Annotated in this window: 44 protein-coding genes and 1 other RNA gene (1 of these 45 running past the window's edge); 17 read left to right on the forward strand and 28 right to left on the reverse strand. The window is 59.9% G+C overall.

The genetic code is table 11. The features are described from left to right. Window positions 1-211: 211 nt before the first annotated feature. Window positions 212-427, reverse strand: a complete 216-nt coding sequence (gene rmf, locus NTD87_RS18810) for a ribosome modulation factor (protein ID WP_003223300.1) — start codon at window positions 425-427, stop codon at window positions 212-214. A gap of 545 nt (window positions 428-972) precedes the next feature. Here rmf and rlmKL point away from each other — a divergent pair. Continuing rightward, complete coding sequence (gene rlmKL / locus NTD87_RS18815; protein ID WP_262115645.1) at window positions 973-3243, forward strand: bifunctional 23S rRNA (guanine(2069)-N(7))-methyltransferase RlmK/23S rRNA (guanine(2445)-N(2))-methyltransferase RlmL; 2271 nt, start codon at window positions 973-975, stop codon at window positions 3241-3243. Between the two features lie 138 nt (window positions 3244-3381). Further along, window positions 3382-5781 carry a diguanylate cyclase gene (locus NTD87_RS18820; RefSeq protein ID WP_262115647.1) on the forward strand — a complete coding sequence of 800 codons (2400 nt, stop codon included), beginning with the start codon at window positions 3382-3384 and terminating at the stop codon, window positions 5779-5781. A gap of 172 nt (window positions 5782-5953) precedes the next feature. Here the strand turns inward: NTD87_RS18820 and dacB are convergent, their stop codons facing one another. Continuing rightward, window positions 5954-7414 carry a D-alanyl-D-alanine carboxypeptidase/D-alanyl-D-alanine-endopeptidase gene (gene dacB / locus NTD87_RS18825; RefSeq protein WP_262115649.1) on the reverse strand — a complete coding sequence of 487 codons (1461 nt, stop codon included), beginning with the start codon at window positions 7412-7414 and terminating at the stop codon, window positions 5954-5956. 234 nt (window positions 7415-7648) lie between these two features. Here dacB and NTD87_RS18830 point away from each other — a divergent pair, with 234 nt between their 5' ends. Continuing rightward, window positions 7649-7993, forward strand: coding sequence for a YggL family protein (locus NTD87_RS18830; protein ID WP_262115650.1), 345 nt, complete (start codon window positions 7649-7651; stop codon window positions 7991-7993). 44 nt (window positions 7994-8037) lie between these two features. On the opposite strand, the gene NTD87_RS18835 is transcribed toward NTD87_RS18830, so the two are convergent. Then, window positions 8038-9228, reverse strand: a complete 1191-nt coding sequence (locus tag NTD87_RS18835; RefSeq protein WP_262115651.1) for a benzoate/H(+) symporter BenE family transporter — start codon at window positions 9226-9228, stop codon at window positions 8038-8040. A gap of 376 nt (window positions 9229-9604) precedes the next feature. On the opposite strand from NTD87_RS18835, the gene NTD87_RS18840 reads away from it, so the two are divergent. Beyond that, on the forward strand, window positions 9605-10369 hold the full coding sequence (locus NTD87_RS18840) for a GntR family transcriptional regulator (protein WP_262115653.1): 765 nt from the start codon (window positions 9605-9607) through the stop codon (window positions 10367-10369). Window positions 10370-10522: 153 nt separating this feature from the next. Here NTD87_RS18840 and guaD read toward each other — a convergent pair whose 3' ends face one another. The 4 genes from guaD to xdhA form a co-directional block, all read right to left on the reverse strand. Then, window positions 10523-11827 (reverse strand): guanine deaminase, encoded by a 1305-nt coding sequence (guaD, locus tag NTD87_RS18845; RefSeq protein WP_262115654.1) that lies wholly within the window; start codon window positions 11825-11827, stop codon window positions 10523-10525. 23 nt (window positions 11828-11850) lie between these two features. Further along, window positions 11851-12693: a xanthine dehydrogenase accessory protein XdhC gene (xdhC, locus tag NTD87_RS18850; protein ID WP_262115656.1), complete on the reverse strand. Its 843-nt coding sequence runs from the start codon at window positions 12691-12693 to the stop codon at window positions 11851-11853. A 150-nt stretch (window positions 12694-12843) separates the two neighbouring features. Continuing rightward, window positions 12844-15243, reverse strand: a complete 2400-nt coding sequence (gene xdhB, locus NTD87_RS18855; protein ID WP_262115657.1) for a xanthine dehydrogenase molybdopterin binding subunit — start codon at window positions 15241-15243, stop codon at window positions 12844-12846. Continuing rightward, window positions 15236-16690 (reverse strand): xanthine dehydrogenase small subunit, encoded by a 1455-nt coding sequence (gene xdhA / locus NTD87_RS18860; RefSeq protein WP_262115659.1) that lies wholly within the window; start codon window positions 16688-16690, stop codon window positions 15236-15238. Before xdhA ends, xdhB begins: the two co-directional genes overlap by 8 nt. A 266-nt stretch (window positions 16691-16956) precedes the next feature. Here xdhA and NTD87_RS18865 point away from each other — a divergent pair, with 266 nt between their 5' ends. The 6 genes from NTD87_RS18865 (at window position 16957) to ffs (ending at window position 26382) form a co-directional block, all read left to right on the forward strand. Continuing rightward, window positions 16957-17616: a GntR family transcriptional regulator gene (locus NTD87_RS18865; protein ID WP_262115661.1), complete on the forward strand. Its 660-nt coding sequence runs from the start codon at window positions 16957-16959 to the stop codon at window positions 17614-17616. A 2-nt stretch (window positions 17617-17618) separates the two neighbouring features. Continuing rightward, window positions 17619-21107 (forward strand): chromosome segregation protein SMC, encoded by a 3489-nt coding sequence (gene smc / locus NTD87_RS18870; RefSeq protein WP_262115662.1) that lies wholly within the window; start codon window positions 17619-17621, stop codon window positions 21105-21107. Window positions 21108-21362: 255 nt separating this feature from the next. After that, the gene (gene zipA / locus NTD87_RS18875) at window positions 21363-22214 is read left to right on the forward strand and encodes a cell division protein ZipA (RefSeq protein WP_262115664.1); all 852 of its coding nucleotides are present in this window, start codon (window positions 21363-21365) and stop codon (window positions 22212-22214) included. A gap of 89 nt (window positions 22215-22303) precedes the next feature. Then, complete coding sequence (gene ligA / locus NTD87_RS18880; protein ID WP_262115666.1) at window positions 22304-24661, forward strand: NAD-dependent DNA ligase LigA; 2358 nt, start codon at window positions 22304-22306, stop codon at window positions 24659-24661. A 180-nt stretch (window positions 24662-24841) separates the two neighbouring features. Then, window positions 24842-26008 carry a putative zinc-binding metallopeptidase gene (locus NTD87_RS18885; protein ID WP_262115668.1) on the forward strand — a complete coding sequence of 389 codons (1167 nt, stop codon included), beginning with the start codon at window positions 24842-24844 and terminating at the stop codon, window positions 26006-26008. Between the two features lie 277 nt (window positions 26009-26285). Then, window positions 26286-26382: signal recognition particle sRNA small type (gene ffs, locus NTD87_RS18890), an RNA gene on the forward strand. 233 nt (window positions 26383-26615) lie between these two features. Here the strand turns inward: ffs and NTD87_RS18895 are convergent. Continuing rightward, a complete protein-coding gene (locus NTD87_RS18895; RefSeq protein WP_054593225.1) occupies window positions 26616-26930 on the reverse strand; it encodes a helix-turn-helix domain-containing protein in 315 nt (104 codons plus the stop codon). A 478-nt stretch (window positions 26931-27408) separates the two neighbouring features. Between NTD87_RS18895 and NTD87_RS18900 the strand changes: the two genes are divergently transcribed. Next, a complete protein-coding gene (locus tag NTD87_RS18900) occupies window positions 27409-29109 on the forward strand; it encodes a putative bifunctional diguanylate cyclase/phosphodiesterase (protein WP_262115672.1) in 1701 nt (566 codons plus the stop codon). 3 nt (window positions 29110-29112) lie between these two features. Here NTD87_RS18900 and NTD87_RS18905 read toward each other — a convergent pair whose 3' ends face one another. Beyond that, window positions 29113-29877, reverse strand: coding sequence for a substrate-binding periplasmic protein (locus NTD87_RS18905; protein WP_262115674.1), 765 nt, complete (start codon window positions 29875-29877; stop codon window positions 29113-29115). 145 nt (window positions 29878-30022) lie between these two features. Between NTD87_RS18905 and dnaX the strand changes: the two genes are divergently transcribed. From dnaX to NTD87_RS18925, 4 genes are all read left to right on the forward strand, one after another. Next, window positions 30023-32125: a DNA polymerase III subunit gamma/tau gene (gene dnaX / locus NTD87_RS18910; RefSeq protein ID WP_262115676.1), complete on the forward strand. Its 2103-nt coding sequence runs from the start codon at window positions 30023-30025 to the stop codon at window positions 32123-32125. A 67-nt stretch (window positions 32126-32192) separates the two neighbouring features. Continuing rightward, entirely contained in the window at window positions 32193-32531 is a 339-nt protein-coding gene (locus tag NTD87_RS18915) for a YbaB/EbfC family nucleoid-associated protein (RefSeq protein ID WP_008028561.1), read from the forward strand. Between the two features lie 310 nt (window positions 32532-32841). Beyond that, window positions 32842-33444, forward strand: coding sequence for a recombination mediator RecR (recR, locus tag NTD87_RS18920; protein WP_262115678.1), 603 nt, complete (start codon window positions 32842-32844; stop codon window positions 33442-33444). A 188-nt stretch (window positions 33445-33632) separates the two neighbouring features. Continuing rightward, window positions 33633-34781, forward strand: coding sequence for an acyl-CoA dehydrogenase family protein (locus NTD87_RS18925; protein WP_262115679.1), 1149 nt, complete (start codon window positions 33633-33635; stop codon window positions 34779-34781). A gap of 127 nt (window positions 34782-34908) precedes the next feature. On the opposite strand, the gene NTD87_RS18930 is transcribed toward NTD87_RS18925, so the two are convergent. From NTD87_RS18930 to ccoG, 8 genes are all read right to left on the reverse strand, one after another. Continuing rightward, entirely contained in the window at window positions 34909-35457 is a 549-nt protein-coding gene (locus NTD87_RS18930) for an adenine phosphoribosyltransferase (protein WP_262115680.1), read from the reverse strand. A gap of 78 nt (window positions 35458-35535) precedes the next feature. Beyond that, a complete protein-coding gene (fnr, locus tag NTD87_RS18935) occupies window positions 35536-36270 on the reverse strand; it encodes a fumarate/nitrate reduction transcriptional regulator Fnr (RefSeq protein ID WP_262115682.1) in 735 nt (244 codons plus the stop codon). 79 nt (window positions 36271-36349) lie between these two features. Then, window positions 36350-37732 carry an oxygen-independent coproporphyrinogen III oxidase gene (gene hemN, locus NTD87_RS18940; protein ID WP_262115684.1) on the reverse strand — a complete coding sequence of 461 codons (1383 nt, stop codon included), beginning with the start codon at window positions 37730-37732 and terminating at the stop codon, window positions 36350-36352. A gap of 187 nt (window positions 37733-37919) precedes the next feature. Continuing rightward, window positions 37920-38603, reverse strand: coding sequence for a sulfite exporter TauE/SafE family protein (locus tag NTD87_RS18945; RefSeq protein WP_262115686.1), 684 nt, complete (start codon window positions 38601-38603; stop codon window positions 37920-37922). Continuing rightward, window positions 38596-38826: a cbb3-type cytochrome oxidase assembly protein CcoS gene (ccoS, locus tag NTD87_RS18950; protein ID WP_262115687.1), complete on the reverse strand. Its 231-nt coding sequence runs from the start codon at window positions 38824-38826 to the stop codon at window positions 38596-38598. The genes NTD87_RS18945 and ccoS overlap by 8 nt, the downstream gene beginning before the upstream one ends. A 22-nt stretch (window positions 38827-38848) precedes the next feature. Further along, complete coding sequence (locus NTD87_RS18955) at window positions 38849-41299, reverse strand: heavy metal translocating P-type ATPase (protein ID WP_262115689.1); 2451 nt, start codon at window positions 41297-41299, stop codon at window positions 38849-38851. 165 nt (window positions 41300-41464) lie between these two features. Then, on the reverse strand, window positions 41465-42004 hold the full coding sequence (locus NTD87_RS18960) for a FixH family protein (RefSeq protein WP_262115691.1): 540 nt from the start codon (window positions 42002-42004) through the stop codon (window positions 41465-41467). 11 nt (window positions 42005-42015) lie between these two features. Next, window positions 42016-43431 (reverse strand): cytochrome c oxidase accessory protein CcoG, encoded by a 1416-nt coding sequence (gene ccoG / locus NTD87_RS18965; protein ID WP_262115693.1) that lies wholly within the window; start codon window positions 43429-43431, stop codon window positions 42016-42018. A 476-nt stretch (window positions 43432-43907) separates the two neighbouring features. Here ccoG and NTD87_RS18970 point away from each other — a divergent pair, with 476 nt between their 5' ends. Continuing rightward, the gene (locus NTD87_RS18970) at window positions 43908-44924 is read left to right on the forward strand and encodes a metallophosphoesterase family protein (RefSeq protein WP_262115695.1); all 1017 of its coding nucleotides are present in this window, start codon (window positions 43908-43910) and stop codon (window positions 44922-44924) included. An 82-nt stretch (window positions 44925-45006) separates the two neighbouring features. On the opposite strand, the gene ccoP (NTD87_RS18975) is transcribed toward NTD87_RS18970, so the two are convergent. From ccoP (NTD87_RS18975) to ccoN (NTD87_RS19010), 8 genes are all read right to left on the reverse strand, one after another. Further along, window positions 45007-45984 carry a cytochrome-c oxidase, cbb3-type subunit III gene (ccoP, locus tag NTD87_RS18975; RefSeq protein ID WP_262115697.1) on the reverse strand — a complete coding sequence of 326 codons (978 nt, stop codon included), beginning with the start codon at window positions 45982-45984 and terminating at the stop codon, window positions 45007-45009. Continuing rightward, the gene (locus NTD87_RS18980; protein WP_003175465.1) at window positions 45981-46166 is read right to left on the reverse strand and encodes a CcoQ/FixQ family Cbb3-type cytochrome c oxidase assembly chaperone; all 186 of its coding nucleotides are present in this window, start codon (window positions 46164-46166) and stop codon (window positions 45981-45983) included. Before NTD87_RS18980 ends, ccoP (NTD87_RS18975) begins: the two co-directional genes overlap by 4 nt. A gap of 5 nt (window positions 46167-46171) precedes the next feature. After that, on the reverse strand, window positions 46172-46780 hold the full coding sequence (gene ccoO / locus NTD87_RS18985) for a cytochrome-c oxidase, cbb3-type subunit II (RefSeq protein WP_262115699.1): 609 nt from the start codon (window positions 46778-46780) through the stop codon (window positions 46172-46174). After that, the gene (ccoN, locus tag NTD87_RS18990; protein WP_262115701.1) at window positions 46780-48222 is read right to left on the reverse strand and encodes a cytochrome-c oxidase, cbb3-type subunit I; all 1443 of its coding nucleotides are present in this window, start codon (window positions 48220-48222) and stop codon (window positions 46780-46782) included. Before ccoN (NTD87_RS18990) ends, ccoO (NTD87_RS18985) begins: the two co-directional genes overlap by 1 nt. Window positions 48223-48704: 482 nt before the next feature. Continuing rightward, window positions 48705-49658, reverse strand: coding sequence for a cytochrome-c oxidase, cbb3-type subunit III (gene ccoP, locus NTD87_RS18995; protein ID WP_262115703.1), 954 nt, complete (start codon window positions 49656-49658; stop codon window positions 48705-48707). Further along, window positions 49655-49858 carry a cbb3-type cytochrome oxidase subunit 3 gene (locus NTD87_RS19000; protein ID WP_262115705.1) on the reverse strand — a complete coding sequence of 68 codons (204 nt, stop codon included), beginning with the start codon at window positions 49856-49858 and terminating at the stop codon, window positions 49655-49657. The genes ccoP (NTD87_RS18995) and NTD87_RS19000 overlap by 4 nt, the downstream gene beginning before the upstream one ends. A gap of 3 nt (window positions 49859-49861) precedes the next feature. Continuing rightward, window positions 49862-50470 (reverse strand): cytochrome-c oxidase, cbb3-type subunit II, encoded by a 609-nt coding sequence (gene ccoO, locus NTD87_RS19005; RefSeq protein WP_123425672.1) that lies wholly within the window; start codon window positions 50468-50470, stop codon window positions 49862-49864. 10 nt (window positions 50471-50480) lie between these two features. Further along, entirely contained in the window at window positions 50481-51905 is a 1425-nt protein-coding gene (gene ccoN / locus NTD87_RS19010) for a cytochrome-c oxidase, cbb3-type subunit I (protein WP_262115708.1), read from the reverse strand. Between the two features lie 98 nt (window positions 51906-52003). On the opposite strand from ccoN (NTD87_RS19010), the gene NTD87_RS19015 reads away from it, so the two are divergent. Then, window positions 52004-52681, forward strand: coding sequence for an alpha/beta family hydrolase (locus tag NTD87_RS19015; RefSeq protein ID WP_262115710.1), 678 nt, complete (start codon window positions 52004-52006; stop codon window positions 52679-52681). A gap of 186 nt (window positions 52682-52867) precedes the next feature. Here NTD87_RS19015 and NTD87_RS19020 read toward each other — a convergent pair whose 3' ends face one another. The 3 genes from NTD87_RS19020 to acnA all read right to left on the reverse strand — a co-directional run. Next, window positions 52868-54433, reverse strand: coding sequence for a methyl-accepting chemotaxis protein (locus NTD87_RS19020; protein WP_262115712.1), 1566 nt, complete (start codon window positions 54431-54433; stop codon window positions 52868-52870). Between the two features lie 99 nt (window positions 54434-54532). Continuing rightward, on the reverse strand, window positions 54533-55324 hold the full coding sequence (locus NTD87_RS19025) for a CPBP family intramembrane glutamic endopeptidase (protein ID WP_262115714.1): 792 nt from the start codon (window positions 55322-55324) through the stop codon (window positions 54533-54535). Window positions 55325-55579: 255 nt separating this feature from the next. After that, on the reverse strand, window positions 55580-57671 hold the 3' portion of the coding sequence (gene acnA, locus NTD87_RS19030; protein WP_262115716.1) for an aconitate hydratase AcnA. Its footprint extends 659 nt past the window's final position; 2092 of the gene's 2751 nt are visible here — the last part of the coding sequence; the start codon falls outside the window, past its right edge — the gene reads right to left on this strand; the stop codon is at window positions 55580-55582.

Below are 57671 nucleotides of genomic sequence, written 5' to 3' on the forward strand. Positions count from 1 at the left end.
AAATAACCCCAACTATGTGGTGAGGGGCTTTTGTGGGGGGGGAGCAAGCTCCCTCGCCACACAGCATTTCAGTTATTGGTCTTGAGTTGTTTACAGGAATAAAAAAGGGCTCCTCGAAGGAGCCCCAGGGCCGAAGCCCGCCGCCCGGATAGGACGTGCGTGGTTAAGTCATTGCGTAATCAGATTGTCGTGTCGGAATGAGTGCCCTGTATTAGCCGACGGCGTGAAGTTCGTTGAGTCTATGGATTCCCGCAGTGCCGGTCATACCGTCCCAGTTGTCGCCGCGTCCTTCTCGCCAGCCGTTGATCCAGGCTTGACGTACCGACGGTAGAGTAAATGGGCAAAGCTCACGGGATTTGCCACCAACGCCATATTGATATCCGCGCAAAAATGCTCTTTCCAACGGATCACGCTTAAGTCTTCTCATAGGGTGTTTCCCTCACTTGTTGACTGTGTTCATTGCGTCGACCTCTATCGAGGTCAGGCAGAAAAATTTCTGCCGTTGGTGGCTCGCTGCCGGCGTCACGAGCCAAGGTGTTGACGTCGTTGCGGCGTCAACCTGTATTGAGTTCTAACCAATGCGTCACATCGAGGGAATGATCGTTTTGTCATAAGGACGTAACCATTTAGGTGCTATGGCCATAAGAAACACCTCGTTTGTAGCCGTTTTGATAAGCAAAGCCCGCTATGATCAGCCTCCCACTAGATGATGAGGCTAATCCTTTAGTGAGAATGTCCACCCGTAGCACTCGGGTACTATTCGACGAAGGGTCGAGTTATGACATTTTGTTGCAAAGAATTTTTTATCTGCCCGGGCATCTAAGCTATTTCAACCGATTGGTTGGCTGTGCGGCCAGGGTGGGACGGCACACTTTCGTGCCACGCGAGCGCTCTTCAAGAAAAGCGCTTGATTGAAAACCGAGCGGTCAATGCGTTGCCCGTTCACTTATTGCTAAAGGCCCTGGAACTCCCATGTCGGATCGTTACGAACTCTTCCTCACTTGCCCCAAAGGCCTCGAAGGTCTGCTTATCGAGGAAGCCGTCGGGCTTGGCCTTGAGGATGCGCGCGAGCACACGTCGGCCGTGCGCGGCATGGCCGACATGGAAACGGCTTATCGCCTGTGCCTGTGGTCACGTCTGGCTAACCGGGTACTGCTGGTGCTCAAGCGTTTCCCGATGAAGGACGCCGAAGACCTCTACCATGGCGTGCTGGATATCGAGTGGCAAGATCACATGCTCAATGACGGCACCCTGGCCGTTGAATTCAGTGGTCACGGCTCGGGTATCGACAACACGCACTTCGGCGCCCTGAAAGTGAAGGACGCCATCGTCGACAAACTGCGCACCCCGTCGGGCGAGCGTCCGTCCATCGACAAGCTCAACCCTGACCTGCGCATTCACCTGCGCCTGGACCGTGGCGAAGCGATCCTGTCCCTCGACCTGTCCGGTCACAGCCTGCACCAGCGCGGTTACCGCCTGCAGCAAGGTGCAGCGCCGCTGAAGGAAAACCTCGCGGCGGCGATTCTGATTCGTTCCGGCTGGCCGCGGATTGCGGCTGAAGGCGGCGCCCTGGCTGACCCGATGTGCGGTGTGGGTACCTTCCTCGTCGAAGCCGCGATGATCGCCGCCGACATGGCGCCGAACCTGCGTCGCGAGCAGTGGGGCTTCACCGCCTGGCTCGGTCACGTGCCGGCGTTGTGGAAAAAACTTCATGAAGAGGCCAGCGCCCGCGCCGCTGCCGGTCTGGCCAAGCCACCGCTGTGGATTCGCGGTTACGAAGCCGACCCGCGCCTGATTCAACCGGGCCGCAACAACGTCGAGCGTGCCGGCCTGAGCGAGTGGATCAAGATCTACCAGGGCGAAGTCGCGACCTTCGAGCCGCGTCCGGACCAGAACCAGAAAGGCCTGGTGATCTGCAACCCTCCGTACGGCGAGCGTCTGGGCGACGAGGCGAGCTTGCTCTATCTCTACCAGAACCTCGGCGAGCGTCTGCGTCAGGCCTGCCTGAACTGGGAAGCGGCGGTGTTCACCGGCGCGCCGGACCTGGGCAAGCGCATGGGGATTCGCAGCCACAAACAGTATTCGTTCTGGAACGGTGCCTTGCCGTGCAAATTGCTGCTGATCAAGGTCCTGCCGGATCAGTTTGTCACCGGTGAGCGTCGTACCCCGGAACAGCGTCAGGCCGAACGTGAACAGGCTGTCTACGATCAGTCGCCGGCCGAGCCGCAAGAGCGTCAGTACAACAAGAACGGCAACCCGATCAAACCTGCACCGGCGCCGGCTCCCGTCGTTGAACAGGCACGCCTGAGCGAAGGCGGGCAGATGTTTGCCAACCGCCTGCAAAAGAACCTCAAAGCCTTGGGCAAATGGGTCAAGCGTGAAGGGGTCGACTGCTACCGCGTCTACGATGCCGACATGCCGGAATACTCCATGGCCATCGACCTGTACCACGACTGGGTCCATGTTCAGGAATACGCGGCACCGAAGTCGATCGATCCGGAAAAAGCCTCGGCGCGTATGTTCGATGCGCTGGCAGCCATTCCGCAGGCCTTGAATATCGATAAGAGCCGGGTGGTCGTCAAGCGTCGCGAGCGTCAGAGCGGCACCAAGCAGTACGAGCGCCAGAGCGCCCAGGGCAAGTTCACCGAGGTGAACGAAGGTGGCGTGAAGTTGCTGGTCAATTTGACTGATTACCTCGACACCGGGTTGTTCCTCGACCACCGGCCAATGCGTTTGCGGATTCAGAAAGAGGCCGCCGGCAAGCGCTTCCTCAACCTGTATTGCTACACCGCGACGGCCAGCGTCCATGCGGCCAAAGGCGGCGCGCGCAGCACCACCAGCGTCGACCTGTCGAAAACCTACCTGGACTGGGCGCGCCGCAACCTGTCGCTGAACGGCTTCTCTGACAAGAACCGCCTGGAGCAGGGCGACGTGATGGCCTGGCTGGAAGCCAACCGTGACGAATTCGATATGATCTTTATCGATCCGCCGACCTTCTCCAACTCCAAGCGCATGGAAGGGATCTTCGACGTGCAGCGCGACCACGTGCAGTTGCTGGATCTGGCCATGGCCCGTCTGGCGCCGGGTGGCGTGTTGTACTTCTCCAACAACTTCCGCAAGTTCCAGCTCGAAGAAAACCTCACGGCGCGCTATGCCGTCGAAGAGATCACCGCGCAAACCATCGACCCGGACTTTGCCCGTAACGGCAAGATCCACCGCGCCTGGAAAATCATGGCGCGCTAACGGTAAATTGGATCCATGGAGCCTTGATTTTTCTGGGCTCTATGGTCTTTTTACACTGGCTAATCTAGTGGCTAATGGCTATAACTTCACTCAAAGCCAAGGTGACGCCAAAGCACGCCGGCGTTCTGAGTTTTGCTTATGCCGTTGCACGCCGTACGACCCAAGATCCTGGGCTTCATCAGTGAAGATGTTTCGGCCTGGCTCATTGCGCTGCTGGTTCTACTGACCGGCGGCGCGCTGACAGGGTTGCTCGCCTGGGCCAACCTCAACCTGCACCATCAGCAGGTGGCGCAGGGTTTTCAATTGCTGGTCAGCGAGCGCAAGAGCCGGATTGCCGAGCGTTTCGACGATCAGGAGCAGCGTCTCGATAGCCTGCGGCGATTCTTCGTCAACTCCGAATCGGTGTCCCGTGAAGAGTTCGACGGTTTTACCAAAGCACTGCTGCAAAGAACTCAGGCGTACGCCTGGGCGCCGTTGGTTGCCCGCAGTGAACGTGCTGCGCTCGAGCAACAGGAGCGCAAGCAAGGTGTCGCCGGGTTTTCCATCCGCGACTTGAAGCCTTCGGCAGAGCTGCAACCGGCCGCCTTGCGTGATGAGTACGCGCCAGTGTTATACAGCCAGACGCAAAGCTTGAAAGGTGCGCCACTGGGTTTTGATTTGCTGTCGGAGCCGGCACGTCGCGCAACCCTGCAAAGGGCCCGCAGCCTGAATGGAATAGCAGTGTCCGATCCCATGCAGTTGATTGGTGTCGATCCTGAGTATGCCCGGGGTGTATTGCTGGTCGAGCCGGTTTCGCGTTATGCCGAAGCGCCCGGACATGCTGCCGCGCCCGTTGGTTATGTGCTGGCTGTCATCAGCATGCGTCAGTTGGTGGCCGATGGTTTTCCGATGCCCGGTCAGGACAATCTGGTGGTGCAGATTCGCGGTCGGGCGCAGGACGGTCAGTCAGAGGCGCTCTACGAATCCCCCAATCCGGTGGCGAATCAACCGTTGCATTACCGCTCGATGTTGCGCCTGGGCGATCATGTCTACGATCTCGACATTCGTTCCAGCACGGTGTTTGAGCGTGCCAATCATTCGGCGGTTGCCAGCCTGTTCGTGATGGGCGCTCTGTTGAGCGTGCTGCTCAGTGCTTTGCTCTACATTCTGGTCAGTCAGCGGCAACGGGCGCTGGCGCTGGTCGAGCAGCGTACCCGAGAGTTGCGCCTGCGTGAGCAGGAGTTGAAGGGCGCTCATGGACAGTTACGCGGGGTGCTGGACGCCGCGACCCAGGTGGCGGTGATTGCTACCGATCTGCGCGGTGTGATCACGACCTTCAATGCGGGGGCCGAGCACATGCTCGGCTATCGCAGTGTTGATGTGCTGGGGCATATGACCCTGGAAAGCTTGCACCTGCCCATTGAGCTGGAAGCACGCGCCATGGAGCTCAGTCAGCGTTACGGCAAGCCAGTGCCGAGCTGTCAGGCGATGCTGGTGGAGGGTGGCGAAGAGGGCAGGCATGAAGCGCGTGAATGGACCTTGGTTCGGCAGGATTACAGTCACCTGACAGTGAACATGCTCGCCACGGCCGTGCTTGATGAGCAGGGGCTTTGGGTCGGGCATCTGGCAATCTGCATCGACATCACCGAGCGCAAACGGGTGCATGAAGCGTTGGCGGCGCGCGATCTGTTGCTCAAGAAACTCAGCGCGCATGTTCCGGGCGGTATTTACCAGTTCAAGATGGCGGCGGACGGGCGCTTCAGTGTGATCTACGCCAGTGACGGCATCCGCGATATTTACGAGCTCGATCCGGACGTGCTGCAACAGAATGCCGAGGCCATTTTCAAGCGGATTCATCCGCAGGACGTGGCTCGGGTGCGTGCCTCGATCCGTATCTCCTCGCAAAAGCTCAGCCCGTGGCGCGAAGAGTACCGTGTGCAGTTACCCGTACGTGGCCTGCGTTGGGTGCGCGGCGAGGCAACGCCGGAAGAACTGCCCGGCGGTGGGGTGCTGTGGCATGGCTATATTTCGGATATTTCCGACCTCAAACGGGTCGAGGAAGAGCTGCGCGCGTTGTCGGTGACCGATTCGCTGACCGGAATTCACAATCGGCGCTATTTCCAGGAGCGACTGACCACGGAAATGGCTCGGGTCGAGCGCGGTATCGGGACGTTGGCAGTGATCATGCTGGATATCGATCACTTCAAACGCATCAATGATGTGTATGGCCACGCGGCGGGCGATCGGGTGTTACAGGCGATCTGTCAGCGTATCCGCCACCGCTTGCGCCGCACCGATGTGTTCTGTCGCATGGGGGGTGAGGAGTTCATGGTGCTGTGTCCGGACACCGACGGGCAGAACGCCCATATGTTGGCCGTCGAGCTGTGGCAGAGCTTGCGTAATACGCCAATCGACGGGTTGGGCACGGTGACTGCCAGCTTCGGCATCGCCAGTTGGCGTTGCGGAGAAGGTGCTGATGCCTTGCTGCTGCGCGCGGATTCTGGGGTTTACGCCGCGAAACAGGCGGGACGGGATCGGGTTGAGGTGGAGCAGGCGTAGACCGGTACAAGCCTGCGTGGCGAGGGAGCTTGCTCCCGCTGGGGTGCGAAGCGCCCCTGAAAGCGATGACCCGCATTGGGCCAGATATAACTCAATCGTTGATTTTGCGGCTGCTGCGCAACCGAGCGGGAGCAAGCTCCCTCGCCACAGTTGCGCAGTGTTTAAGTGAGGCTTACAGCGCCGAAGCCGCTGTCGGCAGTTTCGGCTGGCGGTACAGGTCCAGCAGCACTTGGTCGAGCACCGAATGCGCGCCAAAAGGTGCGGGATCGTTGAGGATCGCGACCACTGCCCACGTATTGCCGTTGATGTCGCGGCTGAAACCGGCGATAGCGCGCACGGTGTTCAGGGTGCCGGTCTTGACGTGTGCCTCACCCTTCATCGCGGTGGTCTTGAGGCGTTTGCGCATGGTGCCGTCGGTACCGGCAATTGGCAGCGAGCTGATGTACTCGGCGGCATACGGGCTACGCCAAGCGGCTTGCAGCATGCTCGCCATTTCACGGGCGCTGACCCGTTCGGCGCGCGACAGGCCGGAACCGTTCTCCATCACCAGGTGCGGCGCAGTGATGCCTTTCTTCGCCAGCCACTGACGGACCACACGTTGCGCTGCTTTTGCATCGTCCGCATCCGCGTCGGTGCGGTATTTCGCACCCAGGCTCAGGAACAACTGCTGAGCCATGGTGTTGTTACTGTACTTGTTGATGTCGCGGATGATTTCCGCCAGGTCCGGTGAGAACGCTCGGGCCAATACCTTGGCGTCTTTCGGTACGGCAGCCAGACGATCCTTGCCCTGGATGCTGCCACCCAATTCCTGCCAGATCGCCCGTACAGCGCCTGCGGTGTAGGTCGCGTGGTCGAGCAGCGAAAGATAAGTCTGCGAACTGCAGCCGTCGCCCAACTGGCCCGCCACTGTCACGGACACGCTGCCGTCGGCCTGGGTCACCGGGTTGTAGCGCACGCCGCCGGTGCACTGTTTGGCGTTGATGGCCTTGACCTGGTTGTCGATGCGAATGCTGGCGATCGGTGGCTCGACCGACACCAGCACCTTGCCCGAATCGTTGCGTGCGACAAAGCGCAGGGCCTTGAGGTTGACCATCAGTGCGTCGGGCTTGACCAGGAACGGCTTGTTCTCGTCATTACCGTCGTCATTGAACTCAGGCAGTTGCGGCTGGACGAAGAAACTGCGGTCCAGTACCAGGTCGCCGGTGACTTGCTGCACGCCATTGGCTCGCAGGTCGCGCATCAGCAGCCAGAGTTTTTCCATGTTCAGCTTCGGATCGCCGCCACCCTTGAGGTACAGGTTGCCGTTCAGGATGCCGCCACTGAGGGTGCCGTCGGTGTAGAACTCGGTTTTCCACTGGTGGTTCGGGCCGAGCATTTCCAGCGCGGCGTAGGTGGTCACCAGTTTCATGGTCGAGGCCGGATTGACCGAAACGTCAGCGTTGAAAACGGTCGGTGTGCCGGGGCCATTGAGTGGAATCATCACCAGCGACAGGGCGCTGTCCTGCAACTTGCTGGCTCTGAGGGCCTTTTCGACATTGGGTGTCAGTGCGGTGTTGACCGGGGCTGCAGAAATCGGGAAGGCCAGAGGCACAAGCAGACTGGCGAGAAGCAATGGACGCAAAGATTTGATCATCTGAAATAAAACCCTACAGCCGAGGGGGAAAAAGATGAGGGCATGGAGATAAATTCCCTCAGTGGTCACGAAAGTGTCGGCATTATGCCCCAAGGAATGGTGCCCTGTGCCGTACACGGGGGGCTTAATCGGCTATTTTTTTACCGGCGGTAGGCACAAGCTCCCAGAGAGTCGGGCAAACAGCGGCTTAAACTGCTAAAGTGCTGCCCGTTATTACTTTTGAGGATTGTTCCAATGGCGACTAACCGTTCCCAGCGTCTGCGCAAAAAACTGTGCGTCGATGAATTTCAAGAGCTGGGTTTCGAACTGAACCTGGATTTCAAAGAAGATTTGGCTGATGCAGCCGTTGACGCTTTCCTCGATGCATTCCTGAAAGAAGCCATGGAAGCGAACGGCCTCGGCTACGTTGGCGGCGACGACTTCGGTCTGGTTTGCCTGCAAAAACGTGGCTCGGTCAGCGCTGAACAACGCGCCGCCGTTGAAGCCTGGCTGAAGGCTCGCACCGAGCTGACCAGCGTTGAAGTCAGCCCGTTGCTGGACGTCTGGTACCCGGAAAAGCCGATCAATCCGGTAGCTTGATGTTCTAAAAAACGGCGACCCAAGGGTCGCCGTTTTTTTATGTCTCAAGCCTTGCGCCCGTTCAGAATCATCAGCGTCAACACCCCCGCCACAATCCCCCAAAACGCCGAGCCGATGGAAAACAACGTCAGCCCCGACGCAGTGACCATAAAAGTGATCAACGCCGCTTCACGTTCTTTCACCTCGCTCATGGCGATGCTCAGACCGTTGATGATCGAGCCGAACAACGCCAGCGCAGCAATCGACAGCACCAGCTCTTTTGGCAACGCGGCGAACAATGCGGCCAGGGTTGCGCCAAAGACCCCGGCAATCCCGTAGAAAATCCCGCACCAGACGGCCGCGGTGTAACGCTTGTTGCGATCTTCATGGGCATGCGGCCCGGTGCAGATCGCCGCGCTGATGGCTGCCAGGTTGATCCCGTGGGAGCCAAATGGCGCCAGCAGCAGCGAGGCGATGCCGGTGGTGGTGATCAGCGGCGAGGCCGGCACGTTGTAGCCGTCGGCGCGCAATACAGCGATGCCGGGCATGTTTTGCGAGGTCATGGCCACCACGAACAGTGGAATGCCGATGCTGATGGTCGCCGCGAGGGAAAAGTGCGGAGTGGTCCAGACGGGCGTTGCCACTTCGAGGTGGAAACCGCTGAAATCCAGCAAGCCCATGAACCCGGACAATGCCGTACCGATCAGCAGCGCCACCAGCACCGCATAACGTGGCGACAGGCGCTTGACCACCAGGTAAGTGAAAAACATCCCCAGCACCAGGCCGGTGCGATGCTGGGCGGCGACGAAGATTTCGCTGCCGATCTTGAACAGAATCCCGGCCAGCAACGCAGCGGCCAAAGAGGCGGGAATACGTTTGACCAGGCGCTCGAAGCTGCCGGTCAGGCCGCAAAGGGTCACCAGTAGGGCGCAGGTGATGTAGGCGCCAATCGCCTCGCCGTAGGTCACACCCGACAAGCTGGTGATCAGCAGCGCCGCACCGGGCGTCGACCAGGCGATGGTGATCGGTGTGCGATAGCGCAAAGACAAACCGATCGAGCACACGGCCATGCCGATCGAAATCGCCCAGATCCACGACGAAATCTGCCCGCTGGTCAGGCCCGCCGCCTGGCCGGCCTGGAACATCAGCACCAGCGAGCTGGTGTAGCCGGTCATCATGGCGATGAACCCGGCGACGATGGCCGAGGGTGACGTGTCGGTCAGTGGGCGAAGTTGCGCGTGAGTGGCGTCGGTCATGGCGCGGTGTTCCTTGTTCTTGATAGACGAATAAAGTCCGCAGTTGCCAGTGTGGCGAGGGAGCTTGCTCCCGCTCGGCCGCGTAGCGGCCGTAGTTTGTGAGCGAGGTTATCTGAATAAACGAGTTGGCAGGTTTCAGGACTGCTGCGCAGTCCAGCGGGAGCAAGCTCCCTCGCCACAGGTCATGTGTTCAAGCCTAAACTTAAACGCAGCGGGTCGTTGCGATACAGCGGGGGGCGTAAATGGCCGTACAGTCGTGTTGCCACCGCGGGTTGTGTACAATGTGCTCAGTTTTTTTCGCAATACTTGCCAGCGACCCACTGTGCCGTATTACAGTCACAGTCAATTCGCCGCAGTTCTCCCGACTCGAGTGCCCATGAACGAACAGTTGCAGCCCCTCAAGAAACAACCGCGAGCAGGTAAAGCCGGCCGCAGCGGGACCCAGGACGATATCGTCTATGCGCATATCTTCGAGGCCATCCTCGAACAGCGCCTGGCGCCCGGTACAAAATTGAGCGAAGAGGCGCTGGGGGAAATTTTCGGGGTCAGTCGCACGATCATTCGCCGCGCGCTGTCGCGTCTGGCCCACGAAGGTGTGGTGCTGTTGCGCCCCAACCGTGGCGCCGTGGTTGCCAGCCCGAGTGTCGAAGAAGCCCGTCAGGTGTTCATGGCGCGGCGTCTGGTTGAGCGGGCGATCACCGAGCTTGCGGTAGAACACGCGACGGCGGAGCAGATTGCCGAGTTGCGGCAGATGGTCAACGATGAGCGCGACAGTTTCTCCCGGGGTGACCGTGGTGCCGGTATTCGTCTGTCTGGTGAGTTCCACCTGAAGCTGGCCGAGGCGGCGAAGAACGCCCCGCTGATCAGCTTCCAGCGCAGCCTGGTGTCGCAGACGTCCCTGATTATCGCCCAGTACGAAAGCGGAAACCGCTCGCACTGTTCTTACGATGAGCACACTCAGCTGATCGATGCCATCGAGGCCCGCGATGCCGAACTGGCGGTGAACCTGATGATGCATCACATGGATCATATCGACAGCAAGCTCAACCTCGACGAAGAAAGCGCCTCGGACGATTTGCACGCCGTGTTCTCGCACTTGTTGCAGACCAAGAAGCCAGGGCGGTCAACCGCTAAACTCTGATAGACCGCGGCGCGCCCATCGCGAGCAGGCTCGCTCCCACAATTGAAATGCATTCCCCTGTGGGAGCGAGCCTGCTCGCGATAGCGATCTGATAGGCAATAAAAATCCCCCGGGCTGAAAAGCTGCGGGGGATTTTTTTATGCCTGGGGAAACTTAGCGCTGATGCACCAGGTTGCCCGCCGCATAGGTCTGCAACACCGTCCGGTCGTCACCCAATGTCATCAACACAAACAACGTCTCAGCGATGGTGTTGGCCTGTTTCAGGCGATAGCTGAGCAGGGGCGTGGCGTTGTAGTCCAGCACCAGGAAGTCGGCGTCGGTGCCCGGTTGCAGGGTGCCGATCTTGTCTTCCAGGCGCAGTGCGCGCGCGCCGCCGAGGGTCGCCAGGTACAGCGATTTGAACGGGCTCAGGCGTGCGCCTTGCAGTTGCATGACTTTGTAGGCTTCGTTCAGGGTCTGCAGCAGCGAGAAGCTGGTGCCGCCACCGACGTCGGTACCCAGGCCGACGTTCAGGTTGTGCTTCTCGGCCATCGGCAGGTTGAACAGGCCACTGCCGAGGAAGAAGTTCGAGGTCGGGCAGAAGGCGATGGCCGAACCGGTTTCGGCCAGGCGTGCGCATTCGTCGTTGCACAAGTGCACACCGTGAGCGAACACCGAACGCTCACCCAAGAGTTTGTAGTGGTCGTAGACGTCCAGGTAGCCCTTGCGCTCCGGGAACAGCTCTTTGACCCATTCGACTTCCTGCAGGTTCTCACTGATGTGAGTCTGCATGTACAGATCAGGGTATTCGCCGAGCAACTGGCCGGCGAGGGTCAGCTGTTCCGGGGTGCTGGTCGGGGCGAATCGCGGGGTGACAGCGTAGTGCAGGCGACCTTTGCCGTGCCAGCGTTCGATCAGTGCCTTGCTTTCGACGTAGCTGGATTCGGCGGTGTCGGTCAGGTACTCCGGCGCGTTACGGTCCATCATCACCTTGCCGGCGATCATCCGCAGGTCGAGCTTCTCGGCGGCTTCGAAGAACGAATTCACCGATTGCGGGTGCACGCTGCCGAACACCAGCGCGGTGGTGGTGCCGTTGCGCAGCAACTCCTTGATGAAAATATCAGCGACTTCTTCGGCGTGGGCCTTGTCGGCGAACTGGTTTTCGCACGGGAACGTGTAGGTGTTGAGCCAGTCCAGCAGTTGTTCACCGTATGCCCCGACCATGCCGGTTTGCGGCAGGTGAATGTGGGTGTCGATGAAGCCTGGGGTGATCAGTGCATCCTGATAATGAGTGATTTCAAGGTCGGCGGGCAGGCTGGCGAGCAGCTCGCTGGCGTGGCCGACGGCGCTGATCCGGCCGTTTTCAGTCACCAGCAAACCATCTTCGAAATACTCGTAAGAGGCTTCGATACCCACCACGGCAGGGTCGGCGATGCTGTGCAGAATGGCGGCACGGTAGGCTTTGCGAGTCAAAGGCATTGTCGTTCTCGGTTCGTGGCTTTTTAGTTCGAAGCGTGGCTGCGGCGTGAGGCAGGCAGCAGTTTGGCAATCGGTTCGGCTTTCGCGGTGTGCTGGCCGAAATTGGCGTTATAGGTGGCGATGATTTCGCCGGCGATGGAGATGGCGATTTCTACAGGCAATTTGCCTTTGACCTCGCCCAGGCCCATCGGGCAGCGCATGCGTTGCAGCACGGCGTTGTCGAAACCGCGCTCGCGCAGACGGTGTTCGAATTTCACTCGTTTGGTCTTCGAACCGATCAGGCCGAAGTAGGCAAAGTCGTTGCGCTTGAGGATTGCCGCAGTGAGTTCCAGGTCGAGCTGGTGATTGTGGGTCATGACGATGCAGTAACTGCCAGCGGGCAGGTCGTCGATTTCGTCCACCGGTTCTTCGGCGACGATTTTACGCACGCCGTGGGGGATCTGTTCGGGGAACTCCGCTTCCCGCGAGTCGATCCAGCGCACCCGACAGGGCAGGCTGGCCAGCAACGGCACCAGCGCCCGGCCGACGTGGCCGGCGCCGAACACGGCAATCTGCGCCTGTACCTGGCCCATGGGTTCGAACAGCAACACGGTCACGCCACCGCAGCACTGGCCGAGGCTGGCGCCGAGGGTGAAGCGCTCCAGGTGAGTGTCCTGTTTGCCACTGGCAAGCATCTCCCGGGCGACCTGCATCGCCTTGTATTCCAGATGCCCGCCACCAATGGTGTCGAACGCCTGCGTGGCGCTGATGACCATCTTCGAGCCGGCATTGCGCGGCGTCGAGCCAAGCTCTTCGATGATGGTCACCAACACACAGGGTTCACCCAGGGTTTGCAGGTCGGCGAGGGCGTCGATCCAGTTGTACATGTTCACCTCAACATTTCTGTTGTCTGTTCGGCCGCCATCGCGAGCAGACGGAACGCCGCCCGGCTGCTCCCACATTGGATTTGTACAGGTCCAACAATCAGCACATAACCCTGTGGGAGCGAGCCTGCTCGCGATTGGCCGCGCCTCGGTCTAAAGCGAAGCCATCTCGGTCTCGGCTTCCACGGCTTTCACCGCCTTCAGCTGGCGCATCTGCTCGCAGCCCCACAACACCCGCTCCGGTGTAGCCGGTGCGTCGATTTTTGGCTGATGCTTGTAATCGCCCAGGCTTGCCACCGCATCCTTGATCGCGCACCAGGCGGCGATGCCGAGCATGAACGGCGGTTCGCCCACGGCCTTGGAATGGAACACCGTGTCTTCCGGGTTCTTGCGGTTTTCCACCAGCTTGACCCGCAGGTCCAGCGGCATGTCGGCGACCGCCGGGATCTTGTAGCTGGCCGGGCCGTTGGTCATCAGTTTGCCCTTGTTATTCCAGACAAGCTCTTCCATGGTCAGCCAGCCCATGCCCTGGATAAAGCCGCCCTCGACCTGGCCGATATCGATGGCCGGGTTCAGCGAGTCGCCGACGTCATGCAGGATGTCGGTACGGAGCATTTTGTATTCGCCGGTCAGGGTGTCGACGATGACCTCGGCGCAGGCTGCGCCAAAAGCGAAGTAGTAGAATGGCCGACCGCGTGCCTGGCTGCGGTCATAGAAGATTTTCGGAGTCTTGTAGAACCCGGTGCTCGACAGCGACACCTGTGCGAAATATGCCTGCTGGATCAACTCCTCGAACGTCAGAATGTGATCGCGAACCCGCACATGGCCGTTGTGGAACTCCACGTCCTCTTCGCTGACCTTGTACTGCCGGGCGGCAAATTCCACCAAGCGTTGCTTGATGATTTCGGCGGCGTTTTGCGCGGCCTTACCGTTCAGGTCGGCACCGCTGGACGCGGCCGTTGGCGAAGTGTTCGGCACCTTGTCGGTGTTGGTGGCGGTGATCTGAACACGGTCGATTTCAACCTGGAACACTTCGGCCACGACTTGCGCGACTTTGACGTTCAAGCCCTGGCCCATCTCGGTGCCGCCGTGGTTCAGGTGGATGCTGCCGTCGGTGTAGATGTGAATCAAGGCACCTGCCTGGTTGAGGAAGGTGGCGGTAAAGGAAATGCCGAATTTTACCGGGGTCAGCGCCAGGCCTTTTTTCAGGACCGGGCTGTGGGCGTTGTAGCGACGGATCGCTTCGCGGCGCTCGGCGTACTGGCTGCTTTCTTCCAGTTCGGCGGTCATCTCCTCGAGCATGTTGTGCTCGACGGTCTGGTAGTAGTGGGTGACGTTGCGCTCGGTCTTGCCGTAGTAGTTGGCCTTGCGCACGGCCAGCGGGTCCAGGCCTAAATGACGGGCAATCGCGTCCATCACTTCTTCGATGGCGACCATCCCTTGCGGACCACCGAAACCACGGTAAGCGGTGTTCGACGCGGTGTTGGTCTTGCAGCGGTGACCGTTGATGGTCGCATCGCCCAGGTAGTACGAGTTGTCCGAGTGGAACATCGCCCGGTCGACGATGGACGCCGACAGGTCCGGTGAACAACCGCAGTTACCGGCCAGCTCCAGCTGGATGCCGTGCAGGCGTCCGGTGTCGTCGAAGCCCACATCGTATTCAATGTAGAACGGGTGACGTTTGCCGGTCATCAGCATGTCTTCGACCCGTGGCAGACGCATTTTGGTCGGTTGGCCGGTCAGGTGCGCGATCACCGCGCAGAGGCAGGCCGGGCTGGCGGCCTGGGTTTCCTTGCCACCGAAACCGCCGCCCATGCGGCGCATGTCGACGACGATTTTGTTCATCGACACGTCGAGCACTTCCGCCACCAGTTTCTGCACTTCGGTGGGGTTCTGGGTCGAGCAGTAGACGATCATGCCGCCGTCTTCAGTCGGCATGACCGAAGAGATCTGGGTTTCCAGATAAAAGTGTTCCTGGCCGCCGATGTGCAGCGTGCCCTGGATGCGGTGCTCTGCGGTAGAGAGCGCAGTCGCAGAATCACCGCGCTTGTGGGTGTGGCTATCCAGCACGAAGTGGCGTTTGCGCAGGGCTTCGACCACGTCGAGCACTGGCTCCAGATCTTCGTATTCGATGATCGCCGCCATCGCCGCTTTGCGTGCGGTTTCCAGGTCTTTGGCAGCGACCGCCAGCACCACTTGACCGACGAATTGCACGTCATCAATGGCCAGCAGCGGATCACCGGGCATCAGCGGGCCGATGTCTTTCAGCCCTGGCACGTCTTCGTGGGTAATGGCAATGCGCACGCCTTCGAATGCGTAGCAAGGTTTGGTGTCAATGCTGATGATTTTTGCGTGGGCGCGATCCGAGAGTCGCGCGTAAACGTGCAGCTGATTCGGGAATTCCAGCCGATCATCGATGTACTGCGCTTCACCTGACACATGCTTGTCGGCGCTGTCGTGCTTGACGCTGCGACCGACACCGGTGGTCAGGTCCTTGGCAAACAGCTCGGCCAGTTCGGCTTGGGTCTTTTCGACTTTGTGATGGTTAGACATAAGCGGTCACCCGAGTCTCGATGTGCGGTGTTTGCAGTTCGATGAAGTATTTACGCAGCAGGTTTTGCGCGCTGAGCAGGCGGTATTCCTTGCTCGCACGGAAGTCCGAGAGCGGCGTGAAATCTTCGGCCAAGGCAGCGCAAGCGCGTTCGAGCGTTGCGTTGTTCCACTGTGCGCCGAGCAGCGCAGCTTCACAGCTTTTTGCGCGTTTCGGAGTAGCGGCCATGCCGCCAAAGGCAACCCGGGCATCAGCGACTATGCCGTTTTCAATGCGCAGATTGAACGCTGCGCAGACCGCGGAAATGTCATCGTCCAGACGCTTGGAAACCTTGTAGGCACGGAACAGTTGTTCGGCACTGGCGCGTGGCACGATGATCTTCTCGATGAACTCGCTTTCCTGGCGCGCGGTCACCCGGTAATCGATGAAATAGTCTTCCAGCGCCAAGGTGCGACGGGTTTCGCCTTTGCACAAAACGATCTGTGCGCCGAGTGCGATCAACAGCGGTGGCGAGTCACCAATCGGCGAGGCGTTGCCGATGTTGCCGCCGAGGGTGCCCTGGTTGCGGATTTGCAGCGAGGCGAAGCGTTGCAGCAGTTCACCGAAGTCCGGGTACTCGGCCTTGAGCGCCTCATAACAGTCGGAGAGGGCGGTGGCGGCACCGATTTCCAGGCGATCGTCAAAGCGTTCGACGCGCTTCATTTCCTCGACGTTGCCAACGTAGATCATCACCGGCAGCGTGCGATGGAATTGGGTCACTTCCAGTGCCAGGTCGGTGCCGCCGGCCAACAGGCGGGCTTGCGGATAGGCGTCGTAGAGATCGGCCAGGTCGGCGACGGTCAGCGGCACCAGGCAGCGTTTGTCGCCGCTGTTCAGTTCACCGGTTTCGGTTGGCGCGATGGCCTTCAGGCGAGCGATGGTATCGGCTTCGCGAGAATCGAACTGATCGGTCTGCTTGCCGCAGCAAACTTGTTCGGCGGCGGCGAGGATCGGCCGGTAGCCGGTGCAGCGGCAAAGGTTGCCGGCGAGGGCTTCGTGGGCTTTATGGGCGTCGGGGTGATCGCTGTTTTTCTGCAGGGCGAACAGCGACATGACAAAGCCAGGGGTGCAAAAGCCGCACTGCGAACCGTGGCACTCGACCATGGCTTTTTGCACGCTGTGCAACTGGCCCTGATGCTTGAGGTCTTCGACGCTGATCAGCTGTTTACCGTGCAGCGACGAAACAAACGTCAGGCACGAGTTGAGGCTGCGATAGCGAATGTGTTCGCGGCCGTCGTCATCGGTCTGCAATTCACCGACCACCACCGTGCACGCGCCACAGTCACCGCTGGCGCAACCTTCTTTGGTGCCGGGTTTGCCCAAATGTTCGCGCAGATAGTTCAGCACGGTCAGGTTCGGGTCCAGGGCGTGCTCGCTACGGAGTTCCTGGTTAAGTAAAAACTGGATCACGGAAGGCCTCGCAGACTCATTATTGTTGTTAACCGCTTTGAGCCGAATTTATCAGGTCTGACCTTTCGGTCAATGATTTTCTGACTTAAAGGTCAGGAAATTGGCTTTTACCGATCAACAACCGTTCCTTTCATTATTGACCCTCTCGGGATACCTCGCTTTTTGCTTAATTCGTGCCAAATTCCGCTGGCTGGGCCCTGCGCCATTACGTATCAATTGCGCTACACTGCGCCGCTTGTGCAGATCGAAGATTTTGAAGGAAAACCATGACGTTCAAGGCGCCGGACAGCCTCGCCGAGCAAATTGCTCACCACCTCGCCGAACGCATCATTCGCGGCGACCTCAAGCCGGGAGAGCGCATTCAGGAACAGAAGGTCACGCTGGCCCTCAATGTCAGCCGCGGCTCGGTTCGTGAAGCGTTGCTGATCCTCGAGCGCAGGCACCTGATCGCCATCCTGCCGCGTCGTGGCGCCCATGTGACCGAACTCACCGCGCACAAGGTGCAGAGCCTGTGCACACTAATGAGCGAGCTGTACATCCTGCTTGGCAATTCGGTGGCCAACGACTGGCAAGTCCAGGCCGACATGGCGCCGTTCCTGCAAATCCAGCAGCGCCTGAGTGCCAGTTACGAGCGTCAGGACATCCGCGCCTTTGTTGAAGACAGCTTCAATGTGATGCGGGCGGCGTACCCTTTCGCCAATAACCCGTACTTGCAGGAAACCGTCGAGAACCTGCAGCCGGCCATGAGCCGCGCGTATTTTCTTGCCCTGGAACAGCGCAAAGCCGAGATGAGCGAGTTCCTCGAACTGTTCGAGCGCTTGCTCGCGGCCGTGCTGGCCCGTGATCTGCCGCAGATTCGCGTCGTGCTCTCAGCCTATGCCCGACGCAGTTGCGATCTGGTGCTGTCCGCCTTGCCGGCTGCCTAAGCGTGCGGCTCAAGTGCATCAAACTGGCGGGGTTCAAATCCTTCGTCGACCCGACCACGGTGAACTTCCCCAGTAACATGGCGGCGGTGGTCGGGCCCAATGGTTGCGGCAAGTCGAACATCATCGACGCCGTACGCTGGGTGATGGGCGAGAGCTCGGCAAAAAACTTGCGCGGCGAGTCTATGACCGACGTCATCTTCAACGGTTCCACCAGCCGTAAACCGGTGAGCCAGGCGAGCATCGAGCTGGTGTTCGATAACTCCGATGGCACGCTGATCGGCGAGTTCGCGGCTTACGCGGAAATTTCCATTCGCCGCAAAGTCACCCGCGACAGCCAGAACACCTATTTCCTCAACGGCACCAAATGCCGTCGTCGAGACATTACCGATATCTTCCTCGGCACCGGCCTGGGTCCGCGCAGCTACTCGATCATCGAGCAGGGGATGATCTCCAAGCTGATCGAAGCCAAGCCGGAAGACCTGCGTAACTTCATCGAAGAAGCGGCGGGGATCTCCAAATACAAGGAGCGCCGTCGCGAGACCGAAAACCGCATTCGTCGCACCCACGAAAACCTTGCGCGCCTGACCGACCTGCGTGATGAGCTGGAACGGCAGCTCGAGCGCTTGCACCGTCAGGCCCAGGCGGCCGAGAAGTATCAGGAATACAAAGCCGAAGAGCGTCAGCTCAAGGCTCAGCTGTCGGCGTTGCGCTGGCAGGCATTGAACGAACAGGTCGGCCAGCGCGAGGCGATCATCGGCAACCAGGAGATCAGTTTCGAAGCCCTGGTCGCTGAACAGCGCAACGCGGATGCCAGCATCGAACGGCTGCGCGACGGTCATCACGACCTCTCGGAACGCTTCAATCTGGTGCAGGGGCGATTCTATTCGGTCGGCGGTGACATCGCCCGGGTCGAGCAGAGCATCCAGCACGGTCAACAGCGTTTGCGCCAGTTGCAGGACGACCTCAAGGAAGCCGAACGTTCACGGCTGGAAACCGAATCGCACCTGGGGCACGACCGCACCTTGCTGGCGACCCTCGGCGAGGAACTGGACATGCTCACGCCCGAGCAGGAAGTCACCAGCGCCGCGGCTGAAGAAGCCGCCGCCGCGCTGGAAGAATCCGAAACCACCATGCACGGCTGGCAGGAGCAGTGGGACAGTTTCAACCTGCGCTCGGCCGAGCCACGGCGTCAGGCCGAAGTCCAACAGTCGCGAATTCAGCAGCTGGAAACCAGCATGGAGCGTCTGGCCGAACGTCAACGTCGCTTGGCTGAGGAGCGCGACCTGCTGTCGGCTGATCCGGAAGACGCGGCGATTCTCGACCTCAGCGAGCAACTCGCCGCCAGCGAGGCAACGCTCGAAGATTTGCAGGCCAGCGAGGAAGCGCAGGTCGAGCGGCTTGAGCAGTTGCGTCAAGAGCTGCAACTGGCCCTGCAAAACCAGCAGCAGGCGCAGGGCGACTTGCAACGACTCAACGGGCGTCTTGCCTCTCTGGAGGCCTTGCAGCAAGCGGCGCTCGATCCGGGTACCGGCACCGCCGAGTGGTTGCGCGAACAACATTTGGCTGAGCGTCCACGTTTGGCCGAAGGCTTGAAGGTTGACGCGGGTTGGGAGCTGGCGGTGGAAACCGTGCTCGGTGCCGACCTGCAAGCGGTGCTGGTCGACGACTTCGCGGGCTTCGATCTATCCGGGTTTGCCCAAGGCGATCTGCGCTTGCTCAGCCCGGCCAGCGACGGTGTGCGGATTCCCGGCAGCCTGCTCGACAAGGTTGAGGCGCAGATCGATCTGTCGCCATGGCTGGGGCAGGTCAAGCCGGTGGAGAGCCTCGAACAAGCTCTGTCGCTGCGTGGTCAGTTGTCGGTCGGCGAAAGCTTGATCAGCCGTGACGGCTACTGGGTTGGTCGGCACTTTTTGCGGGTGCGCCGCGCCAGTGAGGCCGAGAGCGGCATGTTGGCACGCGGGCAGGAAATCCAGCGTCTGGGGTTTGAGCGTGAAGAACGCGAAGCGACCGTGGAAACTCTGGAAACCCAACTGCAAAACCTGCGCGCCCAGCAACGTCAGCAAGAGAACGGCCGCGAACACCTGCGTCGTTTGCTGCAAGACGAAGCGCGTCAGCAGGGCGAATTGAAAGCTCAGTTGTCCGCCGGTAAAGCCAAGGCCGAGCAGCTGACATTGCGTCGCACGCGGCTCGATGAAGAGCTCGGCGAGTTGAGTGAGCAGCGCGCGCTGGAACATGAGCAGGTGGGCGAGTCGCGCCTGCAATTGCAGGAAGCCCTCGACAGCATGGCGATTGACACCGAGCAGCGCGAGTTGCTGCTAGCTCAGCGCGACAGTTTGCGTGAGCGCCTTGACCGCGTGCGCCAGGAAGCCCGCCAGCATAAAGACCACGCCCACCAGTTGGCGGTGCGTCTGGGCTCGCTCAAGGCACAACACGATTCAACCCGTCAGGCGCTGGAACGGCTGGAGTTACAGTCCGAACGCCTGACTGAAAAGCGCGAACAACTCAGCCTCAACCTGGAAGAAGGTGAAGCGCCGCTGGAAGAATTGCGGCTCAAGCTTGAAGAGCTACTCGACAAACGCATGAGCGTCGACGAAGAGCTGAGGACCGCGCAGATCGCTCTGGAAGATGCCGACCGCGAATTGCGTGACGCCGAGAAGCGCCGCAGTCAGGCCGAGCAGCAATCGCAGCTGATCCGTGGTCAACTCGAACATCAGCGTATGGAATGGCAGGCCCTGACCGTGCGCCGTAAAACCTTGCAGGATCAATTGCTTGAAGACGGCTATGACCTGCACGGCGTGCTCGCCACGCTGGTGGCAGGGGCCAACGAGAAGGAAGCCGAAGAAGAACTCGAACGCATTGCCGCGCGAATTCAGCGACTGGGTGCGATCAACCTCGCGGCTATCGACGAGTATCAGCAGCAGTCCGAGCGCAAGCGTTATCTGGATGCTCAGGACGCCGATCTGGTGGAAGCGCTCGACACCCTGGAAAACGTCATTCGCAAGATCGACAAGGAAACCCGTAATCGCTTCAAAGATACCTTTGATCAGATCAATGGTGGATTACAGGCTCTATTTCCAAAAGTTTTCGGTGGTGGCAGCGCTTATTTGGAACTGACGGGCGAAGATCTACTCGATACAGGGGTAACGATCATGGCGCGTCCGCCCGGGAAGAAGAACAGCACCATCCATTTGCTGTCAGGCGGTGAAAAAGCGTTGACCGCATTGGCACTGGTATTTGCGATCTTCAAGCTGAATCCGGCACCGTTTTGTATGCTCGACGAAGTTGACGCACCGCTGGATGACGCTAACGTTGGACGCTATGCCCGATTGGTGAAAGAGATGTCGCAAACGGTGCAGTTCATCTATATCACCCACAACAAGATCGCCATGGAAATGGCCGACCAATTGATGGGGGTTACGATGCACGAGCCCGGTTGTTCACGTCTGGTAGCCGTGGATGTCGAGGAGGCGATGGCGATGGTGGACGTCTGAGTCATGCGCGGAGGCCATGTGTTTGCGCGAAACGGGTGTTTTTATCCACGCAGATTGCTGGCCAATCGACATAATGGCTGAAGCCAGTGTGACTGACGGTGTAAAGTTATCTTTGGTCGTGCTAGTTTAATGTCAATTTTTCGTATGCGTGGGCAAAACGCCATTCAGAACATAGAGTTGGCGCCACGTTTTAAAGCGGTTTGCAGCTTGTAAACCCCTTATTTTTCAGCATTTTTTATAGAGGCACGGGATTACATGGAAATCGGTCTGCGCGAGTGGCTGATCGTCATCGGCATTATTGTCATTGCCGGTATTCTTTTTGATGGCTGGCGGCGCATGCGCGGCGGCAAGGGCAAGCTGAAGTTTCGCCTGGACCGCAGCCTGTCGAACCTGCCGGACGAGGACAGCGGCGCCGAGCTGCTGGGCCCGCCGCGCGTGCTGGACACCCATAAAGAACCGCAACTGGACGAGCATGACTTGCCGTCGGTGAGCATGCCTGCCCGTGAGCCGCGTGAATCCGGCTCCAAGCGCGGCAAGCGTGGCAGCGAGCCATCCCAGGGCGATCTGAATTTGAACCTGGACCTGGACGGCGGCCCGAGCTTCAGCAGCCGTGACGATGACTTCCCGAACGAAACCAAATCGTCGAGCGCGGTGGCGGATAAAGAACAGCCGAAGGCGGAAGAAGTCCTGGTCATCAGCGTGATCTGCCGTGACCCGGGTGGTTTCAAAGGTCCGGCCCTGTTGCAGAACATTCTGGAAAGCGGCCTGCGCTTTGGCGAGATGGATATCTTCCATCGTCATGAAAGCATGGCCGGCAACGGCGAAGTGCTGTTCTCCATGGCCAACGCGGTCAAGCCTGGCGTGTTCGATCTGGACGATATCGATCTGTTCAGCACCCCGGCCGTGAGCTTCTTCCTCGGCTTGCCTGGCCCGCGTCACCCGAAACAAGCCTTCGACGTGATGGTCGCTGCCGCTCGCAAACTGTCTCAAGAGCTCAATGGTGAGCTGAAAGACGATCAGCGCAGCGTACTGACCGCTCAAACCATCGAGCACTACCGTCAGCGTATCGTCGAGTTCGAGCGTCGTGCCCTGACCCAGAAGCGCTGATTCAAGGTTGCTCCCGCGCCCGGCGCGGGACAATCAGCAAAAATAGATTGAGCAGCCTCGGCTGCTCTTTTGCTTTATGAGAGAACACCATGACCGCCGCCGAAAACCGCATTCTAGAGCTGCGCGCTGAGCTGGATCAGCACAACTACCGTTATCACGTCCTCGACGAGCCGAGCATTCCGGATGTCGAATACGATCGGCTGTTCCATGAGCTCAAGGCGTTGGAAGCGGCAAACCCTGAGTTGATCACCAGCGACTCGCCGACTCAGCGGGTGGGCAGTGCGGCGCTTTCGGCGTTCACTCAAGTGCGGCATGAAGTGCCGATGTTGAGTCTGGGCAACGCCTTCGAAGAAAACGACATGCGCGAGTTCGATCGCCGGGTCACTGAAGGTCTGGATGTGCCGGCCGGCGATTTGTTCGGCGGTGGCGCCGAGGTTGAATACAGCTGCGAGCCGAAGCTCGACGGTCTGGCAGTCAGTTTGCTGTATCAGGATGGCATGCTGGTGCGCGGCGCTACGCGTGGTGACGGCACCACCGGTGAAGACATCAGCGTCAACGTGCGCACCGTGCGCAACATTCCGCTCAAGCTGCACGGCAGCGGCTGGCCAGAGACCCTGGAAGTGCGCGGTGAAGTGTATATGTCCAAGGCCGGTTTCGAACGCCTTAACGCCACGCAACTGGAGGTCGGCGGCAAGACCTTCGCCAACCCGCGCAATGCCGCGGCGGGCAGCTTGCGCCAGCTGGATTCGAAGATCACGGCCAGTCGTCCGCTGGAGTTCTGTTGCTACGGCCTGGGTCAGGTGTCGGCCGAGATTGCCGACACCCATATCGGTAATTTGCAGCAACTCAAACAGTGGGGCATGCCGGTCAGTCGCGAGCTGAAACTGGCCAAGGGCATCGATGAGTGCCTGGATTACTACCGCGACATCGGCGAGCGCCGTAACGCACTGCCTTATGAAATCGACGGTGTGGTGTTCAAGGTCAATAGCATCGCTTCGCAGCGTGAGCTGGGCTTCCGCGCTCGTGAACCGCGCTGGGCGATTGCCCACAAATTCCCGGCGATGGAAGAGCTCACCGAATTGCTCGACGTGGAATTCCAGGTCGGTCGGACCGGTGCAGTCACCCCGGTTGCACGTTTGAAACCGGTGAAAGTGGCCGGCGTGACCGTGTCCAATGCGACGTTGCACAACATGGACGAAGTGGCGCGTCTGGGCTTGATGATCGGCGATACAGTGATCATCCGCCGCGCCGGTGACGTGATCCCGCAAGTGGTGCAAGTGGTCACCGAGCGTCGTCCGGAAAACGCCCGTCCCGTGCAGATCCCTGAGTGCTGCCCGGTCTGCGGTTCCCATGTCGAGCGCACGCAGTTGGTCAAACGCAGCAAGGGGCGCGAGACTGTCAGCGAAGGCGCGGTGTATCGCTGTGTTGGGCGTCTGGCCTGTGGTGCGCAGCTCAAACAGGCAATCATCCATTTCGTTTCGCGCCGGGCCATGGACATCGAAGGGCTGGGCGAGAAGAGCGTCGAGCAGTTGGTGGACGAAGGGCTGGTCAGTTCGCCGGCGGATCTGTACGCCTTGAGCTTCGAGCAAATCGTCGACCTTGAAGGATTTGCCGAGCTGTCGAGCAAGAACCTGCTTGGCGCCATTGCCGACAGCAAGAAACCGGGGTTGGCGCGTTTCATCTACGCCCTTGGTATTCCGGATGTCGGCGAAGAGACGGCCAAGGTCCTGGCGCGCTCGCTGGCGTCGCTTGAGCGGGTTCAGCAGGCGTTGCCGCAAGTGCTGACGTACTTGCCGGACGTCGGGCTGGAAGTGGCCTACGAAATTCACAGTTTCTTTACGGATGCGCATAACCGGAAGGTGATCGAAGAGTTGCTCAAGCACGGTCTGGAGATTCAGGACCAGGGCGAACTGGGTGCCGAATTCGCCGCCAGTACCACGCTGGGCGGGATGATCGACAAACTCAACATTCCCTCGGTCGGGCCGGGTGGGGCGCAGAAGCTGGCCGACAAGTTCGGTTCGCTGGAAGCGATCATCAGCGCCGACTGGCTGGACATGCGTCAGGCGTTGCCTGAGAAGCAGGCCAACGCTGTTCGGGAGTTTTTCACCAACGAAGCGAATCGTCAGCTGGCGCTGGACGCCGAAAAGCAACTGCGCGACTTCGGTATGCACTGGCAAAGCGAGAAAAAAATCGTCGAAGGCTTACCGCTGGCAGGTCAGACCTGGGTGCTCACCGGCGCCCTTGAGTTGATGAGCCGCGACGTCGCCAAGGACAAGCTCGAAAGCCTCGGCGCCAAGGTCGCGGGTTCGGTGTCGGCCAAGACCTACTGCGTGGTCGCAGGACCTGGTGCCGGCTCCAAATTGGTCAAAGCCAATGAGCTGGGCTTGAAGGTACTGGACGAAGAGGCGTTCGTGGCGTTTTTGGCCGGGCACGGCATTTCGGTCTGATACCTGACCTGTGGCGAGGGAGCTTGCTCCCGCTGGAGCGCGAAGCGGTCCCCTCGTTATTTTGCGCCTGCTGCGCAAGCGAGCGGGAGCAAGCTCCCTCGCCACAAGGGCGTGTCGAAACAGTGAGCGATCATGGCGCGAGAATGATCTAGTCTTGGCAGGCCTCAGGGAGAGATCGCCATGTACCGTTTTTTCGAGCAGCTCAGCTCACGTATCGCCGCGCCATTCGTTGGCGAAAGCTCGCGTAACAGTAAGGTCTGGCACTGCCGTTGCGGGCAGTCACTGTTCTTTCGCAACAGTCAGTGCCTGGCCTGCTCGGCAGCCTTGGGTTACCAGCCTGAGCAGAGTCGTCTGTCATCGCTCGCGCCGGGGGGCGAAGCCGATACCTGGCTGCTCGACGCGGAGCCCGAGGCAGGGCTGTTTCGCCGTTGCGCCAATCTCGATACGCCGGCGGCCTGTAACTGGCTGCTTCCGGCTTATGGTTGGGGCGTGCACTGCATTGCCTGCAGTCTGAATCGGACCATCCCCGACCTGTCGATCCTCGAAAACCATGACCATTGGCGCAAGGTGGAAATCGCCAAGCGGCGGCTGGTCGCGCAACTGGTCGGTCTGGGCTTGCAGGTGATCCCCAAGTCAATCGACGAAGAGTGTGGTCTGGCGTTTGATTTCGTCGGTGTCGACCTTGAGGGTAAGCCACCAACCACGGGTCATGCCAATGGCCTCATTACCCTTGATATCAAAGAGGCCGACGATGCTCACCGCGAGCGCGTCCGCGTGCAGATGCGCGAGCCGTATCGCACCTTGCTCGGGCATTTTCGCCATGAAGTCGGGCATTACTACTGGGATCGCCTGATCGCCAACGACCCTTGGCTGGAAGCGTTTCGCGGACTGTTTGGCGACGAGCGCGCCAGTTACGCCGAGGCGCTGGAGCGGCATTACCAGCAGGGCGCTCCACTGGGCTGGCAGCAAAGCCATGTCAGCGCTTACGCCACCATGCACCCGTGGGAAGACTGGGCGGAAACCTGGGCGCACTACCTGCACATGATGGATGCAGTGGACACAGCGTTGGGGTTTGGCATGAGTGCCCGGGAGATGGATTTCGACTACCAGCCATTCCCGCCGAGCACCCTCTACGATCCGCAGCATCCCGATGGAGCGTCGTTTCTGTCATTTGTCAACGCCTGGATCGAACTGGCCGGCATGCTCAACGAGCTGTCGCGCAGCATGGGTCAACCGGATTTCTATCCCTTCGTCCTGCCGTCGGCGGTGATCGCCAAGCTGCATTTCATTCACCTGGTGATTCAGCTGGAAGGTGGCAGGGCGGACGAGGTTTTACGCACCCAGTAAGGTGGATCTCGTAGCAGCTGGCGAAGCCTGCGTTCGGCTGCGCAGCAGTCGTAAAGTCAGACAACGCGGTTTTTCAGATAAACCGTGTGCAACGGATTCGCGACTGCTGCGCAGCCGAACGCAGCCTCCGGCAGCTGCTACCGGTTGCGATCTTTCCGGGTCTGCGCATGTCCTTGACCTGACTCATATTTTTTAATCCGCGCCAACGGTTGTAACTTCGTCTCAGATAGGTACAATGGCGCGGCTCGCCGTCAGGTGAGCGTCGTTATGGTGACCCCATCGGTCCCCCCGCAACGATTACCCGTGAACCTGGTCAGATCCGGAAGGAAGCAGCCACAGCGGGAACATTGTGTGCCGGGGTGTGGCTGGTGGGGTTGCCTCCATAACGCCAAACCTTCATTCGCAAGGTTTGTATTTTCTCCAGAAATCCAGATTCTTAAGCCATTGATCATTTCCGATCGATGTTTTACTGCGCCTGAAGAAAACACCGCCATTGCGAGCGCGCAAGCCTGTCGGCGCCGATGTCCGTCAGGACTCAGCGCAAATGAAAAGAGCAGGCATGTGTATCAGTCCGATACGCATGCCTGCTCTTTTTTTGTTTCTGGCTCTAAGGCTTGGACAAGGCCTGGTCTACCGCCGCGATCAGCTTTCCCAGATCCTTCGGGGTGGCTTTGTGTATGACACCGAACAAATACGCTCGCTGTTCGTCTTCGTCGCCAAGATCGGCGAAAAACGCTTTGAGCTTCACTCCCAGCACATCGGCAAGCATGAACAGGGCTTCCACGCTGGGGGTATAGGTGCCGGTTTCGAAGCGGCTGATGGTTTTGGGGTCAAAACCGGTTTTTTCACCGAGTTCAGCCTGAGTAAGCCCCGCCACCTTGCGATAGCGTCTTATGGCTGGACCCAAACTTGAAATTTGCATCGCTCAATTCCCATTTAGAATCAAGAACTTAACGATAGATTTTTGCATTAGACAACTGCATGATCCATCACCTTGCTTTGCAAAATGTGATGTATTTCGTAGAATCCCTGTTCTGTACGGGCATTTGGTGACCTGGCTTCAGAAGTCCAGGCAATGTGATACAGCCAGCATTGCGTTACCTCGCAGGGTGTGCAGCAACGCCGCTGCCGACGTGAAATGCCTGTGCAATATTACCAGAGTCGGTGTTTTTGACGTGCCTGTACCCTAGTTGATCTTCGTCTGTTCGGGGGCCATCAAATGCTGTCCATGGAGTTTTAACGTGCATCTGAATTTGCCGGCCCGCTCGTTTACAAGGATGTTGCCCCGACAGCATCACGCGCTGCGATCCCCTGCGCAGTGCCACACCTTTCAAAACATCTCTTCCGGGCGTTGTGCGCTGGTCGAGCGGTACAACCGCTAGCCACAGTGAGCCAGACTCATGGATGAGAAGTATCGCAGGGCCGTAGACGCAGCCGCCATTTTCTCCGAGACGGACCTGGCGGGGCGCATTACTTACGTCAACGATCTGTTTTGCGCGGTGTCGGGCTATAGCCGCGAGGAGTTGCTGGGTGCCAACCACCGCATCCTCAATTCCGGCCTGCATCCTGACGAGTTCTTCGCGACGATGTGGCGCACCATTGCCTTGGGCAAGGTCTGGAAGGGCGAAATCTGCAACCGGGCCAAGGACGGTAGCCTGTACTGGGTCGATAGCACCATGGTGCCGGTACTGGATGAATCGACCGGCCGGGTCCGCCGGTATCTGTCGATTCGCTTCGACATCAGCGAAAAACGTCAGTTATTGCACTCTCTGCAATGGCGGGTCGGCCACGATGTGTTGACCGGTCTGCCCAATCGGGCGTTTCTCTCCGATTTGCTCGATCAGGCCCTGGACTATTCCCGCGTCGAGAACGTGCCGTTGGCGGTGTGCATGCTCGACCTCGACGGCTTCAAGGCGGTCAATGATGGCTATGGTCACGCCAGCGGCGACTTGTTGTTGGTGGAAGTGGCCAAGCGTCTGCGCACCATCGTTCGCGGCGAGGACGTGGTGGCGCGACTGGCCGGGGATGAATTCGTGCTGATCTTGCGTTACGTGCGCGATATGCCGGAATTGCGCGCGGCGCTGTATCGAGTGCTGGGGGCGATCTCTGCGCCGTATTCGATTCTGGGCAAGGACATCAATGTGTTTGCCAGCATCGGTGTCACCCTGTTCCCGGTCGACAGCGAAGACGCGGAAACCCTGCTGCGCCACGCCGATCAGGCGATGTACGTGGCCAAGCAGAGCGGGCGTAACCGTTTTCACCTGTTTGATGTGCTGCACGACCAGGAGGTCAAGGCGACTCATCAGACGGTCGCGCGGGTTCGTCAGGCATTGCTCAACGATGAGCTACGCCTGCATTTTCAGCCCAAGGTCAATATGCGTTGCGGTGCGGTGGTTGGCTTTGAAGCGCTGCTGCGCTGGGAGCACCCACAGAACGGTTTAGTGCCGCCCAGGGAGTTTCTGCCGTTGGTGGAGGAGACTGATCTGATCGTCGATATCGGCGAGTGGGTGATGGAGCAGGTTCTGGCGCAGTTGTCCCAATGGCAAAAGGACGGTCAACGCTGGCCGGTCAGTATCAATATCGCGGCACGGCATTTTCAGCGGGCGGATTTTTTTGACCGGCTCAAGCATGTGCTCGAACGCCATGCCTGGGTCGCTCCCCAGTTGCTCGACCTGGAGATTGTCGAGTCGGTGGCGATCGAAAATATTCAGCACGTCAGCACTTGCCTGCAAGCGTGTCAGGCGCTGGGCGTGAGGTTCTCTCTGGGGGATTTTGGCACGGGCTATTCGTCGCTGAGTTACCTCAAGCGCCTGCACACGCAGACCATCAAGATCGATAAGTCATTTGTGCGCGACATACTGCATGATCGCGACGATCTGGCGTTGACCACTGCAGTGATCGGTCTTGCTCGGGCCTTTGGGCGAGAAGTGATCGCCGAGGGCCTGGAAAGCGTCGAGCATGGCGAGCTGCTGTTACGCCTGGGCTGCGAGGTGGCGCAGGGCTATTTCATTGCGCGGCCGATGCCGGCCAGTGAAGTGCCGGGTTGGGTCGAGGCCTTCGTCGCGCCGACTCAGTGGCAGGCGCTGGATCAGGTGGTCTGAGGGTTACTGCGAGGGTGTGGCCTGGGCCGGTTCGGTCGTTCCGGTGTAGAGCCGGATGATATCGTCGATTTCCCCGGACATTTTCATCTTGAGCAGCGTCCGCAGAATCAGCTGGACCGGCAGTTTTGGGTCGTTACGCATATAACAACCGACGTTTTGCTCCTGCAAGACGGCGACGCCCTGCAATTGCCGGTCGGGCATCAGTTTCTGATTGAACCAGTCCAGGGCCCATTGATTGCTGACGGCGTAGTGATAACGACCGGCCAGCAGCTTTTGCAGCACTTGTTCCTGGTTGCGCGCGTCGTCGCGCTTGAGTTGGCCACTGTCGAAGAGCGGTTGCAGGGTCGGGTAGCTGTAACCAAGCACAGCGCCGATCGGCTGCACGGGAAGGTTGGCGGGAACGACCGAGGCAGGTGCGCTTTTCGTGGCGATCAGCAGGTCGCGCTGAAACCACAGCGGAACGCTCCAGATGTAGTCATCCGGCAGGTTCGGCAGCCAGGATTGCGCCGCATAGCAGCGGATGTCGATTTCCCCGCGCTCCATTGAGCCTTGCACGCGTGCGCGGGCCAGTACGTGGAATTCGGCCGGCAGTCCCACCTGCGTGGCCAGGCTGAGCATTACATCGTACAAAATACCTTGGGTCGGCTGGCCGTGCTCGATTTGCACCATGGGCATGGCCCAGCTGTCCGTTATCGCAAAGCGTAAAGGTGCAGGCGCGGCAATAGCGCTGACGCTGATCAACAGCAAAGCTCCCAAGGCTGAACGCATAAACTCTCCAGCAAAAAACCGGCAGGAACCGATTAAAACGCCTCCGAAGAGCAGCTTAGCCAGATTAGCCGAGCGCACCGGATGCAATTTTGCCCTTGCTCCGCTAGCATTACCCGCTTCCGCTTCCCAGTTGCGACGGTTTTCGATGAGTTATCAGGTTCTTGCACGTAAATGGCGTCCGCGCTCGTTCCGCGAAATGGTCGGCCAGACCCATGTGCTCAAGGCTCTGATCAATGCCTTGGACAGCCAGCGGCTGCACCACGCCTATCTTTTTACCGGCACCCGCGGTGTGGGCAAGACCACCATCGCGCGGATCATAGCCAAATGCCTGAACTGTGAAACAGGTATCACGTCGACACCGTGTGGCGAGTGCTCGGTGTGCCGCGAAATCGATGAAGGGCGCTTTGTCGACCTGATCGAGATCGACGCCGCGAGCCGGACCAAGGTCGAGGACACCCGTGAGCTGCTCGATAACGTGCAGTACGCGCCGAGCCGTGGGCGCTTCAAGGTCTACCTGATCGACGAAGTGCACATGCTCTCCAGCCATTCCTTCAATGCGCTGTTGAAAACCCTCGAAGAGCCGCCGCCCTACGTCAAGTTCATCCTGGCGACCACTGACCCGCAGAAACTTCCTGCAACGATTTTGTCGCGGTGCCTGCAGTTCTCGCTGAAAAACATGACGCCGGAGCGTGTGGTCGAGCATTTGACCCATGTGCTCGGTGTCGAGAATGTGCCGTTCGAAGACGACGCCCTGTGGCTGTTGGGTCGGGCCGCCGACGGTTCGATGCGTGATGCCATGAGCCTTACCGACCAGGCCATTGCCTTCGGTGAAGGCAAGGTCATGGCGGCCGACGTGCGGGCGATGCTGGGCACGCTCGATCATGGGCAGGTCTACGACGTCCTGCACGCGCTGCTTGATGGCGATGCCAAGGCGTTGCTGGAAGCAGTGCGGCATCTGGCCGAGCAGGGGCCGGACTGGAATGGCGTGCTGTCGGAGATTCTTAACGTACTGCACCGGGTCGCGATTGCCCAGGCTTTGCCTGAAGGCGTCGATAACGGTCATGGCGACCGCGACCGGGTACTGGCGCTGGCCCAGGCCTTGCCGGCCGAAGATGTGCAGTTCTATTACCAGATGGGCCTGATTGGTCGCCGCGATTTACCGCTGGCGCCAGATCCGCGCGGTGGTTTCGAAATGGTCTTGCTGCGAATGCTGGCGTTCCGACCGGCAGACACCGCGGACGCACCGAGGCAGCCGCTAAAGCCAGTGGGGATCAGCCAGGCCACGGTTGATTCTGCAAACTCAGTGGCTGGCGCACCGCGCATTGCGCCGGTAGTCGCTCCTGCTCCAGTTCTTGCGCCTGTTGTTGCGGCGCCGGTTCAGCCGGTTGCCGAAGTGCTTGCGCCGGCCCCTGCGCCTGTCGTCCCGGTCGCTGAACCTGAACCGGTGGTCGAGGCGGTGGTTGCACCGGCGGCCATCGTCGAAGAGGTCATCGACCTGCCCTGGAACGACCCGGTTGAGCTGGAGGTGGTGCAGCAGCCGGCCATCGAGCCAGTGCTGGAGACGACCTCTGAGCAGCCTGACCTGACGCCCATGCCGACGCCGACTCCGGACAGCGTTGTACCCGATGCCCCTTCATTAACCGCCGCGCCGATTCCCGAGCCGTCGGTGGCTGAGGTCGACGCTGCAACGCCGGGCATGGACCTGGATGACGAGCCGCCGCTGGACGAGGACTACATCGAGCCGGACATGGATTCGGCCTATAGTTACCTTGATGAGCTGGCCAGTGAACACACCGCAGAACCTGCGCCTGAACCCGAACCTGAACCGGCCGCGATGCCGGCCACAGGGCTAGCATTGCAATGGCTGGAACTGTTCCCGAAATTGCCGATTTCCGGCATGACCGGCAGCATCGCCGCCAACTGCACGCTGATCGCGGTCGATGGCGACCACTGGCTGCTGCACCTCGACCCGGCCCACAGCGCGCTGTTCAACGCCACTCAACAACGCCGGTTGAACGATGCGCTGAACCAGTATCACCAGCGCACCCTGACAATAAGCATCGAGCTGATCAAGCCCGAGCAGGAAACCCCGGCCCAGGCGGCTTCACGTCGACGTGTCGACCGTCAGCGCGAGGCCGAGGATTCGATTCACGGCGATCCGTTCATCCAGCAAATGATGCAACAGTTCGGTGCGGTGATCCGTAACGATACTATTGAACCTGTCGAGGCTCTGGTCACCCAGGGCTAATAACTGAAAGTGTTTGGCCCGCTGGGCCGGGCGCTGTTTTGATCCAAGTACTTTTGAGGTGATTCCAATGATGAAAGGTGGCATGGCCGGCCTGATGAAGCAGGCACAGCAGATGCAGGAAAAAATGGCCAAGATGCAGGAAGAACTGGCCAACGCCGAAGTCACCGGTAAAGCCGGTGGCGATATGGTCACCGTGGTGATGACCGGTCGTCACGACGTCAAGCGCGTGACCATCGATCCAAGCCTGGTGGAAGGCCTGAGCGAAGACGACAAGGAGATGCTGGAGGCCGTGTTCGCCGCCGCCGTCAACGACGCCGTGCGCAAGATCGAAGCCAACAGCCAGGACAAAATGTCCGGCATGACCGCAGGCATGCAACTGCCGCCGGGCATGAAACTGCCATTCTGATTCGCGAAAACCCATCGGAAGGACTACAAAAATGCCAGGCACCTAGCCTGGCATTTTTGTATCCGGCTGGCAGAGTTCGTGTCTGTGGCGAGGGGGCTTGCCCCCGTTCGAGCGCGAAGCGGTCGCAATCCAGACAATGCTGCGCCCCTGAAAGAACACGATTGCCTGAATTACGACTGCTTCGCAGCCGAACGGGGGCAAGCTCCCTCGCCACAGTGAAAGCACAAACATCGCCGCGGATGAGCATTTGACGTCGGCCTTCAGGCGCGGGTATAAACCGCGTCTCGTTGTTTTGTCGGACCTTTCCCCCATGAGCTTCAGCCCTTTGATTCGCCAACTGATCGACGCCTTGCGCACCTTGCCCGGTGTCGGTCAGAAAACCGCCCAGCGCATGGCGTTGCAACTGCTAGAGCGTGATCGCAGCGGTGGCTCGCGGCTGGCGCTGGCCTTGAGCCAGGCCATGGAAGGGGTCGGCCATTGCCGACTGTGCCGCACACTGACCGAAGACGATCTGTGCCCGCAATGTGCCGACACTCGCCGCGACGACACCTTGCTGTGCGTGGTCGAAGGGCCGATGGACGTCTATGCGGTGGAGCAGACCGGGTATCGCGGTCGCTACTTCGTGCTCAAGGGGCATTTATCGCCGCTCGACGGTCTGGGTCCGGAAGCCATCGGCATTCCGCAACTGCTGGCGCGGATCGAAGAGGCGGGTACGTTCACTGAAGTCATCCTGGCCACCAACCCGACGGTTGAAGGTGAAGCTACCGCTCACTACATCGCCCAGTTGCTCAGCAACAAAGGCCTGATCGCCTCGCGTATCGCTCACGGCGTGCCGTTGGGTGGCGAACTGGAGTTGGTAGATGGCGGCACCCTGGCCCATTCGTTTGCCGGGCGTAAGCCGATCGCGTTGTAGCGCCTGAGCTGACGCCATCGCGAGCAGGCTCGCTCCCACAGTTAACCGAGTTGTCCTGGCGAGTGCGGTCCAATGTGGGAGCGAGCCTGCTCGCGATGCAGGCGCCTCGGTGCAACGTGTTCATTCAAAACTCTTGAAAACCAAGCAAGCGCTAGGTAAGTTCGCTGAACCTTCAGTGGAGCTCGCCGATGCCTGCCTTTCAGGAATACTTCGACCCTGGCCATCAGTTGGTCCGCGACAGCGTGCGACGTTTCGTCGAGCGCGAGATTCTTCCGGACATTGATCTGTGGGAGGAGGCCGAGGGCTTTCCTCGTGAGCTCTACCTCAAGGCCGGGGCTGCGGGGATTCTCGGTATTGGTTATCCCGAAGCGCTGGGCGGCAGTCATGAGGGGGACCTGTTCGCCAAGATCGCGGCGAGTGAAGAGCTGATGCGCTGTGGTTCCGGCGGGCTGGTGGCGGGATTGGGTTCGCTGGATATCGGTCTGCCACCGATCCTCAAATGGGCCCGGCCCGAGGTGCGCGACCGGGTGGTGCCACAGGTCCTTTCGGGCGAAAAGATCAGCGCCTTGGCGGTCACCGAACCCAGCGGCGGCTCAGACGTAGCCAACCTGCAAACCCGCGCCGTGCGTGACGGCGCCGACTACCGGGTCAGCGGCAGCAAAACCTTTATCACCAGTGGCGTTCGTGCGGATTTCTATACCGTTGCGGTGCGCACCGGTGAGCCGGGTTTTGGCGGTATCAGCCTGCTGCTGATCGAGAAGGGCACGCCGGGATTCACCGTCGGTCGTCAACTGAAGAAAATGGGCTGGTGGGCGTCGGACACCGCCGAGCTGTTTTTCGATGATTGCCGCGTACCGGCGGGCAACTTGATTGGCACCGAGAACATGGGATTTGCCTGCATCATGGGCAACTTTCAAAGCGAGCGCCTGGCGTTGGCGCTGATGGCCAACATGACTGCACAACTGGCACTGGAAGAAAGCCTGAAATGGGCTCGGCAGCGCGAAGCGTTCGGCAAGCCGATTGGCAAATTTCAGGTGCTCAAGCATCGCTTGGCGGAAATGGCCACGGCGCTGGAAGTTTCTCGAGAGTTCACTTATCGACAAGCCGCGAAAATGGCTGCGGGGCAGAGCGTGATCAAGGAAATTTCCATGGCCAAGAATTTTGCCACCGACACGGCTGATCGCATTACCACCGACGCGGTGCAGATCCTCGGTGGGCTGGGTTATATGCGTGAAAGCCTGGTAGAGCGGCTGTACCGCGACAACCGGATCCTGTCCATTGGCGGCGGCACACGTGAAGTGATGAATGAAATCATCAGCAAGCAGATGGGGCTTTGAAGCAGGCGGTGTTGCGGCTGACGTCATCGCGAGCAAGCTCGCTCCCACAGTTGACCGCGTCCTCAAGGTAGATACGGTTCAGTGTGGGAGCGCGCCTGCTCGCGATGACGGCGCTACAGGCGCCGCCTTACTGTTCGGACAACGCAAACTGAGTCAGGCAGAACGTCGCAATGCCCATGTCTTCCAGGCGCTGGGAGCCGCCCAGTTCCGGCAGGTCGATGATTGCCGCGGCTTCGAAAATCCGTGCGCCCATGCGTCGAACCAGATTGGCCGCAGCGATCAGCGTGCCGCCGGTGGCGATCAGGTCATCGAACATCAACACCGAGTCGCCCTCACAGAGGCTGTCGGCGTGGACTTCAAGGAAGGCTTCGCCGTATTCGGTCTGATACCCCTCGGACAGCACGTCAGCCGGCAGCTTGCCTTGTTTGCGGAACAGTACCAGCGGTTTATTCAGTTGATAGGCGAGGATCGAGCCGATCAAGAAGCCGCGGGCATCCATGGCGCCGATGTGCGTGAAGTCGGCCTCGACATAGCGGTGTGCAAAGCTGTCCATCACCAGGCGCAAGGCCTTGGGGGACTGGAACAGCGGAGTGATGTCGCGAAAAATCACGCCCGGCTTTGGAAAGTCGATCACGGGGCGGATCAGGGATTTGATGTCGAAGGAGTCGATGAACATCGTCGAAGTGTCCTGGCGGGCTACAAACGCCAAAGTATAACTGCGGCCGAGCAGGTTCGCTCAGCCGCAATGACGCCATCAGCCTTCGACCGAACCGCCGGCCAGCGCGCAGAGCTGAATCGGGTCGAGGATGTGCACTTCCTTGCCTTCGGCGGCGATCAGTTCGTTCTGCTGAAAGCGGGTGAACACGCGGGATACGGTTTCCACTGCAAGACCCAGGTAGTTGCCGATTTCGTTACGCGACATGCTCAGGCGGAACTGGTTGGCAGAGAACCCGCGAGCGCGGAAACGTGCCGACAGGTTGACCAGAAACGTGGCGATACGCTCGTCAGCGGTTTTCTTCGAGAGTAACAGCATCATTTGCTGATCGTCGCGAATCTCGCGGCTCATCACCCGCATCAACTGGCGGCGCAGCTGCGGTAGTTGCAAGGCCAGTTCATCAAGGCGTTCGAAGGGGATTTCGCACACCGAAGTGGTTTCCAGCGCCTGGGCGGAAACCGGGTGGCTTTCGGTGTCCATGCCGGACAGGCCGACCAGCTCGCTCGGCAGGTGGAAACCAGTGAGCTGTTCTTCGCCGCCATCGCTCAGGCTGAAGGTTTTCAACGCGCCGGAGCGTACTGCAAAGACGGAATCGAACTGGTCGCCCTGGCGGAACAGGAACTCGCCTTTTTTCAGCGGGCGACCACGTTTGACGATTTCGTCCAGCGCTTCCATGTCTTCCAGATTCAGAGAAAGTGGCAGGCAGAGAGGGGCCAGGCTGCAATCCTTGCAATGTGCCTGGCTATGAGCGCGCAGTTTAACTGGCTCGGACATTTCTTAGATCCTTGTGGGAAAACACACATAAGATGTAAGGGTAACTCACGCAATGACCTGGAGACCAGCCTGCGGTGTTTTAAATCACCCGAGAGAAACGCTGGCGATTCTGTTGCTCCAGGTAAGCATCGAAGACCATGCACACCGAACGGACCAGCAATCGCCCTGCCGGCAGGACCACGATTTTTTCGTTGTCGAGTTCGATCAGGCCATCCTCGGCCATGGCGCGCAGCTGCGGCCAGAGCTCGCTGAAGTAGCCGCGAAAATCAATGTTGAAGGCCTGCTCGATCTGGGCGAATGCCAGGCTGAAACTGCAAATCAACTGCTGAATCACAGCCCGCCGCAGGCGGTCGTCCTGGTTGCACAGCAAGCCGCGACTGGTGCCCAGTTGTGCGCTCGCCAGCGCATTTTGGTACTGATTCAAATCGCTACTGTTCTGGCAATACAAATCACCGATCTGGCTGATGGCCGACACGCCAAGTCCGATCAGGTCGCAGTGACCGTGGGTGGTGTAACCCTGGAAGTTGCGTTGTAGCGTTGATTCTTCCTGAGCGATGGCCAGTTCATCATCGGGCAGGGCGAAATGGTCCATGCCGATGTAGCGATAACCGGCGGCGGTCAGTTGCTCGATGGTGCGCTGGAGCATGTTCAGCTTTTCGGCGGGAGCCGGCAGGTCGTTGCTGTTGATTCGCCGCTGCGGCATGAAGCGTTCCGGCAGGTGCGCGTAGTTGAACACCGAGAGTCGGTCCGGTTGCAGGCTGATGACTTCGTCCACGGTGCGGGCGAAGTTCTCGGCGGTTTGCTTGGGCAGGCCGTAGATCAGGTCGATGTTGATCGAGCGAAACTGCAAGGTACGCGCCGCGTCGATCACTGCCCGGGTCTCCTCCAGGCTTTGCAGGCGATTGACCGCGCGCTGTACCGCAGGGTCGAGGTCTTGCAGGCCGATGCTGACCCGATTGAAGCCCAGCTCACGCAGCAGGCCCATGGTCGACCAGTCGGCTTCTCGTGGGTCGATCTCGATGCCGTAATCGCCGGAGTCGTCGTCCAGCAGGTTGAAATGCTTGCGCAGCTGGGCCATCAGATGGCGCAGTTCGTCGTGGCTGAGAAAGGTCGGGGTACCGCCGCCAAAGTGCAATTGTTCGACTTTCTGGCTTGGGTCCAGATGACAGGCGATCAGCTGGATTTCCTGTTCCAGACGCTGCAAGTAGGGCAGGGCGCGGCCACGGTCCTTGGTGATGACCTTGTTGCAAGCGCAGTAGTAGCAAATGTTCGCGCAGAACGGCACATGCACGTACAGCGACAATGGCCGCTGGGCCTTGCGGCTATCACGCAGGGCATGGAGCAGGTCGAACGTGCCAACCTGGCTGTTGAATTGCACCGCGGTCGGGTACGAGGTGTAGCGTGGCCCCGCCAGGTCATAACGGCGGATCAGATCTGTGTCCCAACGAATGGCGTCGAGCATGCGGGCATTCCCCCGGATAGGCTGGCAGTGTTGGCGAGTCTAGGGGGTTCACATAATGGTCATCTTGATTTGCATCAACGGTCGATCCGGGTTGCCGGTGATGGCCCCTTCGCGAGCAGGCTCGCTCCCACAGGGGAATGCATTTCAATGTGGGAGTGGGCTTGCTCGCGAAGGACGCATCGCCGATCTAATGCCCCATCAACCAATGCTGATGCGGCCCAGGCAAGGTCCAGAGGCCGAACAGGATCACCAGCAAGCCGCCGGTCATGCGCACGCTGCGTTTGCGCAGGAGTGCGGTGACGCGCTCGGCGGCCAGCCCGGTGGCGAGCAGCACCGGCCAGGTGCCGAGGCCGAACGCGAGCATCAACAACGCGCTGTCGATGGCGTTGCCCTGGCTGGCGGACCACAGCAGCGTGCTGTAGACCAAACCACACGGCAACCAGCCCCAGAGCGCGCCCAACAGCAATGCGCGTGGCAGGCTCGACACGGGCAGCAAGCGGTTGGCAACTGGCTGTATGTGGCGCCACAGGCCGCGCCCCAGGCTTTCGATTCGGGTCAGGCCGCTCCACCAGCCGGCCAGGTACAGGCCCATGGCGATCAACAGCAATCCGGCCAGGATCCGCATGAACATCGCCGCCGGGCTGTTGGCCACGGCCCACCCTGCCAGGCCGATCAGCAGGCCGGCGGTGGCGTAGCTGAGAATCCGCCCGAGGTTGTACGCCAGCAGCAAACGAAAACGCCGGCTGCGTTGTTCCTTGGGGATCGCCAGGGTCAGCGCACCCATCAGCCCGCCGCACATGCCCAGGCAATGCCCGCCGCCGAGCAGGCCCAGGATCACCGCGGACACCAGCATGGGGGCCAGCTCAAACATGAGGCGGGGCCTTGTCGGCCGGCTTGGCCGGATCAGCCGGCGGGTGGCCGCTGGCTTCGTCGACAGCCGCCTGATGGTTCGGGTCCTGGTCGTCGAACAGGATGCTGTGGGCCGGACCGTCGAGGTCGTCGTACTGACCGCTGTCGACCGCCCAGAAGAAGATGTAAATGGCGATGGCGACGATCAGCAGCGCCGCCGGGATCATCACGTAGAGAGCTGGCATCTGGACTCCATGCTCGTGCGGCTCAGGCCGGCAGCGGGCGGGTTTCTGGCGTGGCGTTGATGCTTGGCTGGCTCGGCATGCGAGTCAGGCGCAGTGCATTCAACACCACAGTCAGGGAACTGATGGACATGCCGACTGCGGCCCACACCGGAGTGATCCAGCCGAGGGCGGCGAATGGCAACATGAGGCCATTGTACAGCCCGGCCCACAGCAGGTTCTCGATGATTACCCGGCGTGTGCGTCGGGCCAGGCTGAAGGCCTGCACCAACGCGTCGAGGCGGTTGGACAGCAGCACCGCGTCGGCGCTGGTTTTCGCCAGATCGGTGGCCGAGCCCATGGCCACGCTGATGTCGGCGGCGGCCAGCACCGGCACATCGTTGACCCCGTCGCCGAGCATCAGCACCTTGCGGCCTTCCTGGTGCAGTTGCTTGAGCACCTGCAGCTTGTCATCCGGGCGCAATCCGCCACGGGCTTCGTCGATGCCCAATTCAGCGGCGACACTGGCGACCATCGGCGAGCTGTCACCGGACAGCAGCAACGTGCGCCAACCGCGTGCTTTGCACGCCGCGAGCAGGGCCGGAGCGTCGCTGCGCAGGCGGTCATCGAGGACGAACCAGGCGAGTGCGCCGTGACTGTCGCCGAGCAACAGCCATTGGCCGGCTTCATCCGGCATTGTCGGCATCGCACAGCCGCTGAGCTCGCAGACAAACGCCGGTTGACCGATGCGCAGACGCTGTTCGCCGACCAGGCCCTCAAGGCCCAATCCTGGGGTGCTGAGGACTTCTTCTGCCGCCAGTGGCGCCCGGCCAAAAGCGCGAGCGATCGGGTGTTCTGAGCGGTTTTCCAGGGCGGCGGCGAGGCCCAAGCACTGGTCGCTGTCGAGTGCGCCCAGTGGTCGAATCGAACGCAAGGCCAGGCGACCCTCAGTGAGGGTGCCGGTCTTGTCGAAAATCACCGTGTCGATCTGATTCAGGCCTTCCAGCACGTGGCCGCGCGTCAGCAGCAGGCCGAGTTTGTGCAAGGTGCCGGTAGCGGCGGTCAGTGCAGTCGGCGTGGCCAGCGACAAGGCGCAAGGGCAGGTCGCGACCAGCATCGCCAGAACGATCCAGAACGCGCGGGACGCATCCAGTTCCCACCAGAGTAAACCGATGGCGGCGGCGGCAATCAGCGACAGCAGCAGAAACCACTGCGCGGCGCGGTCGGCGATTTCTGCCAGGCGCGGTTTCTCCGCCTGGGCGCGCTCCAGCAGGCGGACGATGGCCGAGAGGCGAGTGTCCTGGCCCAGCGCCAGCACTTCGACGGTCAACACACCCTCGACGTTCAGGGTGCCGGCAGTCACCGCGTCGCCGAGCGTTCGAGGTTGTGGCAGGTACTCGCCGGTGAGCAGCGATTCATCAATGCTCGACTGGCCGTCGAGGATCTTGCCATCGGCCGGCAGGATGGCGCCGGGATGCACCAACACATGGTCACGAAGGCGCAACTCGCTGAGCAAGATGCGCTCGCTTTGACCGTCGGCGCTCAGGCGCAGGCACGACGCGGGCAACAGGTTCACCAACTGTGCAGTGGCTGCGGCGGTGCGTTCGCGGGCGCGGCGCTCCAGGTAACGGCCAGCCAGTAGAAACAGCGCAAACATCCCGACCGCGTCGAAATACAGCTCACCGACTCCAGTGATCGAGGTCCAGATCCCGGCGAGGTAGGCGCCGCCGATGGCCAGCGAAACGGAAACGTCCATGGTCAGGTGGCGGGTGCGCAGGTCGCGCATCGCACCTTTGAAAAACGGCGCGCAGCTGTAGAACACAATCGGTGTGGTCAGGAACAGTGCGACCCAGCGCAGAATGGTGTGCAACTCGGGGCTGAGGTCGATGTTGAATTCTGGCCAGGTGGCCATGGTTGCCATCATCGCCTGAAACCACAGCAAGCCGGCGACGCCCAGTTGACGCAAGGCCAGGCGGTTTTCGCTGGCCAGCTGTTCGCAGGCTTGGTCGGCCTGATAGGGGTGGGCGGCGTAGCCGATGTGGCGCAGTTCGCTGAGCACCTGGCTCAACGGCAACTGACTGTCGGCCCAGCGTACGTGCAGGCGATGGTTGGACAGGTTCAACCGTGCCTCGGCCACGGCGGGCAGGCTGCGCAGGTGTTTCTCGATCAGCCAGCCGCAGGCCGCGCAGCTGATGCCTTCCATCAGCAGGGTGGTTTCGGCCAGATCGCCTTCGTGGCGGACGAAGGGTTGTTGCACGTCGGCACGGTCATACAGCGCCAGTTCGTCCACCAGTTGCACTGGCAAGGCTTCCGGGTTGGCCGAGGCCTCGCTGCGGTGGCTGTAATAATGTTCCAGCCCGCCGGCGACAATCGCCTCGGCCACGGCCTGGCAACCCGGACAGCAGAGCTCGCGGGTTTCGCCGAGAACGACGGCGGTAAACCGGCTGCCGGGCGGGACGGGCAGGGCGCAGTGGTAGCAGGGAGTGGGCGTGGTCATGTTTGTTGCCATGAGAACTACTGTGGCGAGGGAGCTTGCTCCCGCTCGGCTGCGAAGCAGTCGTCAAACTGCGCCCGCGATAGGTCTGAAAGAGCCGGTCTGCAGAGTTCGGGGGCGCTTCGCACCCCAGCGGGAGCAAGCTCCCTCGCCACAGATCGCAGGTTTTTACTGCTTCAGGTCTTCCGCGCCCTGCAGCGGTTCGTCGCCGAGCAGCAAATCCTTGTCGTGGCTGATCTGTTCTTCTTCGAACAGGCGCCACACATGATCGTCCTGGCTGCCCAGCAGCTCGACGAAGCGCCGGCCTTCGATCTTGTCGGTCAACTGGCCGATATAACGCCCCTGTTCGGTCTCGCTACGGGTCAGGATGATCTTGCGATCCTTCTCCGGCTGGGTCGGTGAGATCAGGTTCAGTTCCACGGTCGCAGGCATGCTATTGCCGGTCAGGTGCAAGTCGACCTCACCGGTCACTTCATCCAGGCGCAGGCGGGCATGCATCAGCAGGGTCTGGGCCAGCAACTCGCGGTCCAGCGAGCGGTTGATACCTTTACCCGCCTCGTAGTAGTTGTCGTTGACCAGGTTGTCCGGGTTTTTCACCGCGATGGTCACCATGGACAGGGTCAGTGTCACCGAACAGGCCAGGATACCGATGATGATCCATGGCCAGAGGTGCTTGTACCAAGGGCTGGTGGCAGTTGCTGCGGGCATGATGACTTCTCTCAACGAATTTGTGGGCCGATGAACCGGCTCTTGGCTTCAACGTGGACGCTGTCGTCGTCGGCATCCTTGAGGGTGAATTTCACCTCGTTGGTGCTGGACGGCAGTTGTTCCGGTGCGCTCGACAATTCGACCGGCATGTTGAAAATTTCCCCGGCGGTCACCTTGATCTCGCGCTTGCCTTGCAGCTTGAGATCCGGCAGGCCGGAGGCTTCCAGCACGTAGGTGTGGTCGCGCTGGTCCTTGTTCATGATTTTGAGGCTGTAGACGTTCTCGATCCGGCCTTCGGCGTTCTCGCGATACAGCACACGGTCCTTGCTGACATCGAAACCGACCAGCGACCGCATGAAGAACGCAGTGATCAGCAGGCCGATCATGGTCAGCAACACCAGCGCGTAGCCGATCAGGCGCGGACGCAGTTTATGGGTTTTTTGCCCGGACAGGTTGTGCTCGGTGGTGTAGCTGATCAGCCCGCGCGGGTACTCCATCTTGTCCATGATGCTGTCGCAGGCATCGACGCAGGCGGCGCAGCCGATGCATTCGATCTGCAAGCCGTCACGGATGTCGATGCCGGTCGGGCACACCTGAACGCACATGGTGCAGTCGATGCAGTCACCCAGGCCCTGGGCCTTGTAGTCGATGCCTTTCTTGCGCGGCCCACGGGTTTCGCCGCGACGTGGGTCGTAGGAAACAATCAGCGTGTCCTTGTCGAACATCACGCTCTGGAAGCGCGCATACGGGCACATGTAGATGCACACTTGCTCGCGCAGCCAGCCGGCGTTGCCGTAGGTGGCGAGGGTGAAGAAACCGACCCAGAAATATGACCAGCCATCGGCCTGGCCGATGAAGAAGTCGATGGTCAGTTCACGAATCGGCGAGAAGTAGCCGACGAAGGTCATGCCGGTGCCGAAGCCGATCAACAGCCACATCGTGTGTTTGCTGAGCTTGCGCAGGAACTTGTTGGCACTCATCGGTGCCTTGTCGAGCTTGATGCGCTGGTTGCGGTCGCCTTCGGTGACCTTCTCGCACCACATGAAAATCCAGGTCCAGACGCTCTGCGGGCAGGTATAGCCGCACCAGACGCGTCCGGCATACACGGTAATGAAGAACAGGCCGAAGGCGCTGATGATCAACAGGCCGGACAGCAGAATGAAGTCCTGTGGCCAGAAGGTTGCGCCGAAGATGAAGAACTTACGCTCCGGCAGGTTCCACCAGACTGCCTGGTGACCGCCCCAGTTGAGCCAGACCGTGCCGAAATACAACAGGAACAACACGGCACCGCCGACCATCCGCAGATTGCGGAACAGACCGGTGAAGGCGCGGGTGTAGATTTTTTCCCGAGAGGCGTAGAGGTCGACGCTGTTATTCGCGTTCTTGGCAGGTGGGGTGACGTCGTGTACCGGAATCTGGTTGCTCATCATTGCATCCCACGGCAGTGGAAAAATGCCTCGGTCAGTACGTGCCGACCGCGGTCAAAAAGAGGTGTTGCAGTGGCGCAATGATACGCCTGTCGCTCTAGCACAAGGGTGCGACCTTTGGTCGCGTTGGGTAAAAATCGTGGATGGTGTAGCAAATGTAACAAATCGTGATGCAGGTCAATTGACTTGTTTGAGTATGGACGATTTTCACGCCGCGGTGTTTCCTCCGGCGCATCAACACTCCCCGTGGGCGCTCCTGGTTGGCCGAACGCTGCGATTCTCACACGCTCGTCACTGTCAGGTGCTCTTGCAGGGTGTCATCGTGCGTAATAGGTACGTGCTTGTTGTTATAAGAAATATGGTTAATTAATTTTGGAATGACGTGGGTTTGTGTTGTTTTTTAGTGTGGGTTAGGTTCTTCGCAAGTCGAATATTTGTTTGGCTTTTATATGGATTTTTATGAATATGGAATGTTTATGAAGTTGATCGATGGTTTTAAGTTTGTCACCTGCCTGGTGTTTTTATCTGCGATGCCAGTGGCCCACTCCAACGCTGCACACTACTCGCCGATGCATATGGTGTTTACGTCTGATCCGCAATATCCATGGACGGAAAAGAGTGATGATGAAGCACCTCAATCAGACTCGGAACGCGATGCTCGTTCCCAATGGCTGATAGAAACCCAATACGCGGATGTCGCGGACTTCAGAAAGAACTTTGGTGGTGCGGGTCGAGTCCCGGTGATGATCAATGGTGATATCACTGCATTCGGGCATGGCTGGCAGCGTTCTGTGGTGAAGCCCATTCTGGATGCGAAACTGGGCGGTGTTTATGACTATGGACTGGGCAATCACGATTATGAAAACAACATTGATGATTGTTTTTTGAATAGTTGCGCAGCGGGTAGTGTTGTTGAGCTAAAAGAACGTTACTGGGGGAAATTGGATAATGTCGATCTGACTATTCAGGAAAATGGCGGCATAAAAAAGATCTGGAACGGCAGTCTGGCGTATGCCAGGGATCACGGCGATGTCCATCTTGTGCAGTTGCATAATGAACCGACTTACTCCGTGAGCTTTACCGCCTGGGACTGGGGGGCGCCAACGGGCTATAACATTGGCGATTCCCTGGATTGGCTGGAGCGGGATTTAAAGTCGGCTCGCGATCAGGGCAAGATCATCATCCTCAATATGCATAAGCCTGACCGGTGGAAGGGTACTGACGGGCAGATTGCCCGGTTCAAGAAGATGATTCAGGACTACAAGGTCACGGCAGTGTTCGCCGGGCACTATCACGAGGATTCTGGTGAGTACTTTGGCTGGAACAAACGCGACTATTTTGGTGATGTGCCAGTGTTCCTGAGCGGTGGTGCTTCCCAGCAGACCTACCTGATTACCAGTTTTTCAGCGGATCGCAGAAGCCTGACAGTCAGCCGCGTGCAAGGCAATAACTGGCCCAGCCGCAAAGTCATATCGACTATCCCTGTCAAGTAAACGTCCACACTGTCGCTGAAATGAAAACGGCCCCGTCAATTCTCATTGGCGGGGCCGTTTTTTGTTGCTTCAAGCGTTTGCCTTACTGGGCGTCAGCCGCTTTCTCACCGTGAGAGAGGCTGTAAACGTAAGCGGCCAGCAGGTGAACCTTGTCGTTACCTTGCAGTTGCGCTTGCGCAGGCATCTGGCCCTGACGGCCGTAACGGATGGTCTGCTGCAGTTGGGCGAAGCTCGAACCGTAGATGAACGCTTCCGGGTGAGTCAGGTTCGGCGCGCCCATTGCCGGGGTGCCTTTGCCTTCCGGACCGTGGCAAGCCACGCAGTTGGCGGCGAAGAGCTTCTGGCCGGCAACCGGATCAGCCTTGGCGCCTTCCGGCAGCTTGCGGCCATGGAGGCTGGTCAGGACGAAAGAGGCGACGTCGCTGACGCCTTGTTCGCCGATGACTTCACCCCAGGCTGGCATCATCGCGTGACGGCCGCCCATGATGGTGGTCTTGATGGTTTCCGGCTCGCCGCCCCAGCGCCAGACTTTGCCGGTCAGGTTAGGGAAGCCATAAGCGCCCTTGGCGTCGGAACCGTGGCAAACCGAGCAGTTGGAGGCAAACAGGCGGCCACCCATCTTCAGGGCTTGCGGGTCTTTGGCGACATCTTCAATCGGCATGGCCGCGAATTTGGCAAAGATCGGACCGAACTTGGCATCCGATTTGGCCATTTCCTTTTCCCACTCGTGAACGCCGGTCCAGCCGGACTGGCCGTTGGCGAACGGGGTCTGCTTCTCGTTGTCGAGGTAGCCGTAACCCGGCAGCAGGCCTTTCCAGTTACCCAGGCCCGGGTACAGCGCCAGGTAGCCCAGTGCGAAGATGATGGTGCCGACGAACAGCATGAACCACCATTTCGGCAGTGGGTTGTCGTACTCCTCGATCCCGTCGAAGGAGTGGCCAACCGTCTCTTCCGTCTGCTCGGCGCGCTGGCCCTTGCGGGTCGACAGCAGCAGCCAGGTCAGGGCGAAGATGGTACCCAGACTGAGGACTGTGACGTACAGACTCCAGAACGTAGTCATTCTTTGTTACTCCTAGAAGCTTGCTCGACGTGCTTGATGGCTTCGGGATCATCCGCGAAAGGCAGCAAGGTCGCGTCTTCAAACTCCGACTTGCGCTTGGGGCTGAATACCCACAGCGCCAGACCGATAAAGGCAACCATCACGACAACGGTGCCCAGGCCACGAATCATCCCGATATCCATCCAGATCACCGTTTGCTTTTGATGATGGTGCCCAGGCCTTGCAGATAGGCCACCAGCGCGTCCATTTCGGTTTTGCCCTTCACGGCATCTTTTGCACCGGCGATGTCTTCGTCGGTGTAAGGAACGCCGAGCGTGCGCAAGACTTCCATTTTCTTGGCGGTGTCTTTGCCGTCGAGCTTGTTTTCTACGAGGAACGGGTAAGCCGGCATTTTCGACTCAGGCACAACGTTGCGCGGGTTGTACAAGTGCGCGCGGTGCCAGTCATCGGAGTAACGACCGCCGACACGGGCCAGGTCCGGGCCGGTACGCTTGGAACCCCACAGGAACGGGTGGTCCCAAACGCTTTCACCGGCGACCGAGTAGTGGCCATAACGTTCGGTTTCAGCGCGGAACGGGCGGATCATCTGCGAATGGCAGCCGACACAACCGTTGGCGATGAAGATGTCACGACCTTCCAGTTCAAGGGCGGGGCGAGGCTTCATGCCTTCGACCGGCTTGTTGGTGACGTCCTGGAAGAACAGCGGAACGATCTGGGTCAGGCCGCCGATACTGACGGCGATGACCATGAAGAAGGCCAGCAGGCCAATATTCTTCTCGACTGCTTCATGCTTCATCAGTGAGCTCCAACTACAGCAATCTGAGCGGCGGCTTCGGCTTCAGCCGGGTTCGAGGCGCGAACGGTACGGAACACGTTGTAGGCCATGAACAGCATGCCGCTGGCGAAGAACGCGCCGCCCAGGGCACGAACGATGTAACCAGGGTGACTGGCTTGCAGGGCTTCGACGAAGGAGTAAGTGAGGGTGCCGTCATCGTTGATTGCACGCCACATCAGACCCTGGGTGATGCCGTTGACCCACATCGAGGCGATGTAGAGCACGGTACCGATGGTCGCGAGCCAGAAGTGCGTGTTGATCAGGCCGATGCTGTGCATCTGCGTGCGACCGAACAGTTTCGGAATCATGTGGTAGATGGCGCCGATCGAGATCATCGCCACCCAGCCCAAAGCACCGGCGTGTACGTGGCCGATGGTCCAGTCGGTGTAGTGAGACAGCGAGTTGACAGTCTTGATGGCCATCATCGGGCCTTCGAAGGTCGACATGCCATAGAACGCCAGGGACACGACCAGGAAGCGCAGAATCGGGTCGGTGCGCAGCTTATGCCAGGCTCCCGACAGGGTCATCATGCCGTTGATCATGCCGCCCCAGCTTGGCGCCAGCAGGATGATCGACATCGCCATGCCCAAAGACTGAGCCCAGTCCGGCAGTGCGGTGTAGTGCAGGTGGTGGGGACCTGCCCAGATGTACAGGGTGATCAGTGCCCAGAAGTGCACGATCGACAGGCGATACGAGTAGATCGGACGCTCGGCCTGTTTAGGAACGAAGTAGTACATCATCCCCAGGAAACCGGTGGTCAGGAAGAAACCGACCGCGTTGTGGCCGTACCACCACTGGATCATGGCGTCAGTCGCACCGGCGTACGCCGAGTAGGACTTGAAGAAGCTGACCGGCAGGGAGGCGTGGTTGACGATGTGCAGCATCGCCGTCACAACGATGAAGGCACCGTAGAACCAGTTGCCGACGTAGATGTGCTTGGTCTTGCGCTTGACGATGGTGCCGAAGAACACCAGACCGTAGGTGACCCAGACGATAGCCAGCAGGATAGCCAGAGGCCATTCCAGTTCCGCGTATTCCTTGGTGGTGGTGTAACCCAGCGGCAAGGTAACGATCGCGCCGACGATCACCGCTTGCCAACCCCAGAAGTGGAAGGCGGCGAGGCTGTCGGAAATCAGTCGCGTTTGGCAGGTTCGCTGCACGACGTAATAGGAAGTGGCAAACAATGCACAACCACCAAAGGCGAAAATCACCAGGTTGGTGTGCAACGGGCGTAGGCGTCCAAAAGTCGTCCACGGCAGGCCAAAGTTGAGTTCTGGCCATACGAGCTGTGAGGCGATAAAGACACCAAGCCCCATGCCAAGGATCCCCCAGACCACCGTCATGATGGCGAACTGGCGGACTACCTTATAGTTATAAGCAGTCGGACTGATTGCTGTGCTCATTCTAAGGTTCCACGGTTTGGGTGTTTTATTAGGAGTAAAAATCGGTCGCAAGTATGGAGAAAACAGGGGGTCATTGCAACGCGCCATGACCTGCGTCAATGCTTCCAAAAGCTGATTCTGCGGCCTTTCCATGCGCCGCGTAGGGACAAAATTACCCATGGGCAAAATGTCCCGGCGGACGAAAAAGGCGAGGGGGTCTGGTCAGTTGTAACTGGGTGTGTTCAAACGAGGCGGGCAGGTGACAGACGGCAACTTGCGCGACAGCCGGTATCTACCAGCCTTTGCGGCCTGTCATCGAACAGATTCGTCGAACGCATCGTGTACGGTTGACCCTTGACCGGCTGTTGCCAGTCCGCTTCGGAGCAAGCTTAGACGTGAATCCGTGGAACCGAAAGGCGGACCAATGGAGGGTGCGACAATGCGTCGCAAAGGGGCAGGGAACTGCCGCATTCGAGTGAATGCGGCAGTAGAGCGGTCAAGATTTATTCGGTTTTGCTTTCAGTCTGCAAACGCTCGGCGCGGGCCGCGTGAGACAAGCTGTACACATAAGCGGCCAGCAGTTGCACCTTGTCGTTACCGAGCAGTTCGCTCTGCGCCGGCATGTGACCCTGGCGACCATGGCGGATGGTCTGTTGCAGCTGCGTCAGGCTGGTGCCGTAGATGAAACCTGCCGGTTGCGTCAGGTTCGGCGCCCCCATCAGTTCCGTGCCCTGGCCGTTTGCGCCGTGACAGGCTGCGCAGGTGGTGCTGAATGTTTGCTGTCCGGCTTGCAGGTCAGCACCGCTGTCGGCTGGCAGTGGCAGGCCGGCGAGCTCGTGACGCACATAGGCCGCCACGTTTTTCACCCCGGTCTCACCCAATACTTCACCCCAGGCCGGCATGGCCGCCATGCGTCCACCCATGATCGTGGTCTTGATGGTTTCGGCACTGCCGCCCCAGCGCCAGATGTTGTCGGCGAGGTTGGGGAAACCGAAGGCGCCCTTGGCATCCGAGCCGTGGCAGACCGCGCAGTTGGAGGCAAACAGGCGACCGCCCATTTTCAGCGCTTGCGGGTCTTTGGCGACTTCTTCCACGGGCATCACCGCGAATTTGGCGAAGATCGGTCCGAACCTGGTGTCGGCCTTGGCCATTTCCTTTTCCCACTCCTTGGTCTGGGTCCAGCCGTCTTCATAGCCCGGCAGGATGCCCTTCCAGTTACCCAGGCCCGGATACAGGATCAGGTAACCGACGGCAAACACCAGGGTCCCGGCGAACAACATGAACCACCACTGCGGCAATGGATTGTCGTATTCCTCGATGCCGTCGAAGCTGTGGCCCATGGTCTGGTCGACGCTGCCCTTGGTTTCGCCCTTACGGGTGCCGATCAGCAACCACGTCAGGCCGATCAGGCTGCCAATGGTCAGTACGCAGATCCACGTACTCCAGAAGGTGGTCATGGCCGGGTACTCCTTGTTGCGGGTTCTTTAGTGTCGGCGTCGTCGGGTTGCGGTTCATCGGCAAAGGGCAGCAGACACGCTTCGGCGAATTCCGAGCTGCGCTTGCTGTTGAACACCCACAGCGCCAGGCCGACAAAGGCCACGAACACCACGACCGTGCCGAGGCCGCGGATCATTCCAGTACTCATCTCAAAGACCATGGTTCACCTCTTGCTCTTGATTGCAGTGCCGAGCACTTGCAGGTAGGCGACCAGCGCGTCCATTTCGGTCTTGCCCTTGAGCGTTTCGACGCTGCCTGCGATGTCTTCGTCGGTGTACGGAACGCCAAGAGTGCGCATGACCCGCAACTTGGTTTCGGTGTGGCTGCTGTCGAGCGGGTTGGCCACCAGCCAGGGGTAGGCAGGCATCTTCGACTCCGGCACGACGTTGCGCGGGTTGTACAAGTGTGCGCGGTGCCAGTCTTCCGAGTAGCGGCCGCCGACCCGGGCCAGGTCCGGACCGGTACGCTTGGAGCCCCACAGGAACGGGTGATCCCAGACGCTTTCACCCGCCACCGAGTAGTGGCCGTAGCGCTCGGTTTCGGCGCGGAATGGACGAATCATCTGCGAGTGACACTGCACACAACCTTCGCGGATGTAGATGTCGCGACCTTCGAGCTGCAGCGCGGTGTAAGGCTTCATGCCTTCGACCGGCTTGTTGGTGACGTCCTGGAAGAACAACGGGACGATCTGGGTCAGACCGCCGATGCTCACTGCGAAGACCATCAGCAGCAACAGCAGGCCGACGTTTTTCTCAATCGTTTCGTGTTTCATGGCGGACTCCTCAGGCCATCTGCGCCGCGGCGGCGACTTCGGCTGGCTGTGCGGCACGCACGGTGCGCCAGGTGTTGTAAGCCATCAGCAACATGCCGCTGAAGAAGATCGCGCCGCCCACCAGTCGCACGACGTACCCTGGGTGGCTGGCCGCCAGGGTTTCGACGAAGGAGTAGGTCAACGTGCCGTCTTCGTTGATCGCGCGCCACATCAGGCCCTGGGCGATGCCGTTGACCCACATCGAGGCGATGTAGAGCACGGTGCCGATGGTCGCGAGCCAGAAGTGCGAGTTGATCAGGCCGAGGCTGTGCATCTGCGTGCGGCCAAAGATTTTCGGGATCATGTGGTACAGCGCGCCGATCGAGATCATCGCCACCCAGCCGAGTGCGCCGGCGTGTACGTGGCCGATGGTCCAGTCGGTGTAGTGGGAGAGGGCGTTGACCGTTTTGATGGCCATCATCGGACCTTCAAAGGTCGACATGCCGTAGAACGCCAGGGACACCACGAGGAAGCGCAGGATCGGGTCGCTGCGCAACTTATGCCAGGCCCCCGACAAGGTCATCATCCCGTTGATCATCCCGCCCCAACTTGGCGCCAGCAGTACCAGCGACATCACCATGCCCAGGGACTGTGCCCAGTCCGGCAGCGCGGTGTAGTGCAAGTGGTGCGGGCCGGCCCAGATGTACAGGGTGATCAGTGCCCAGAAGTGCACGATGGACAGGCGATAGGAGTACACCGGACGCTCGGCCTGTTTCGGCACGAAGTAGTACATCATCCCGAGGAAGCCTGCTGTGAGGAAGAAACCTACGGCGTTATGCCCGTACCACCACTGCACCATGGCATCGGTCGCACCACCGTATGCCGAGTAGGACTTGACGAAGCTCACCGGCAGGGACGCGTGGTTGACGATGTGCAGGATGGCTACGGTGATGATGAACGCACCGAAAAACCAGTTACCGACGTAGATGTGCTTGGTTTTGCGCTTCATCACCGTGCCGAAGAACACGACGCCGTAGGCCACCCAGACAATGGCGATGAGAATGGCGATCGGCCATTCCAGCTCGGCGTATTCCTTGGAGGTGGTGTAGCCCAGCGGCAAACTGATTGCGGCCAGCACGATCACCAACTGCCAGCCCCAGAAGCAGAACTGCGCGAGTTTCGGCGCGAACAGCTGGGTCTGGCAGGTGCGCTGCACCGAGTAGAAAGAGCTGGCAAACAGTGCGCAACCGCCAAAGGCGAAGATCACCGCGTTGGTGTGCAGCGGGCGCAAACGGCCGAAGCTGGTCCAGGGCAAATTGAAGTTGAGTTCGGGCCAGACCAATTGAGCCGCGAGAAAAACCCCGAGCCCCATGCCGACGATGCCCCACACCACCGTCATAATGGCGAATTGGCGGACCACCTTGTAGTTATAGGCGGTACTTAAAGAAGTGTTCATGGTTCCCCATCCACGGTTCAGCCGAAGTGAAGGCGTCTGCGCAAGGCGATGACGCTTCCTTCGCCTGGAGTTATAGGCAGATTAAAAGCGAGGCAAGCATGGACAAACAGCACAAGGCCAGTATTGACGGGGATCAATGGGCGCAGTGCGTGCAGGATCACGGATGGTTGTGGGATGCCGCCTCAGTGCCGGCATCGGCGACGCTGATTCTCGCTCATGGCGCCGGTGCACCGATGGACAGTGACTGGATGAACGACATCGCCGCACGCCTTGCCGGGCAGGGCGTCAACGTGCTGCGTTTCGAGTTTCCGTACATGGCGCAGCGGCGTCTGGATGGCGGCAAGCGCCCCCCCAATCCAGCGCCTAAATTGCTCGAATGCTGGCGTGAGGTGCATGCCGTGGTGCGACGCCATGTCACTGGGCGTCTGGCGATTGGCGGCAAGTCCATGGGCGGGCGCATGGCCAGTTTGCTGGCCGATGAGTTAGGCGCGGATGCGCTGGTGTGTCTGGGGTATCCGTTTTATGCAGTGGGCAAACCCGAGAAGCCGCGAGTCGAGCATCTGGCTTCGCTCAAGACGCCGACGTTGATTGTGCAGGGGGAGAGGGATGCGCTGGGTAATCGCGCAACAGTCGAGGGGTATGAGTTGGCGCCGAGCATCGAGGTGTTCTGGTTGACGGCTGCCGACCATGATCTGAAACCGCTGAAGGCCTCGGGGTTTACTCATGAGCAGCATTTGGTGATTGCGGCGCAAAAGGTTGCTGAATTTCTTCTCTGATATTGATGGTGGCAGTCACGGCCTCATCGCGAGCAGGCTCGCTCCCACAGTGGATTGTGGTGGTGCACAAATCCCTGTGGGAGCGAGCCTGCTCGCGATGTCGGTCTGGCTGGCAGCGCCACTTTAAAGTTGGCAATAAAAAACCGGAGGCTTTCACCGTCCGGTTTTTTGTCTTTTCGGCACCAATCAGCGGTTAAATCGCTCCACCAACGAATACTGGGTATTCGCTGTGCGTGTCAGCTCTTCACTCAGCAGCGCCGAGTTCTGTGCCTGCTCCGAGGTCTGGTCAGCCAATTGCGCGATGGTGCTGATGTTGCGGCTGATCTCTTCGGCCACTGCGCTTTGCTCTTCGGTAGCCGCAGCAATTTGCGTGGTCATGTCGGTGATGTTGGCCACCGCTTCGCTGATGCCTACCAGTGCCTGGTCAGCTTCCAGGACCCGCGCCACGCCTTCTTCAGCCTGGCGATGACCGGCTTCCATGGTTTGCACCGCCGTGCTGGCGGTCTGTTGCAGCTTGGCGATCAGGCTGTGGATCTGCCCGGTCGATTCGCTGGTACGTTGCGCCAGTTGCCGCACTTCGTCGGCCACCACCGCAAAACCACGACCCATCTCACCGGCCCGAGCCGCTTCGATGGCGGCGTTCAGGGCCAGCAGGTTGGTTTGGTCGGCGATACCTTTGATTACGTCGACCACGCCGCCGATTTCGTCGCTGTCCTTGGCCAGTTGGGTCACGGTCAAACCGGTTTCACCGACGACCACCGACAGGCGCTGGATCGCGTCACGGGTTTCGCCGGCGATGTCACGACCACGACCGGTCAGGCGATTGGCTTCCTGGGTAGCGTCAGCGGTGCGTTGCACGTGGCTGGCAACTTCCTGGGTGGTAGCGGCCATCTGGTTGACGGCGGTCGCCACTTGCTCGGTCTCGACACGCTGACGTTCCAGGCCTGTCGAGCTTTTGTGCGCCAGGGTGTCGGACTGTCGAGCCTGTTCGGTCAGATGCTCGGCGGTGTCTTGCAGGCGAGTCAGGCAGGTTTTCAGGCGGGCTTCCTGGCTGAGAATCGACATTTCCAGTCGTGCTTGAGCGCCGCGGCTGTCGGTGTACATCTGCGCAATCAGCGGGTCGGACGTGGTCTGTTCGGCCAGGCGCAGCAAGCGCTTGAGGCCGCGCTGTTGCCAGCTCAAACCGAGCAGGCCGAGCGGCACCGAAAGCCCGGCAGCGAGGGCGAAGCCCCAATGCGAGTTGAGGGACGCGCCGATCATGAAACTCAGCTGACTGACCAGAATGAACGGCAACCAGTCCTGTAGCACCGGCAGCCATTTATCCGTTTGAGGAATGGCCGACTTGCCCTGATTGATGCGTTGGTAAAGCGCTTCGGCGCGGCGGATCTGTTCGGCGGTGGGCTTGACCCGCACCGACTCGTAACCGACCACCTGCTTGCCGTCGAACACCGGTGTGACATAGGCGTTAACCCAGTAGTGGTCACCGGTCTTGCAGCGATTCTTGACAATGCCCATCCATGGCAAGCCTTGTTTCAGTGTGCCCCACATGTGCGCGAAGACTGCAGCCGGGACGTCGGGGTGACGGACCAGATTGTGCGGCGCACGGATCAGTTCCTCACGAGAAAACCCGCTGATTTCGACAAAAGCATCGTTGCAGTAGGTGATCACGCCTTTGGCATCTGTGGTCGAGATCAACCGTTGCTGAGCCGGGAAGGTCCGTTCGCGTTGTGTAATGGGCTGGTTATTACGCATGGCTTTTTCAATCCGCAAGGCTTTGACAGGTTGTCGGCGGTGCCGGGAATAAATTGAAATTATTTTTCAATATTCAGAAGTAGCGCACATTGTTTGATTTCAACCGGCCAGCATCGGGTAGGTAAAGAGACCGAAGTGCAGCAGGTTCAAACCGAAATGGGTGGCGATGGCCGCCCCCAGTCCGCCAAAACGATAAGCCAGACCGTAACCAACCCCGGCAATGCTCGCCAGCAGCACCCATTGCCAACCGGCACCCAGGTGCGCCAGGCCGAACAGCAGCGCGGCGCTGAACAGGGCGAGGTGTTCACCATAGCGCAGGTGTTGCAGGCGCCGGCTCAAACCACCTTGAATGTAGCCGCGAAACAGCGCTTCCTCGACCAGTGTCACCAACAGCAGGTTGTTCAGCACCCACAGCCAGGCTTGAGTTGGCCACTTCGGCGCCCAACTGATGATGCCCAACAGCAGCGCACCACCGAGTGCGGCCAGCACAGTCAAGGTCAGCGCCATCGCGGTGGCATAAAGTGAAAGGCGCAGCGAGCGACGGCCGACAATCCACGGACACACCAGCAACAGCCAGAAGCCAATCAGAGGTTTGTCCAGATTCAGGTACATGGAAAACGGCACTGCATCGGCGGTGAAGCGCTGAGGGTCGATACCGCGACCGTTGTAGAAGCCGGGGAGCCAGTGCAATGCCAGTGCGAGCGCCAGGATCACGAACACCGCGTGCCCGAAATAACGACCGTAACGATTGGCTGGTTGGCGTGCGGCGAATCCGGCAACCATCAGCAACGCGATTGGAATCAACGTCAGCCAACCAAGTTGGCCGTAGATCAGGGCCAGACAGTAACCAATGGAAAGAAGTGCCAGATACGTCCATGGCAAAGCAATCATGTGAAGTCCTTGTTTCCGGGATTTTGCAGGGGGGGACTCGGTCCACTGTGGGAGCGAGCCTGCTCGCGATAGCTTACTGGCAGACGACATTAATGTTGAATGTTACGGCCTCATCGCGAGCAGGCTCGCTCCCACAGTGGTTATGTGTCGTACACAACATTGTGAACGGCGCTCATCAAGTGGCGTGCGATTAAAGGGACGTTCGCGACGCAAACAAAAACACCGCCCGAAGGCGGTGTTTTTGTCAGTGCGGCATTACGACGCGATTAACTGCCGCAACACGTAATGCAGAATCCCTCCGGCCTTGAAGTATTCCACTTCGTTCAACGTATCGATCCGGCACAGCACGTCCACCTTCTCGCTGCTGCCGTCCTCACGGGTGATCACCAGTGTCAGGTTCATTCGCGGCGTCAACTCGACGCCGGTCAGCCCCTGAATGCTGAGCGTCTCCTTGCCGGTCAGGTTCAGGCTCTTGCGGTTCTGATCGAGCTTGAACTGCAGTGGCAGCACGCCCATGCCCACCAGGTTGGAACGGTGAATCCGCTCGAAACTCTCGGCGATCACCGCTTTGACACCCAGCAGGTTGGTGCCCTTGGCGGCCCAGTCACGGCTTGAGCCGGTGCCGTATTCCTGACCGGCGATCACCACCAGCGGAGTGCCCGCCGCTTGATAGCGCATGGCGGCATCGTAGATCGGCAGTTTTTCACCGGTCGGGATGTAGAGCGTATTGCCGCCTTCTTCGCCGCCGAGCATTTCGTTGCGAATGCGGATGTTGGCGAAGGTGCCGCGCATCATCACTTCATGATTACCGCGACGTGAGCCATAAGAGTTGAAGTCTCGCGGTTCCACACCTTGTTCACGCAGGTAACGCCCGGCCGGGCTGTCAGCCTTGATGTTGCCGGCGGGGGAGATGTGGTCGGTGGTCACCGAATCGCCGAGCAGAGCCAGCACCCGCGCACCGCTGATGTCCTGAATCACCGGCAGGGGGCCGGAAATGTCATCGAAGAACGGTGGATGCTGGATGTAGGTGGAGTCCTTCTGCCAGACATACGTCGCCGCTTTCGGGACTTCGATGGCTTGCCACTGCGCGTCACCGGCGAACACCTCGGCGTATTCCTTGTGGAACATCGCGGTGTCGACCTGGGCCACGGCGTCGGCGATTTCCTTGCTGCTTGGCCAGATGTCCCGCAGGTACACCGGCTTGCCATCCTTGCCGTCACCCAGCGATTCGCTGCTGATGTCCATCCGTACGCTGCCGGCCAAGGCATAAGCGACGACCAGCGGCGGGGAGGCGAGCCAGTTGGTTTTCACCAGCGGATGCACGCGACCTTCGAAGTTGCGGTTGCCGGACAGTACCGAGGCGACGGCCAGGTCGGAGCTCTGGATGGCTTTTTCAATCGGCTCCAGCAACGGCCCGGAGTTACCGATGCAGGTGGTGCAGCCGTAGCCAACCAAGGAAAAACCCAGTTGATCCAGATACTGGGTCAGACCGGCGGCCTTGTAGTAGTCGGTGACCACTTTGGAGCCGGGAGCCAGAGAGCTTTTCACCCAGGGTTTGCGTTTGAGGCCTTTCTCCACGGCTTTTTTCGCCACCAGCCCGGCAGCCATCATCACGCTCGGGTTGGAGGTGTTGGTGCAGGAAGTGATGGCGGCGATCACCACGGCGCCGTTTTTCAGTCGATAGGTCTGGCCTTCATACTCATAGTCCGTTTCGCCAATGAGGTCGGCATTGCCGACGGCAACACCGCCACCACCTTCGCTTTCCAGGCGGCCTTCTTCCTTGCTGGTGGGGCGGGTGGGCTTGACTTGCAGACCGAGGAAGTCAGTGAACGCCTGACTGACATTCGGCAGCGACACCCGATCCTGCGGACGTTTCGGCCCGGCGAGGCTGGCTTCGACGCTGCTCATGTCCAGTGCCAGGCTGTCAGTGAACACCGGTTCTTGACCGGGCAGACGCCACAGGCCCTGGGTTTTGCAGTAGGCCTCGACCAGTTTCACCACGGCGGCGGGCCGACCGGACAGGCGCAGGTACTCCAGGGTCACGTCGTCCACCGGGAAAAAGCCGCAGGTGGCGCCGTATTCCGGGGCCATGTTGGCGATGGTCGCACGGTCCGCCAATGGCAATTCGGCGAGGCCGTCGCCATAAAACTCGACGAATTTGCCGACCACGCCTTTCTTGCGCAGCATCTGGGTCACGGTCAACACGAGGTCGGTGGCGGTGATGCCTTCCTTGAGTTTGCCGGTGAGTTTGAAGCCGATCACTTCCGGAATCAGCATCGACACTGGTTGACCGAGCATCGCCGCTTCCGCTTCGATGCCGCCAACGCCCCAGCCGAGTACTCCGAGG

It is taken from the genome of Pseudomonas sp. 6D_7.1_Bac1, from assembly GCF_025465945.1.
In the GTDB taxonomy this organism is placed as follows: domain Bacteria; phylum Pseudomonadota; class Gammaproteobacteria; order Pseudomonadales; family Pseudomonadaceae; genus Aquipseudomonas.

What these genes read in the sequence shown, in the direction of transcription:
- rmf (WP_003223300.1), bottom strand. Translation starts at nt 427, where the DNA reads ATGAGAAGACTTAAGCGTGATCCGTTGGAAAGAGCATTTTTGCGCGGA.
- rlmKL (WP_262115645.1), top strand. Translation starts at nt 973, where the DNA reads ATGTCGGATCGTTACGAACTCTTCCTCACTTGCCCCAAAGGCCTCGAA.
- NTD87_RS18820 (WP_262115647.1), top strand. Translation starts at nt 3,382, where the DNA reads ATGCCGTTGCACGCCGTACGACCCAAGATCCTGGGCTTCATCAGTGAA.
- dacB (WP_262115649.1), bottom strand. Translation starts at nt 7,414, where the DNA reads ATGATCAAATCTTTGCGTCCATTGCTTCTCGCCAGTCTGCTTGTGCCT.
- NTD87_RS18830 (WP_262115650.1), top strand. Translation starts at nt 7,649, where the DNA reads ATGGCGACTAACCGTTCCCAGCGTCTGCGCAAAAAACTGTGCGTCGAT.
- NTD87_RS18835 (WP_262115651.1), bottom strand. Translation starts at nt 9,228, where the DNA reads ATGACCGACGCCACTCACGCGCAACTTCGCCCACTGACCGACACGTCA.
- NTD87_RS18840 (WP_262115653.1), top strand. Translation starts at nt 9,605, where the DNA reads ATGAACGAACAGTTGCAGCCCCTCAAGAAACAACCGCGAGCAGGTAAA.
- guaD (WP_262115654.1), bottom strand. Translation starts at nt 11,827, where the DNA reads ATGCCTTTGACTCGCAAAGCCTACCGTGCCGCCATTCTGCACAGCATC.
- xdhC (WP_262115656.1), bottom strand. Translation starts at nt 12,693, where the DNA reads ATGTACAACTGGATCGACGCCCTCGCCGACCTGCAAACCCTGGGTGAA.
- xdhB (WP_262115657.1), bottom strand. Translation starts at nt 15,243, where the DNA reads ATGTCTAACCATCACAAAGTCGAAAAGACCCAAGCCGAACTGGCCGAG.
- NTD87_RS18865 (WP_262115661.1), top strand. Translation starts at nt 16,957, where the DNA reads ATGACGTTCAAGGCGCCGGACAGCCTCGCCGAGCAAATTGCTCACCAC.
- zipA (WP_262115664.1), top strand. Translation starts at nt 21,363, where the DNA reads ATGGAAATCGGTCTGCGCGAGTGGCTGATCGTCATCGGCATTATTGTC.
- ligA (WP_262115666.1), top strand. Translation starts at nt 22,304, where the DNA reads ATGACCGCCGCCGAAAACCGCATTCTAGAGCTGCGCGCTGAGCTGGAT.
- NTD87_RS18885 (WP_262115668.1), top strand. Translation starts at nt 24,842, where the DNA reads ATGTACCGTTTTTTCGAGCAGCTCAGCTCACGTATCGCCGCGCCATTC.
- NTD87_RS18895 (WP_054593225.1), bottom strand. Translation starts at nt 26,930, where the DNA reads ATGCAAATTTCAAGTTTGGGTCCAGCCATAAGACGCTATCGCAAGGTG.
- NTD87_RS18900 (WP_262115672.1), top strand. Translation starts at nt 27,409, where the DNA reads ATGGATGAGAAGTATCGCAGGGCCGTAGACGCAGCCGCCATTTTCTCC.
- NTD87_RS18905 (WP_262115674.1), bottom strand. Translation starts at nt 29,877, where the DNA reads ATGCGTTCAGCCTTGGGAGCTTTGCTGTTGATCAGCGTCAGCGCTATT.
- dnaX (WP_262115676.1), top strand. Translation starts at nt 30,023, where the DNA reads ATGAGTTATCAGGTTCTTGCACGTAAATGGCGTCCGCGCTCGTTCCGC.
- NTD87_RS18915 (WP_008028561.1), top strand. Translation starts at nt 32,193, where the DNA reads ATGATGAAAGGTGGCATGGCCGGCCTGATGAAGCAGGCACAGCAGATG.
- recR (WP_262115678.1), top strand. Translation starts at nt 32,842, where the DNA reads ATGAGCTTCAGCCCTTTGATTCGCCAACTGATCGACGCCTTGCGCACC.
- NTD87_RS18925 (WP_262115679.1), top strand. Translation starts at nt 33,633, where the DNA reads ATGCCTGCCTTTCAGGAATACTTCGACCCTGGCCATCAGTTGGTCCGC.
- NTD87_RS18930 (WP_262115680.1), bottom strand. Translation starts at nt 35,457, where the DNA reads ATGTTCATCGACTCCTTCGACATCAAATCCCTGATCCGCCCCGTGATC.
- fnr (WP_262115682.1), bottom strand. Translation starts at nt 36,270, where the DNA reads ATGTCCGAGCCAGTTAAACTGCGCGCTCATAGCCAGGCACATTGCAAG.
- hemN (WP_262115684.1), bottom strand. Translation starts at nt 37,732, where the DNA reads ATGCTCGACGCCATTCGTTGGGACACAGATCTGATCCGCCGTTATGAC.
- NTD87_RS18945 (WP_262115686.1), bottom strand. Translation starts at nt 38,603, where the DNA reads ATGTTTGAGCTGGCCCCCATGCTGGTGTCCGCGGTGATCCTGGGCCTG.
- ccoS (WP_262115687.1), bottom strand. Translation starts at nt 38,826, where the DNA reads ATGCCAGCTCTCTACGTGATGATCCCGGCGGCGCTGCTGATCGTCGCC.
- NTD87_RS18955 (WP_262115689.1), bottom strand. Translation starts at nt 41,299, where the DNA reads ATGACCACGCCCACTCCCTGCTACCACTGCGCCCTGCCCGTCCCGCCC.
- NTD87_RS18960 (WP_262115691.1), bottom strand. Translation starts at nt 42,004, where the DNA reads ATGCCCGCAGCAACTGCCACCAGCCCTTGGTACAAGCACCTCTGGCCA.
- ccoG (WP_262115693.1), bottom strand. Translation starts at nt 43,431, where the DNA reads ATGAGCAACCAGATTCCGGTACACGACGTCACCCCACCTGCCAAGAAC.
- NTD87_RS18970 (WP_262115695.1), top strand. Translation starts at nt 43,908, where the DNA reads ATGAAGTTGATCGATGGTTTTAAGTTTGTCACCTGCCTGGTGTTTTTA.
- ccoP (WP_262115697.1), bottom strand. Translation starts at nt 45,984, where the DNA reads ATGACTACGTTCTGGAGTCTGTACGTCACAGTCCTCAGTCTGGGTACC.
- NTD87_RS18980 (WP_003175465.1), bottom strand. Translation starts at nt 46,166, where the DNA reads ATGGATATCGGGATGATTCGTGGCCTGGGCACCGTTGTCGTGATGGTT.
- ccoO (WP_262115699.1), bottom strand. Translation starts at nt 46,780, where the DNA reads ATGAAGCATGAAGCAGTCGAGAAGAATATTGGCCTGCTGGCCTTCTTC.
- ccoN (WP_262115701.1), bottom strand. Translation starts at nt 48,222, where the DNA reads ATGAGCACAGCAATCAGTCCGACTGCTTATAACTATAAGGTAGTCCGC.
- ccoP (WP_262115703.1), bottom strand. Translation starts at nt 49,658, where the DNA reads ATGACCACCTTCTGGAGTACGTGGATCTGCGTACTGACCATTGGCAGC.
- NTD87_RS19000 (WP_262115705.1), bottom strand. Translation starts at nt 49,858, where the DNA reads ATGGTCTTTGAGATGAGTACTGGAATGATCCGCGGCCTCGGCACGGTC.
- ccoO (WP_123425672.1), bottom strand. Translation starts at nt 50,470, where the DNA reads ATGAAACACGAAACGATTGAGAAAAACGTCGGCCTGCTGTTGCTGCTG.
- ccoN (WP_262115708.1), bottom strand. Translation starts at nt 51,905, where the DNA reads ATGAACACTTCTTTAAGTACCGCCTATAACTACAAGGTGGTCCGCCAA.
- NTD87_RS19015 (WP_262115710.1), top strand. Translation starts at nt 52,004, where the DNA reads ATGGACAAACAGCACAAGGCCAGTATTGACGGGGATCAATGGGCGCAG.
- NTD87_RS19020 (WP_262115712.1), bottom strand. Translation starts at nt 54,433, where the DNA reads ATGCGTAATAACCAGCCCATTACACAACGCGAACGGACCTTCCCGGCT.
- NTD87_RS19025 (WP_262115714.1), bottom strand. Translation starts at nt 55,324, where the DNA reads ATGATTGCTTTGCCATGGACGTATCTGGCACTTCTTTCCATTGGTTAC.